The sequence below is a fragment of the Rhodanobacter sp. UC4443_H10 genome (genome assembly GCF_052978325.1).
The window spans coordinates 2,382,551-2,440,221 of record NZ_CM129668.1; the positions used below are offsets into that span (position 1 = coordinate 2,382,551).

General features: G+C 68.0%; 45 protein-coding genes, 1 tRNA gene and 1 riboswitch (2 of these 47 running past the window's edge). Of the genes, 29 read left to right on the plus strand and 17 right to left on the minus strand.

Going from position 1 to position 57,671, the window contains the following annotated elements; genetic code table 11:
* On the plus strand, window positions 1–296 hold the 3' end of the coding sequence (locus ACVCMB_RS10955) for a CapA family protein (protein WP_447106929.1). Its footprint begins 832 nt before the window's first position; 296 of the gene's 1,128 nt are visible here — the last part of the coding sequence; its start codon lies beyond the left edge, outside the window; it ends in the stop codon at window positions 294–296.
* Between the two features lie 12 nt (window positions 297–308).
* On the opposite strand, the gene ACVCMB_RS10960 is transcribed toward ACVCMB_RS10955, so the two are convergent.
* Both ACVCMB_RS10960 and ACVCMB_RS10965 read right to left on the minus strand, forming a co-directional pair.
* Window positions 309–710, minus strand: coding sequence for a DUF4156 domain-containing protein (locus ACVCMB_RS10960; protein WP_395120489.1), 402 nt, complete (start codon window positions 708–710; stop codon window positions 309–311).
* 143 nt (window positions 711–853) lie between these two features.
* Window positions 854–3,733, minus strand: coding sequence for a M16 family metallopeptidase (locus tag ACVCMB_RS10965; protein WP_447101450.1), 2,880 nt, complete (start codon window positions 3,731–3,733; stop codon window positions 854–856).
* A 271-nt stretch (window positions 3,734–4,004) separates the two neighbouring features.
* Between ACVCMB_RS10965 and ACVCMB_RS10970 the strand changes: the two genes are divergently transcribed.
* The 7 genes from ACVCMB_RS10970 (at window position 4,005) to ACVCMB_RS11000 (ending at window position 9,069) form a co-directional block, all read left to right on the plus strand.
* A complete protein-coding gene (locus ACVCMB_RS10970) occupies window positions 4,005–4,214 on the plus strand; it encodes a hypothetical protein (RefSeq protein ID WP_447106930.1) in 210 nt (69 codons plus the stop codon).
* A 25-nt stretch (window positions 4,215–4,239) separates the two neighbouring features.
* Window positions 4,240–4,710, plus strand: a complete 471-nt coding sequence (gene trmL, locus ACVCMB_RS10975; RefSeq protein WP_395120493.1) for a tRNA (uridine(34)/cytosine(34)/5-carboxymethylaminomethyluridine(34)-2'-O)-methyltransferase TrmL — start codon at window positions 4,240–4,242, stop codon at window positions 4,708–4,710.
* A 140-nt stretch (window positions 4,711–4,850) separates the two neighbouring features.
* Complete coding sequence (locus ACVCMB_RS10980; RefSeq protein WP_395120495.1) at window positions 4,851–5,501, plus strand: ubiquinone biosynthesis accessory factor UbiJ; 651 nt, start codon at window positions 4,851–4,853, stop codon at window positions 5,499–5,501.
* Window positions 5,498–7,147, plus strand: a complete 1,650-nt coding sequence (gene ubiB, locus ACVCMB_RS10985) for a ubiquinone biosynthesis regulatory protein kinase UbiB (protein ID WP_395120497.1) — start codon at window positions 5,498–5,500, stop codon at window positions 7,145–7,147. The genes ACVCMB_RS10980 and ubiB overlap by 4 nt, the downstream gene beginning before the upstream one ends.
* 101 nt (window positions 7,148–7,248) lie before the next feature.
* Window positions 7,249–7,950, plus strand: a complete 702-nt coding sequence (locus tag ACVCMB_RS10990) for a pseudouridine synthase (RefSeq protein WP_447106931.1) — start codon at window positions 7,249–7,251, stop codon at window positions 7,948–7,950.
* 103 nt (window positions 7,951–8,053) lie between these two features.
* The gene (gene arfB, locus ACVCMB_RS10995) at window positions 8,054–8,476 is read left to right on the plus strand and encodes an alternative ribosome rescue aminoacyl-tRNA hydrolase ArfB (protein ID WP_447097851.1); all 423 of its coding nucleotides are present in this window, start codon (window positions 8,054–8,056) and stop codon (window positions 8,474–8,476) included.
* Window positions 8,473–9,069: a 1-acyl-sn-glycerol-3-phosphate acyltransferase gene (locus ACVCMB_RS11000; RefSeq protein ID WP_447097850.1), complete on the plus strand. Its 597-nt coding sequence runs from the start codon at window positions 8,473–8,475 to the stop codon at window positions 9,067–9,069. Before arfB ends, ACVCMB_RS11000 begins: the two co-directional genes overlap by 4 nt.
* 43 nt (window positions 9,070–9,112) lie before the next feature.
* On the opposite strand, the gene ACVCMB_RS11005 is transcribed toward ACVCMB_RS11000, so the two are convergent.
* Window positions 9,113–10,153 carry a LysR family transcriptional regulator gene (locus tag ACVCMB_RS11005; protein WP_447106932.1) on the minus strand — a complete coding sequence of 347 codons (1,041 nt, stop codon included), beginning with the start codon at window positions 10,151–10,153 and terminating at the stop codon, window positions 9,113–9,115.
* A 123-nt stretch (window positions 10,154–10,276) separates the two neighbouring features.
* Here ACVCMB_RS11005 and aceB point away from each other — a divergent pair, with 123 nt between their 5' ends.
* On the plus strand, window positions 10,277–11,869 hold the full coding sequence (aceB, locus tag ACVCMB_RS11010; RefSeq protein WP_447106933.1) for a malate synthase A: 1,593 nt from the start codon (window positions 10,277–10,279) through the stop codon (window positions 11,867–11,869).
* Between the two features lie 142 nt (window positions 11,870–12,011).
* A complete protein-coding gene (gene aceA / locus ACVCMB_RS11015; protein ID WP_395120505.1) occupies window positions 12,012–13,307 on the plus strand; it encodes an isocitrate lyase in 1,296 nt (431 codons plus the stop codon).
* Between the two features lie 92 nt (window positions 13,308–13,399).
* On the opposite strand, the gene ACVCMB_RS11020 is transcribed toward aceA, so the two are convergent.
* The 3 genes from ACVCMB_RS11020 to ubiK all read right to left on the minus strand — a co-directional run bounded on the left by ACVCMB_RS11020 (window position 13,400) and on the right by ubiK (window position 17,258).
* Window positions 13,400–15,187, minus strand: coding sequence for a cation:proton antiporter (locus ACVCMB_RS11020; RefSeq protein WP_395120506.1), 1,788 nt, complete (start codon window positions 15,185–15,187; stop codon window positions 13,400–13,402).
* A 165-nt stretch (window positions 15,188–15,352) separates the two neighbouring features.
* Window positions 15,353–16,846, minus strand: coding sequence for a YifB family Mg chelatase-like AAA ATPase (locus ACVCMB_RS11025; RefSeq protein ID WP_395120508.1), 1,494 nt, complete (start codon window positions 16,844–16,846; stop codon window positions 15,353–15,355).
* Between the two features lie 148 nt (window positions 16,847–16,994).
* On the minus strand, window positions 16,995–17,258 hold the full coding sequence (ubiK, locus tag ACVCMB_RS11030) for a ubiquinone biosynthesis accessory factor UbiK (RefSeq protein ID WP_395121277.1): 264 nt from the start codon (window positions 17,256–17,258) through the stop codon (window positions 16,995–16,997).
* Between the two features lie 186 nt (window positions 17,259–17,444).
* On the opposite strand from ubiK, the gene glnK reads away from it, so the two are divergent.
* From glnK to ACVCMB_RS11065, 7 genes are all read left to right on the plus strand, one after another.
* On the plus strand, window positions 17,445–17,783 hold the full coding sequence (glnK, locus tag ACVCMB_RS11035; protein ID WP_136259205.1) for a P-II family nitrogen regulator: 339 nt from the start codon (window positions 17,445–17,447) through the stop codon (window positions 17,781–17,783).
* Between the two features lie 89 nt (window positions 17,784–17,872).
* Window positions 17,873–18,087, plus strand: a riboswitch (cobalamin riboswitch).
* A 154-nt stretch (window positions 18,088–18,241) separates the two neighbouring features.
* Window positions 18,242–20,671 carry a ribonucleoside-diphosphate reductase subunit alpha gene (locus ACVCMB_RS11040; protein ID WP_447106934.1) on the plus strand — a complete coding sequence of 810 codons (2,430 nt, stop codon included), beginning with the start codon at window positions 18,242–18,244 and terminating at the stop codon, window positions 20,669–20,671.
* A 159-nt stretch (window positions 20,672–20,830) separates the two neighbouring features.
* A complete protein-coding gene (locus tag ACVCMB_RS11045; protein ID WP_447106935.1) occupies window positions 20,831–21,874 on the plus strand; it encodes a ribonucleotide-diphosphate reductase subunit beta in 1,044 nt (347 codons plus the stop codon).
* A gap of 34 nt (window positions 21,875–21,908) precedes the next feature.
* Entirely contained in the window at window positions 21,909–22,778 is an 870-nt protein-coding gene (locus tag ACVCMB_RS11050; protein ID WP_395120514.1) for a helix-turn-helix transcriptional regulator, read from the plus strand.
* A gap of 48 nt (window positions 22,779–22,826) precedes the next feature.
* Window positions 22,827–23,270, plus strand: coding sequence for a nuclear transport factor 2 family protein (locus tag ACVCMB_RS11055; RefSeq protein WP_395120516.1), 444 nt, complete (start codon window positions 22,827–22,829; stop codon window positions 23,268–23,270).
* Window positions 23,271–23,369: 99 nt separating this feature from the next.
* Window positions 23,370–23,756, plus strand: a complete 387-nt coding sequence (locus ACVCMB_RS11060) for a BlaI/MecI/CopY family transcriptional regulator (protein WP_395120517.1) — start codon at window positions 23,370–23,372, stop codon at window positions 23,754–23,756.
* Between the two features lies 1 nt (window position 23,757).
* Window positions 23,758–25,677, plus strand: a complete 1,920-nt coding sequence (locus ACVCMB_RS11065; RefSeq protein WP_447106936.1) for a M56 family metallopeptidase — start codon at window positions 23,758–23,760, stop codon at window positions 25,675–25,677.
* A 109-nt stretch (window positions 25,678–25,786) separates the two neighbouring features.
* Here the strand turns inward: ACVCMB_RS11065 and ACVCMB_RS11070 are convergent, their stop codons facing one another.
* A complete protein-coding gene (locus ACVCMB_RS11070) occupies window positions 25,787–28,123 on the minus strand; it encodes a DPP IV N-terminal domain-containing protein (protein WP_447106937.1) in 2,337 nt (778 codons plus the stop codon).
* Window positions 28,124–28,549: 426 nt separating this feature from the next.
* On the opposite strand from ACVCMB_RS11070, the gene ACVCMB_RS11075 reads away from it, so the two are divergent.
* The gene (locus ACVCMB_RS11075; RefSeq protein WP_447106938.1) at window positions 28,550–28,873 is read left to right on the plus strand and encodes a hypothetical protein; all 324 of its coding nucleotides are present in this window, start codon (window positions 28,550–28,552) and stop codon (window positions 28,871–28,873) included.
* 122 nt (window positions 28,874–28,995) lie between these two features.
* Here ACVCMB_RS11075 and ACVCMB_RS11080 read toward each other — a convergent pair whose 3' ends face one another.
* Window positions 28,996–29,895: a LysR family transcriptional regulator gene (locus ACVCMB_RS11080; RefSeq protein ID WP_447107160.1), complete on the minus strand. Its 900-nt coding sequence runs from the start codon at window positions 29,893–29,895 to the stop codon at window positions 28,996–28,998.
* 105 nt (window positions 29,896–30,000) lie between these two features.
* Between ACVCMB_RS11080 and ACVCMB_RS11085 the strand changes: the two genes are divergently transcribed.
* From ACVCMB_RS11085 to ACVCMB_RS11110, 6 genes are all read left to right on the plus strand, one after another.
* Window positions 30,001–30,999, plus strand: coding sequence for an aldo/keto reductase (locus ACVCMB_RS11085; RefSeq protein ID WP_447106939.1), 999 nt, complete (start codon window positions 30,001–30,003; stop codon window positions 30,997–30,999).
* A gap of 125 nt (window positions 31,000–31,124) precedes the next feature.
* Window positions 31,125–31,949 carry an NADPH-dependent 7-cyano-7-deazaguanine reductase QueF gene (queF, locus tag ACVCMB_RS11090; RefSeq protein WP_447106940.1) on the plus strand — a complete coding sequence of 275 codons (825 nt, stop codon included), beginning with the start codon at window positions 31,125–31,127 and terminating at the stop codon, window positions 31,947–31,949.
* Between the two features lie 129 nt (window positions 31,950–32,078).
* Window positions 32,079–32,663 (plus strand): hypothetical protein, encoded by a 585-nt coding sequence (locus ACVCMB_RS11095; RefSeq protein WP_447106941.1) that lies wholly within the window; start codon window positions 32,079–32,081, stop codon window positions 32,661–32,663.
* A gap of 168 nt (window positions 32,664–32,831) precedes the next feature.
* On the plus strand, window positions 32,832–33,224 hold the full coding sequence (locus ACVCMB_RS11100) for a hypothetical protein (protein WP_447101007.1): 393 nt from the start codon (window positions 32,832–32,834) through the stop codon (window positions 33,222–33,224).
* 86 nt (window positions 33,225–33,310) lie between these two features.
* On the plus strand, window positions 33,311–36,028 hold the full coding sequence (locus ACVCMB_RS11105) for a zeta toxin family protein (RefSeq protein ID WP_447107161.1): 2,718 nt from the start codon (window positions 33,311–33,313) through the stop codon (window positions 36,026–36,028).
* A 413-nt stretch (window positions 36,029–36,441) separates the two neighbouring features.
* On the plus strand, window positions 36,442–39,663 hold the full coding sequence (locus ACVCMB_RS11110) for a S41 family peptidase (protein WP_447106942.1): 3,222 nt from the start codon (window positions 36,442–36,444) through the stop codon (window positions 39,661–39,663).
* Between the two features lie 663 nt (window positions 39,664–40,326).
* Here ACVCMB_RS11110 and ACVCMB_RS11115 read toward each other — a convergent pair.
* The 3 genes from ACVCMB_RS11115 to ACVCMB_RS11125 all read right to left on the minus strand — a co-directional run bounded on the left by ACVCMB_RS11115 (window position 40,327) and on the right by ACVCMB_RS11125 (window position 44,094).
* On the minus strand, window positions 40,327–41,355 hold the full coding sequence (locus ACVCMB_RS11115) for a hypothetical protein (protein ID WP_447106943.1): 1,029 nt from the start codon (window positions 41,353–41,355) through the stop codon (window positions 40,327–40,329).
* Between the two features lie 546 nt (window positions 41,356–41,901).
* Window positions 41,902–41,978 (minus strand) — tRNA-Arg (locus ACVCMB_RS11120).
* Between the two features lie 217 nt (window positions 41,979–42,195).
* On the minus strand, window positions 42,196–44,094 hold the full coding sequence (locus tag ACVCMB_RS11125) for a M61 family metallopeptidase (protein WP_447106944.1): 1,899 nt from the start codon (window positions 44,092–44,094) through the stop codon (window positions 42,196–42,198).
* Window positions 44,095–44,334: 240 nt separating this feature from the next.
* On the opposite strand from ACVCMB_RS11125, the gene ACVCMB_RS11130 reads away from it, so the two are divergent.
* Complete coding sequence (locus ACVCMB_RS11130; RefSeq protein ID WP_447106945.1) at window positions 44,335–45,417, plus strand: diguanylate cyclase; 1,083 nt, start codon at window positions 44,335–44,337, stop codon at window positions 45,415–45,417.
* A gap of 5 nt (window positions 45,418–45,422) precedes the next feature.
* Here ACVCMB_RS11130 and ACVCMB_RS11135 read toward each other — a convergent pair whose 3' ends face one another.
* The 6 genes from ACVCMB_RS11135 to ACVCMB_RS11160 all read right to left on the minus strand — a co-directional run bounded on the left by ACVCMB_RS11135 (window position 45,423) and on the right by ACVCMB_RS11160 (window position 52,628).
* On the minus strand, window positions 45,423–46,967 hold the full coding sequence (locus ACVCMB_RS11135) for an amino acid permease (RefSeq protein ID WP_447106946.1): 1,545 nt from the start codon (window positions 46,965–46,967) through the stop codon (window positions 45,423–45,425).
* 391 nt (window positions 46,968–47,358) lie between these two features.
* A complete protein-coding gene (locus ACVCMB_RS11140; protein ID WP_447106947.1) occupies window positions 47,359–48,624 on the minus strand; it encodes a sterol desaturase family protein in 1,266 nt (421 codons plus the stop codon).
* Window positions 48,621–49,352 carry a lysoplasmalogenase gene (locus ACVCMB_RS11145; RefSeq protein WP_447106948.1) on the minus strand — a complete coding sequence of 244 codons (732 nt, stop codon included), beginning with the start codon at window positions 49,350–49,352 and terminating at the stop codon, window positions 48,621–48,623. The genes ACVCMB_RS11140 and ACVCMB_RS11145 overlap by 4 nt, the downstream gene beginning before the upstream one ends.
* Window positions 49,353–49,381: 29 nt before the next feature.
* Window positions 49,382–50,455, minus strand: a complete 1,074-nt coding sequence (locus tag ACVCMB_RS11150) for a glycerophosphodiester phosphodiesterase family protein (protein ID WP_447107162.1) — start codon at window positions 50,453–50,455, stop codon at window positions 49,382–49,384.
* Window positions 50,456–50,514: 59 nt separating this feature from the next.
* A complete protein-coding gene (locus ACVCMB_RS11155) occupies window positions 50,515–50,754 on the minus strand; it encodes a hypothetical protein (protein WP_447106949.1) in 240 nt (79 codons plus the stop codon).
* A gap of 161 nt (window positions 50,755–50,915) precedes the next feature.
* Window positions 50,916–52,628, minus strand: coding sequence for a sulfatase-like hydrolase/transferase (locus tag ACVCMB_RS11160; protein ID WP_447106950.1), 1,713 nt, complete (start codon window positions 52,626–52,628; stop codon window positions 50,916–50,918).
* A gap of 124 nt (window positions 52,629–52,752) precedes the next feature.
* On the opposite strand from ACVCMB_RS11160, the gene ACVCMB_RS11165 reads away from it, so the two are divergent.
* The 4 genes from ACVCMB_RS11165 to ACVCMB_RS11180 form a co-directional block, all read left to right on the plus strand.
* Window positions 52,753–54,750 (plus strand): bifunctional 2',3'-cyclic-nucleotide 2'-phosphodiesterase/3'-nucleotidase, encoded by a 1,998-nt coding sequence (locus ACVCMB_RS11165; protein WP_447106951.1) that lies wholly within the window; start codon window positions 52,753–52,755, stop codon window positions 54,748–54,750.
* A gap of 95 nt (window positions 54,751–54,845) precedes the next feature.
* Window positions 54,846–55,667 carry a creatininase family protein gene (locus ACVCMB_RS11170; RefSeq protein ID WP_447106952.1) on the plus strand — a complete coding sequence of 274 codons (822 nt, stop codon included), beginning with the start codon at window positions 54,846–54,848 and terminating at the stop codon, window positions 55,665–55,667.
* Window positions 55,668–55,705: 38 nt separating this feature from the next.
* Entirely contained in the window at window positions 55,706–56,890 is a 1,185-nt protein-coding gene (locus ACVCMB_RS11175; RefSeq protein ID WP_447106953.1) for a YVTN family beta-propeller repeat protein, read from the plus strand.
* Between the two features lie 528 nt (window positions 56,891–57,418).
* Window positions 57,419–57,671, plus strand: partial view of an IS30 family transposase gene (locus tag ACVCMB_RS11180; protein WP_447105661.1) — the start only. It continues 761 nt past the right edge of the window; only the first 253 of its 1,014 coding nucleotides appear in the window; it begins with the start codon at window positions 57,419–57,421; its stop codon lies off the right edge, out of view.

Genomic DNA, 57,671 nt, shown 5'->3' on the forward strand with positions numbered 1-57,671 from the left:
GCAGCCTGATCTTTCATTCCCGCACCGAGCCCGGCTACTACCCGGCCGAGGTGTGGGAAAGCATGATCGCGCACCTTCATCGGCGCGATGGCTCGATGCGTCAGCTCGAACTGGTGCCGGTGGTGCTCAACGAGAGGGGCGACGATGCGAGTCGCCAGGACGAAACGCGGGGTCGCCCCAGGATCGCGCGAGGCGAGGATGCACAACGCATCCTCGCGCGCCTCCAGTCGCTCAGCGCGGTGCTCGGCACCTCGCTGCGCATTGCGGGAGAACGCGGCTGGATCAGCATGGATTGACCGTCGAAGGGGTCAGCCGCCCGACACCGGGAACGTCTGCACGTCGCCCTTGGCCGATTGGGCCGAAGCCGGTCGGCCCGCCCCCGGCTTGGCCGGGTTGCTGCCGCACTGGTAGGCGCCCCACGGCTGCGAGCCATCGGCCGGTTCGGCCAGCGGCTTGATGGTGTCGGCGTGCATCTTGGCCGCCTCGTTGCGCGCGAGCACTTCCAGTTCGTCGCGCACCTTGATGTCGTTGCGGTCGACCGGACCGACGCGGTTCATCACCGAGACGGTGACCTTGCCCAGTTCGCGGCAGCTGGAAACATCGCCGCTCCAGGCGGTGCGCACGTTCTTGCCGGCCGAATCCAGGGTGATGCCCCAACTGCAGGCGCCGAGCAACAGGATGGGGACGAGCAACAACAGGGTCTTGCGCATGGGTGGCTCCGCGGCAGGTCTTGAGGGCATGAAAAGAGGCCGGACCAGGACGGTCCGGCCTCCATCGTAACGCGCCGGCGCGCCGGCGTCCCTCGCTCCATCCGCCGCTTGCCGCGCCGGTTCAGCCGGCGCGGCAGCGCGACTCACTTCGCCGGCTTGGCCGCCACCGGCTTGCCGTCGGCGTCGAGCACCTCGACCGTGCCGAGCTTCAGCGCGCGGATCGGCGACTCGATCTTGGCCAGGTCGCCGACGATCACCCAGGTCAGCTGGTCCGGGTGGATGATCTCCTTCGCCGCAGCCTCCACCGACGCATCGGTCTGCGCCTCGATGCGCGACTTCAGGGTCTGCACGTAGTCATCCGGGCGGTTGTACTGGGCGATGCCCTGCATGGCGCCCATCACCGCCTGGGTGGTCTGGTACTGACCCGGCATGCTGCGCACGTCGCCGACCTTGATCTTGCTGATCTCCTGCGCGGTCAGCGGCTTGTCGCCGATCACCCCGCGCGCTTCCTTCAGCATCTCGCTGACCGACGCCGCGGTCTTGTCGGTCTGCACCGGTGCGTAGAGCATGAACGGGCGCTGCCCGACCGCGTTCTGCAGGAAGCTGAAGGCGCCGTAGGCCCAGTGCTTGTCCTCGCGCAGGTTCATGTTGAGGCGCGAGGTGAAGCTGCCGCCGAAGGCGCCGTTCATGGTCTGGATCTGCAGGTTGTTGGGCGCCTCGGTGGACGGCGCCAGACTGCCGGCGAGGATCAGGCTCTGCTGCGCTCCGGGGCGATCGACCAGGAACACGCGCACCTGTTCCGGTGGCGCGACCTTGCCGATGTTCTTGGCCGGCACCTTGCTCGCCGGCGCCTTCCAGTTGCCGAACACCGCGTTCAACTGCGGGATGATCTTCGCCATCGTGGTATCGCCGGCCACCAGGATCTTCATGTTGTCCGGGCGGATGTAGTCGGTGATGAACTGGCGCATGTCGGCATCGGTCAGCGACTTGATCGAGGCCTCGGTGCCGGTGCCGGTGAACGGGATCGCGTAGGCGTGGCCCTTGCCGTACAGCAGCGGCGGCAGGGTGCGCAGCGCGATGCCGATGGGCTGGCTCTTCTCCTGGGCGATGCCGGCCAGCCACTGGCCGCGCAGGCGGCTGACGTCGGCATCGCGGAACGCCGGGTTGCGCACGATGTCGGCGAACAGGTCGAGCGAGGGCTTGAGCTGGTCGTCCAGCGCATTCAGCGAGGCATTGCAGTAATCCAGCCCGCAACCGCTGGCGATGATCGCGCCCAGGCGCTGCTTGCGCTTGGCGATCTCGACCGAATCGAGGTCCCGGGTGCCTTCGTCGAGCATCGACATGGTGAAGCTGGAGGTGCCCAGCTTGCGGCCCTGGTCGGCCGCGTAACCGGCGTCGAACAGCAACTGCATCTGCACCGCCGGCACGCCGTGGCGTTCGGCCAGGACCACTTCGACGCCGTTGTCGAGCTTGCCGTGCTGCAGGGTCGGGAACGCGAGGTCGGGGAAGCTGGCGACTTCGGGCACGCCCTTGCTGCGATCGACGTCGCTGGCCACGGTCTTGTAATCGCCCTTGGGCGTGAGCACCGGCGCCGGCGCACCGGACGCGGCGGCCCGGCCGGCCACGGTGGCCATGTCGGCGTCCTCTACCTTGCCGGGCACCACGGTCAGGGTGTAGTCGCCCTTGGCGATCCACTGGTTCGCCACCGCCTTGACGCTGGCCGGCGTCGCCGCCATCAGGGTGCTGAAGTCCTTCAGGTAGTGCCCCGGATCGCCGTGGTACAGCTGGCCCTCGGCCAGGATCGAGGCCTGCGTGTTGACGCGCTCCAGGCCGCGCACGAAGGAGGCGCGGGTTTCGGTCTTGACCCGCGCCAGTTCGTCGGCGGTGGGGCCATCGTTGAGGAACTTCTGCCATTCGTCGGCGATCGCGGCCTCGACCTTGGCCGGGTCGACGCCCTTCTTCACGTCGACCTGCAACTGGAACAGGCTGGCCAGCGAATGCTGCTCGACGTAGACGGAGACGCTGTCGGCGAGCTTGTCCTGGTAGACCAGGCGCTGGTACAGCCGCGAGGTCTTGCTGCCGCCGAGCACGGCGGCGGCAAGCTCCAGCAGGTTCTCGTCATGGCTGCCGCGCGCCGGCACGTTCCATTCGCGGTAGATGCGGGTCTGCGCGACGTTGTCGGTCATCGTGCCGCGGGTGGACTTATCGCGCGCGGCAATCCACGGCTGCGGGCGCGGCACCTGCGGACCGGCGGCGATGTCGCCGAAGTACTTCAGCATCTTCTCCTTCGCCACCGCCGGCGTGATGTCGCCGGCCAGCACCACCACCGTGTTGGCCGCGCCGTAGTAGTCGCGGAACCACTGCTTGACGTCGCCGAGCGAGGCGGCGTTCAAATCCGCCATCGAGCCGATGGTGTCGTGATGGTAGGGATGGTTGGCCGGGAACGCCTCGGCCTGGATCAGTTCGCTGGCGCGGCCGTAAGGCTGGTTTTCGCCCTGGCGCTTCTCGTTCTGCACCACGCCGCGCTGTTCGTCGAGCTGCGGCTGGCCGATGGCACCGAGCAGGTGGCCCATGCGGTCCGATTCCATCCACAGCGCCATGTCCAGCGCGGTGGTCGGCACGGTTTCGAAATAGTTGGTGCGGTCGAGCCAGGTGGTGCCATTCTGGTCCGTGGCGCCGGCCAGCTCGAACGGCTTGAAGAACTCGTCCTTGTGATTCTCCGAACCCTGGAACATCAGGTGCTCGAACAGGTGCGCGAAGCCGGTCTTGCCCTTGGGCTCATAGGAGGAGCCGACGTGATACCACACGCTCACCGCCACCACCGGCGCCTTGTGGTCTTCATGCACCACCACGGTCAGGCCGTTGGGCAGCACGAAACGGGAATAGGCCAGGTCGGGGATCTGCTGCGTCGCTGCAGCGGCGGCCTCGACCGCCTGCGCGGGGGCGGCGACCAGCAGTGTCGGCGCGGCGACCCCGAACGTGAGCAAGCCGGAGATGAGCAGGGCAAGCGGCGTTTTTTTCACGGTGAACCTCCTGTTTTCGCGAATGGTCCGGGCAGGCTACCCGGCCGCGCCCGGGCATCGCAAATGACTTGTGGCACGGTCGACGGCCCGTGCGGTGGCGCAGGGCACCGCTGTCCGGACGCCACCGGACGACTGTCCGCGGACAACGGCCGGGGTGTCGAGGCGGCTATCTAAACCTTGAAAAATCAGCATGTTGGCCGCATATCCAGGCGTGGCACAGGGATTGCTTTCATCGGGCTGCAGGGCTCACTTACGCATCGGAGATGTAACCGTGAAATTCGAGACTTTCATGCTGCACGGATTGTTCATTGCCAGCCTCGTGGTGTGCGGCCTCATCCTCGCCGCCATGCTGACCACCACGACCGCCACGCCGCCGGTCGAGCTCGCCCACGACGGCGGCATCGCCACCATCCTGCTGGCCGCGCCGAGCAGCTGCGCGCTGCCGCCGGACGGCGTGGTCTGCCCGCGCGTGGCCGGCTGAGCATGGCGCAAGCGATAATGCGTGGATGCTCCATGTCATCCTGCATCGCCCCGAGATCCCTCCCAACACCGGCAACGTGATCCGTCTTTGCGCGAATACCGGCGCGGCACTGCACTTGGTGCGTCCACTGGGCTTCGAGCTCGACGACGCCCGCCTGCGCCGCGCCGGGCTGGACTATCACGAATACGCCAGCGTCGCGGTGCACGAGGACCTGTCCGCCTGCCTCGCCGCGCTCGGCGCGCCACGCGTGTTCGCCTTCACCACGCGCGGCAGCGTGCCCCACGTCGACGTGCGTTTTGCCGACGGCGACGCGCTGCTGTTCGGCTGCGAAACCGCCGGCCTGCCGGACGACGTGCTGGACACCATCCCGCCGACACAACGCCTGCGCCTGCCGATGCGCCCGCACAGCCGCAGCCTGAACCTGTCGAACACCGTCGCCGTGGCGGTCTACGAGGCCTGGCGCCAGCTCGGTTTCGCTGGTGAGAGCCGGGAATAGGGAATCGGAAAGGCACGGGCAAAAGCGGCACCGTCCGCGGCCTCTTCAAACCAGAGAAAGAACGCTCTTCCGATTCCCTATTCCCGACCCCCGGCAGCGCCCAAGCGCTGCCCGAGGCGCCGCCCCGCTACAATCGGCGGATGAACGCTGCCACCCCCAACGCCTGGATGCCGCAACCTCTGCGCAAGCTCGCCGGGCGAGCGCTGGAAACCGCGCTGAACCACACGCTGTCGCTCGATCCCGACACGCAGCAGCGGCTGACCGCGTTGAACGGTCGCAGCGTGCAGTTGCATCTGCGCGGGCCGGAGTTGGCGCTGGCCATCACGGTCGATCAGGCGCACCTGAAAGTCGGCCCGCCGCGCGACGACAGCCAGCTGAAGGTGGCCGCGACGCCGGGCAGCCTGCTGGCGATGCTGCTGCGCCGCGACGACGACGGCATCGCGCCGGGCAAGGTGGAGATCGCCGGCGATGCCGAACTGGCGCGCCGCCTGGAAAAACTGGCCGGCAAGTTCGCGCCGGATTTCGAGGAGGCCTTCGCGCGCAGTTTCGGCGACGTGCTCGGCGTGCCGCTGGCCAGGGCCGTGCGCAAGGGCCTGGCGCATGCCCGCGAAAGTGGCGCCCATCTCGTCGAAGACGCCGCCGACTGGGTGCGCGACGAAACCCGCGTGGCCCTGGCGCCTGGCGAAGTCGACACCTTTCTCGACGAAGTGGACAGTTTGCGCGAACACAGCGAACGACTGGCCGCACGCGTGCAGCGGCTGGCGCGGCAACTGCAGGGCGACGCCGCGTGACGCCGCTGCGCGTGGTGCCGCGCCTGCTGCGAGTGGCCTCGGTGCTGCTGGCATGGCGGCTGGATGAACTGGTCGACGCCGCGCACCTGTTCCGCCCGCTGAAACTGCTGCGCCCGCTGCTGGCGCGACCGCGCGCCGACGTGGCCAGCCTCTCGCGCGGCGAACGCCTGCGCCGGGCGCTGACCGAGCTGGGGCCGATTTTCGTCAAGGCCGGCCAGGTGCTGTCGACCCGCCGCGACCTGGTGCCCGCCGACATTGCCGACGAACTGTCGCTGCTGCAGGACCAGGTGGCGCCGTTCCCCGGCAGCGAGGCGCGTGCCATCGTCGAGCGGGAGCTGAAACTCCCGGTTGGACGTCTATACGCCCAATTCGACGAGACGCCGCTGGCCTCGGCCTCGATCGCCCAGGTGCATGCCGCCACCCTGGCCGACGGCCGCGAGGTGGTGGTGAAGGTGCTGCGGCCGGGCATCGACGCGCAGATCGCCCGCGACGTGAAGCTGCTGCGCTCGCTCGGCGAACTGGCCCAGCGCTGGCACCCGAATGCCGACAAGATCCGCCCGCTCGACGTCGTCGCCGAAGTCGAGAAGATGCTGGAGAACGAACTCGACCTGCAGCGCGAAGGCGCCAGCGCCAGCCTGCTCAAGCGCAACTTCGCCAGCGGCGTGGACCTGTACGTACCGGCGGTGCACTGGGAACTGACCGCCTCGCGCGTGCTGACGCTGGAGCGCGTGCACGGCATCAGCAGCGACGACATCGCAGCGATCGACGCCGCCGGGCTCGACCGCAAGGCACTGGCCGCCAAGGGCGTGCGGGTGTTCTACGAGCAGGTGTTCCGCGACAATTTCTTCCACGCCGACGCCCACCCCGGCAACATCTGGGTGGACCCGTCGCGCCTGGACGAGCCGCGCTTCATCGCGCTGGACTTCGGCATCATGGGCTCGCTGCCCGAGGCCGACCAGTACTGGCTGGCGCAGAACTTCATCGCGCTGTTCGAGCGCGACTACGCCCGCATCGCGCAACTGCACGTGGCCGCCGGCTGGATGCCCGCCGACGTGCGACTGGACGAACTGGAAGCCGCCGTGCGCACCGTGTGCGAGCCGTATTTCACCCGCCCGCTGTCGCAGATTTCGCTGGCCGAGCTGGTGGTCAAGCTGTTCCAGACCGCGCGCCGCTTCGAGCTGACCCTGCAGCCGCAGCTGATCCTGCTGCAGAAGACCCTGCTCAACATCGAGGGCGTCGGCCGCATGCTCGATCCGGAGATCGACATCTGGGCAGTCGCGCATCCGGTGCTCAAGCGGATCCTGCGCCAGCGCTACAGCCCGCTGCGCACCCTGCGCGACGTGCGCAAACGGTTGCCCGAATGGCTGCACCACGCGCCGGAGTTTCCCGACCTGGTACGTGATGCGCTGCGTCAGATCGGCCGCGGCGAGCGGCGTGAGCCAGCCGATCCGCTGGCCCTCGGACTGGCGCAGGAGAATGCCCGTCGCCAGCACAGGACGCTGGCCTGCAGCCTGCTCGGCAGCGCACTGCTGATCGGCGCCGCGCTACTGTGGACGCTGGCCCCGCAACACGGCATCTGGCCGCCGCTGGGCGCCGGTATCGCCGGTTTCCTCTCCTTCGCCATCGGCTGGCCGCGCTCGCGTTGACCGTGCAGGAGCCCGCTCGCGGGCGATGCTTTTCACGGGCACCCGCAGCATCGCCCGCGAGCGGGCTCCCACGAATAACCAGAGCGCGGAAGCTCGAACGCATGATCGACATCCTCTACCAGGACGACGCGCTGATCGCGGTGAACAAGCCCGCGAACCTGGCCGTACACCGCTCGACGTTCGTGGGGCCCGCCGACGCGTTCCTGATCGACCTGCTGCGCGAGCAGGTCGGCGGCAACGTGTACCTGGCGCACCGGCTCGACCGCGCCACCAGCGGCGTGCTGCTGGTGGCGCGCAGCAAGGAGGTCGCCGCCGCGCTTGGCGAGCAGTTCATGCAGCGCGAGGTGCACAAGCAATACCTGGTGGTGGTGCGCGGCTGGCCGGAGCCGGCCGAAGGCGTGATCGACTATCCCCTGCCCGGCTCGCGCGAAACCGGCCCGCGCCGCGAAGCGCGCACGCGCTACCGGCGCCTGGCCACGATCGAGCTGCCGATCGCACTCGGCCGCTACCCGCAGCAACGCTACGCACTGCTGCTGGCGGAGCCTGAGAGCGGCCGCTTCCGCCAGATCCGCAAGCACCTGGCGCACATCCATCACCCGGTGATCGGCGACTGCCAGCACGGCCGCGGCGACCACAACCGCCTCTACAAGCAGTACTTTGCCTGCCACCGGATGCTGCTGCACGCGTGGCGGCTTTCGTTCGCGCATCCGGTGAGTGGCGCGCCGATGCAACTGGAGGCGCCGCTGGACGAGGCATTCGCGCGATTGCTGGCGCAGTTCGGCTGGGGCTTGAAGCAGGAGTGAGTGAAGAGAAGTGAGGAGTGAGAGAAAAGCCGGGGTACGGCTTGCCTTCGCTCTCTCTCACTCCTCACTTCTCTCCACTCGCTTCTCCCCTAAACTTCCCCCCATGCTGACCATCAGCCGCACCCTCGCCCTGCCCGAGTCCGAACTGATCGAGCGCTTCCTGCGCGCCGACGGCCCGGGCGGTCAGCATGTGAATCGCACCGAGAGCGCGGTGGAATTGCGCTTCGACGTGGCGGGCTCGCCGTCGCTGCCGGAGGAGGTGCGCGCGCGGCTGCTGGCCCGGCGCGATCGCCGGCTTACCGCCGAAGGGATGCTGGTGATCCAGGGCCGGCGCTTTCGCGACCAGGCGCGCAATCGCGACGACGTGCGCGAGCGGCTGGCCGAACTGATTCGCGGCGTGCTGCTGCCGCCGAAGAAACGCGTCGCCACCAAACCGACCCGCGCCTCGAAGGAACGCCGCCTGGCCGGCAAGCAGCAGCGCGGCAGGATCAAGCAGACCCGTTCGCGCAAACCGGAGTTCGAATGAAGCGTCGCGTCTTCACTCCAGCCCAGTTGCCCGCCCGCATGCCGAAGCTGCGCGACGGTTGGCAACGACGCATCTGCCGCGGCGTGTTGCGCCTGTGCGGCTGGAGTCTCACCGGCGAATTTCCCGACGTCCCCAAACTGGTGCTGATCGCCGCCCCGCACTCCTCGTGGTGGGACGGGGTGTGGGGGCTGCTGATCAAGGTGGCGATCGGCGCCGACGTGCACTTCATGGGCAAACAGGAATTGTTTCGCGGCCCGCTGGGCGGGCTGCTGCGTCGGCTCGGCGGCGTTCCCATCGACCGCAGCGCGGCCAAGGGCGTGGTCGAACAGATGATCGACCAGTTCCGCCAGCGCGAGAAACTGTGGCTGGGCATCGCCCCCGAAGGCACGCGCAAACCGGTGACGCGCTGGAAGAGCGGCTTCTGGCACATCGCCCACGATGCCGGCGTGCCGATCTTCCCGGTCGCGTTCCATTACCCCGACAGGACCATCCAGCTCGGCCCACTGTTCGATGCCGGCACCGACATGGGCGCAACCATGCAGCGCCTGCGCGAGTGGTACGCGCCGTTCAAGGGCAAGCATCGCGACGTCTGAAATCCCGCGCGCAGGGACGAGGTTCGCAGAGCGGCCTCGGGCATCACCGCTGCGAATGCCCCGGATCATCGTGTTCGCGATGCGTCAGCAGCCCGGGGCGAATCAGGTCGATGAAGGCGCGTGCCTCGGCGCTGAGGAACTTGCCCTTGCGCATCACCACGCCGTAGCTGCGCTGGGGAAAGAACTGCTGCATGTTGCGCACGGCCAGGCGCCCGCGGTCGGCGTCGGTGATGCAGATGCCGGTGACGATGGAGATGCCCATGCCCATCGCCACGTATTCCTTGATCACGTCCCAGCCGCCGACCTCGATCGCGACGTGATAGGGCACCTGCCGCTGCTGGAACACCAGGTCGACCAGTCGATAGGTGGAGAGGCGCTGCGGCGGCAGGATCAGTCCGTAGGGTGAAAGATCCTCCAGGGTGATCTTGTCCTTCGTCGCCAGCGGGTGGTCGGGCGGCATGATCAGCATCGGGTCGTAGTGCTGCACCGGCGCCCAGGCGATGTCGTTGGGCACGTCCAGCATCGAGCCGACCGCGAAATCCGCCTCGTCGGCACGCAGCATGGCCATGCCGTCCTTGCCGGTCACGTTGGCCAACTGCAGTTGCACCGCCGGGAAGCGTTCGCGATAGCGGCGCACCAGTTCCGGCAGCAGGTACTGGATGGTGGAGGTGCCGGCGGCGATCACCAGCCGGCCGGCCTGCAGACCCTTCGCCTTCGCCTGGAAATCGCGATCCAGCGTGTCCCAGCCTTCCACCAGCGGGCGCGCCAGCTCGTACAGCGCCTCGCCCGCGTCGGTGAGATTGATGCGTCGGCGGCGGCGCTCAAGCAAGGTGGCGCCGAGCTCGCGTTCCAGCGCCTGCAACTGCAGGCTGATGGTGGGTTGCGACACGTACAACGCTTCGGCGGCGCGGGTCAGCGTACCCAGTTTCACCACGCTGACGAAGGCGCGCAGTTGCTTGTGGCGGTTGCCCTTGTAGTAGAAACGGCCGCCAGCCTCCTCGGCGCGTTCGCCGGGGGTACGTTTTTTTGCTGCGCTGCGAGACGATTTTTTCGGCTGCTTCAGCGGAACGCCGGGAGTTTTCATCAAGTCATTTCAGCAAGTTGTATCAGATATTGATATTGCTCATAGTAATGATTGAAACATTCACTTTGTCAAACAGATATTTGCCGGCCTAGCTTCGAGTCACCCACGACGCGGAGCGAAACGATGGCAGCAGCGCAGGAACAACTCCACACCGGCCCCGCGGAGGTCCTCGCCGACGGCGCCGCCTACGCGGCCATCCTGACCCCGGCCGCGCTGGCGTTCCTGGCCCGGCTGCACCGTCGCTTCGAGGCGTCGCGGCAACACCTGCTGCGAGAGCGTCGCCAGCGCCAGGCTGCCTGGGATGCCGGTGCCCTGCCGGATTTCCGCGCCGACACGGCGGCAATCCGCGAATCGGATTGGAACGTGGCACCGATCCCGGCCGCGCTGCGCGACCGCCGCGTGGAGATCACCGGCCCGGTGGAGCGCAAGATGATCATCAACGCGCTGAATTCCGGCGCCAGGGTGTTCATGGCCGACTTCGAGGATTCCTCCTCGCCCACCTTCGCCAACCAGCTGGACGGCCAGGTCAATCTGCGCGATGCGGTCGACGGCACGATCACGTTCCGTTCGCCCGAGGGCAAGACCTACCAGGTCGGCAGCAACCCCGCCGTGCTGGTGGTGCGCCCGCGCGGCTGGCATCTGCATGACCGTTTTTTCAGCGTGGAAGGCACCCCGCTGTCTGGCGCGCTGGTCGACTTCGGCCTGTTCGTGTTCCACAACGCACGCACGCTGCACCAGCGCGACCGCGGCCCGTACTTCTACCTGCCCAAGCTGGAGGCGATGGAAGAGGCCGCGCTGTGGGAAGAGGTGATGAGCGCCGCCGAGGCCGAACTGCAGCTGCCGCGCGGCACGATGAAGGCCACGGTGCTGATCGAGACCCTGCCGGCCGCGTTCCAGATGGACGAGATCCTGCACGCGCTGCGCCGTCGCATCGTCGGCCTCAACTGCGGTCGCTGGGATTACATTTTTTCCTACCTGAAAACGCTGCGCGGCCATCGCGACCGCCTGCTCCCCGAGCGCGGCCAGGTCGGCATGACGGTGCCGTTCCTGAAAGGCTATTCCGAGTTGCTGATCAAGACCTGCCACCGCCGCGGCGCCTTCGCGATGGGCGGCATGGCGGCGCAGATCCCGATCAAGGGCGACGAGGCGGCGAATGAAGCGGCGCTAGACAAGGTGCGCGCCGACAAACTGCGCGAGGTCAAAGCCGGCCACGACGGCACCTGGGTCGCCCACCCCGCGCTGGTGCCGGTGGCGCAGGCGATCTTCGACGAATACATGCCCGCGCCGAACCAGCTCGGCAAACTGCGCGAGGACGTGCGGGTGAGCCGCGAGCAGCTGCTCGCCGCGCCCGGCGGCACCATCAGCCGCGCCGGCTTCGACAACAACGTCGAGGTGTGCCTGAGCTATACCGCCGCATGGCTGGACGGCCTGGGCTGCGTACCGATCCATCACCTGATGGAAGACGCCGCCACGGCCGAGATCGCCCGCGCGCAGTTGTGGCAATGGCTGCATCACGGAGATCTCGAGTTCCCCGACCACGCACCGATCGACTTCGCGCTGTTCGACCAGGCGCTTGCCGCCCACACCCATCGCCTGCGCCAGAGCCAGCACCCCGGCGCCGCCCGCGCCGATGCGGCCGCCGCCCTGATCTCCCGCATGACCCATGCGGACGAACTGGCCGACTTCCTCACCCTGCCCGCGTACGACCAACTGTGATTTTCTCCCTTCTCCCTCCGGGAGAAGGTGCCCGAAGGGCGGATGAGGGGGCGCGGCGGAGTGTGCTGACACGCTCCGTCCGAACCCTCTCCCCAACCCCTCTCCCGCAGGGAGAGGGGCTCAACACCACCGGAGCCATGCCATGAAGAGCACCCTGCCCACCGCCGAACAGATCAGTCTGGACTGGAAGAACAATGCCCGCTGGGCCGGCGTCCAGCGCAACTACTCCGCCGATGACGTGGTGCGCCTGCGCGGCACCGTCGCGGTCGAGCATTCGCTGGCCCGTCGCGGTGCCGAGCGGTTGTGGAAGTCGCTGCACCAGGAGGAGTTCGTCAACGCGCTCGGCGCACTCACCGGCAACCAGGCGATGCAGCAGGTCAAGGCCGGCCTGCAGGCGATCTACTTGAGCGGCTGGCAGGTCGCCGCCGACGCCAACGTGGCCGGCGAAATGTATCCCGACCAGTCGCTGTACCCGGCCAACTCGGTGCCGCTGGTGGTCAAGCGCATCAACAACACCTTGCTGCGCGCCGATCAGTTGCACCACGCCGAGGACAACCACGACATCGACTGGCTGGTGCCGATCGTGGCCGATGCCGAGGCAGGCTTCGGCGGCGTGCTGAACGCGTTCGAGCTGATGAAGGCGATGATCGAGGCCGGCGCCGCCGGCGTGCATTTCGAGGATCAGCTGGCCAGCGTCAAGAAGTGCGGCCACATGGGCGGCAAGGTGCTGGTCCCCACCCGCGAGGCGGTCGACAAGTTGAACGCCGCGCGCCTGGCCGCCGACGTCGCCGGGGTACCGACGCTGATCGTGGCGCGCACCGATGCCGATGCGGCCGACCTGCTCACCTCCGACATCGACGACAACGACAAGCCGTTCCTCACTGGCGAGCGCACCGTCGAAGGCTTCTTCCGGGTCAGGCCCGGCCTGGACCAGGCGATCAGCCGCGGGCTGGCCTATGCGCCTTACGCCGACCTGGTGTGGTGCGAGACCAGCAAGCCGAACCTGGACGATGCGCGCCGCTTCGCCGAGGCGATCCACGCCAGGTTCCCGTGCAAGATGCTGGCCTACAACTGCTCGCCCAGCTTCAACTGGAAGAAGAACCTGGACGACGCCACCATCGCCCGCTTCCAGAAGGAACTGGGCGCGATGGGCTACAAGTTCCAGTTCATCACCCTGGCCGGCTTCCACAGCCTCAACTACGGCATGTTCGACCTCGCCCACGGCTACGCGCGCCGCCAGATGAGCGCCTTCGTCGAACTGCAGGAAAAGGAGTTCGCCTCCGCCGATCGCGGCTTCACCGCGGTGAAGCACCAGCGCGAAGTGGGCACCGGCTATTTCGACGCGGTGACCCAGGCGATCCAGCAGGGCCAGTCCTCGACCACCGCGCTGAAGGGCTCGACCGAGGAGGCGCAGTTCAAGCAGGCCTCGGCCGCGTGAGAAGGCGAGAAGTGAGGAATGAGGAGTGGGGAGTGAGAGAGAGCAAGGGCGCGGAATGCTCCCGCTTTTTCTCACTCCTCACTCCTCTTCACTCACTTCTCGCTCGCCGGTACAAGCGCGATCACGGTCCAGCCCGGCTTCGGCTCCAGTTCGCGCTTGGTCGAGGCCACCCGCAAGGCGCCTTTTTCCTCCACGCCGAACATCAGCACCGTGCCGGAACCGTACTGTTCGACGAATTGCGGCCAGTCGAAGGTAGCGGTGAGTTTGGTCGACTTGATCCGCCAGCCTTCGTCCAGCATCTGCGCGAAGCGGCCGTGGGTCATCTCCTCGTCGAACAGCGGCGGCGCCAGCAGGCTGCCGGCGAGCGCGGCGCGGTCGGTGTTCTCGCGTGGGGTGAGGTTGCGCAGGCGATACACCTTGTCGCGGCCGAATTCCTGTCGGTAGCGCACGCAGGCGAGCGAATTGCGCTCGCGATGGGTGGACACCGCGAGCAGCCGGCCGATGCCGGTCAGATCGAGATGGCGTTCCGCATGCGGCGAGGCCGGGTTGCCGAAGAACGTGGTCAGCCCGTCCATGCGCGCCAGCCGGATGCCCTCCCAGTCGTCGTCGGCCAGCATCACGCGGAAGCCGGCGTCGTGCAGCGACTGGGCGATCGCGCGCGCCACGTGGTCCGAGCCGAAGATCAGCACGCCGCGCGGCTCCGGCTCGGCCACTTTCAGCCAGATCGCCAGCGGCCGCGCGGTGGCGCTCTGCAGGATCACCGTGCCGATGATGAGGGTGAACACCAGCGGCACCAGCGCCTCGGCGCCGGCCACGCCGAGCTGATCCAGGCGCAACGCGAACAGCGCGGAAACCGACGCCGCCACGATGCCGCGCGGCGCCACCCAGCCGATCAGTGCGCGCTCGCGCCAATTCAGGCCGCTGCCGAAACTCGAGAGCGCCACGGTCAATGGCCGCACCAGCAACTGCGCAATCACGAACAGCGCGAGGCCCGCGCCCAGCATGCCGTCCGGCAGCGGCCAGTGCAGTCGTGCCGCCAGCAGGATGAACAGCAGCGACACCAGCACCGTGGTGAGGCTTTCCTTGAAATCGAGGATGTCGTCGATGTGCACCCCGCGCAGGTTGCCCAGCGCAATGCCCATGATCGTCACCGCCAGCAGCCCCGACTCGTGGGTCAGCGTGTTGGAGATGCTGAAGGCGAACAGCACCGCGGCCAGCACCGCATAGTTCTGCAGGTATTCGGGGATCAGCTGGCGGCGCAGGAAGAACGCCATCAGCCAGGCAGCCAAGGCGCCGATCCCCACGCCGCAACCGATGGTTGCCAGGAAGATGCCGATGGTGTGGCCTTCCTGCCGCGACACGATCGCCTCGTAAATCAGCACCGCGAACAGCGCGCCCAGCGGGTCGATCACGATGCCTTCCCAGCGCAGCGTGTTGGCGATGCGCGCGTTCGGTCGCAGCGTGCGCAGCATCGGCGCGATCACGGTCGGGCCGGTGACGCAGCCCAGCGCACCGAACAGCAGCGCGATCGGCCAGGCCAACCCGGCGACCAGATGCGCAGCCAGCGCCAGCAGCAGCAGCGAGGCCACCGCGCCGTAACTGACCAGCCCGCGCACGGCCTTGCCGATGCCGGGCAGTTCGTGGAAACGCAGGGTCAGGCTGCCCTCGAACAGGATCAGCGCCACCGCCAGCGACACGGTGGGAAACAGCAGATCGCCCAGCAGCTTGTCCGGATCGAGCACCCCGGTGGCCGGCCCGAGCGCGATGCCGGCCAGCAGCAGGAACAGGATCGCCGGCAGCCTCACCCGCCACGCCAGCCACTGCGCGAGAAACCCGATCATCAGCATGCCGGCGAGCATCAGGCCCAGATCGATCGTCATCGCAGTCCCTGGAATGGTCAGGGCGACATCGGAACATGCGGCGGCGCGTGCGTCCAGCAGGAAAGAGCAGGAGTGAGCGGAGAGGAATGATGAGTGAGAGAAGAGCAACGGCATGTCGCGACATGCTTTCTCTCACTCCTCATTCCTCTCCACTCACTCCTGCCTTTACACCCTGCGGTACTGCAGGGCTTCGGCCAGGTGCTCGCGTTCGAGCAAGGCGGCGCCGCCGTCGAGGTCGGCGATCGTGCGGGCGACGCGCAGCACCCGATGATAGGCGCGCGCGGAGAGGCCCAGCCGCTCGAGTGCCTGTTCGAACCAGCGCCGCTCCGCCGGCCCCAGCGCACAATCGCGCTCCAGTTCGCGCGTGCTGATCTCCGCGTTCGGCCGGCCTGCGCGCATCAGTGCGTGGCGGCGGGCATGGAGCACGCGAACGCGAACGGTGGCGGAGTCCTCGTCGCGCGCGTTGCGGGGCGTGCCCAGTTCGGCCAGCGCCACCGGCGGCACTTGCACGCACAGGTCGATGCGATCCAGCAGCGGCCCGGAAATACGTGCGCGGTAACGCTGCACCTGGTCGGGCGTGCACTGGCAGCGCGGCTCGCCGGCATAGCCGCACGGGCACGGATTCATCGCCGCGACCAGCTGGAACTGGGCAGGAAAGGTCGATTGCCGCGCCGCCCGGGAAATCATGATATGGCCCGATTCCATCGGCTCGCGCAGCACCTCCAGCACGTGCCGGCTGAACTCGGGAAGCTCGTCGAGGAACAACACGCCGTTGTGCGCCAGCGAGATCTCGCCCGGACGAGGAAACGAGCCGCCGCCGACCAGCGCCACCGCCGAGGCGGTATGGTGCGGCGCGCGGAACGGGCGCCGGCGCCAGCGCACGGGATCGGTGACCTGGCCCGCGACCGACAACACGGCGCAGGTCTCCAGCGCCTCCGACTCCGACAGCGGCGGCAGGATGCCGGGCAGGCGTTCGGCCAGCATGGTCTTGCCGGTGCCCGGCGGACCGACCAGCAGCAGGTGATGGCCACCGACCGCGGCGATCTCCAGCGCGCGGCGTGCCTGCAACTGCCCGCGCACGTCGGCCAGGTCCGGCCCGTCATGTGCGCCGCCATCGCTGGGGATGCCCACCGGCGCGGACAGGTCGTGCGCACCGCGCAGCCAGCCGCAGACTTCGGCGAGGGTCTCGGCGACGCGCACGTCGACGTCCGGCACCAGCGCGGCCTCGGCCGCGTTCTCGCGCGGCACCACCACCCGACGGTCGCGCGCGCGGGCGCGCAGCAGCGCCGGCAGCACGCCGGAGATGCCGCGCAGCGAGCCGGTCAACGCCAGCTCGCCGAGGAACTCGCAGTCATCCAGTTTCTCGCGCGGCACCTGGCCGCTGGCGGCGAGGATGCCCAGTGCAATGGAGAGATCGAAACGCCCGCCATCCTTGGGCAGTTCGGCCGGCGCCAGGTTCACCGTGACGCGCCGGTTGGGATACTCGAAGGCAGTGTTCTGGATTGCCACGCGCACGCGGTCGCGCGCCTCGCGCACGGCGGCCTCGGGCAGGCCGACGATGTTGGTGCAGGGCAAGCCGCCGGAGAGATGCACCTCGACCATCACCTGCGGGGCAGCGATGCCTTCCTGGGCACGGCTGAGGGTGACGGCGAGGCTCATGCGGCCAGGGGCCGGCGGCGCAGCGATGGCGGTGGCGCGCTGACTGGCACAAACATCGCGCGACTCCATCAGCAGCGCTGGATAAATAACCGCCTCCGATCGTTCTCGGGGTGAGGGTGACGGATCGGAGGCGGCTCCCGGGAGGTGGTCAGCGCTGACCGCCGCGCGAGGCGACGACAGCTTCGAGCTCGGCCACCCGCTGTTCCAGCTCGTCGATCTTGGCCCGGGTGCGGGCGAGCACCTGGGTCTGCACGTCGAACTCTTCGCGAGTGACCAGGTCGAGGCGGCGCAATCCCTGCGCCAGAACATCCCGGAAGTTGGTGCGCAAATCCTGCTGCACCTGTGCCAGTCCTGGCGGTACCAACGACACAAGTCGCAGGGCAATCTGATCGATATCCTGCTTGTCCATCATGGACAGCGCCTCGAACTCGTCGGGGTAAATGCTAGGTGAACGCCGCGTGTTGCCGCCATCGGTATGCTCCATCAAAGACTGTAGGGATTGTCCTACACCGCTCCCGGTGAGGCGACAGCGCCCCGCCGGCCGGGCAGAATGCAGGTTTGCGGGCGCCTGCCGCCCGGCCGAAACGAGGAATGCTGCATGAAACTGGTCGTGGCGATCATCAAGCCGTTCAAGCTGGACGATGTGCGCGAGGCGCTGGCCGAGGTCGGCGTGCAAGGCGTCACGGTGACCGAGGTGAAGGGCTTCGGCCGCCAGAAGGGCCACACCGAGCTGTATCGCGGCGCCGAGTACGTGGTCGATTTCCTGCCCAAGATCAAGCTGGAAGTGGCGGTGGCGGACGACCAGCTCGACCGTGTACTGGAGGCGATCCAGGCCTCCGCGCGCACCGGCAAGATCGGCGACGGCAAGATCTTCGTAAGCACGCTGGAGCAGGTGATCCGCATCCGCACCGGCGAGCTGGATCACGATGCGCTGTAACGTCGCCGCAGCCCGCGCAGGCACCCGCCGCGTCCGGCCCGCAAAACGACTTGCGCACAACTTGTTGGGTTGACCCTTCCCGAGCCACCCGATATGTTGTGTGCGTCGGTGCCAGACCCGATGCGACATCGGTTTGGCTTAAAAGGGAATCCGGTGTGACTCCGGAACTGCCCCGCAGCGGTAGAGCGGAAACGAACGTCTTCACGTGCACTGGCCCGCCGTGGCTGGGAAGCGAAGACAAGTAGGCGGATCGCCTCGATCCTCGTCCGCAAGTCCGAAGACCTGCCGGCACAGCGGGACGAACGTGTCCCGCTGCGTAGTGACGGCTTCCGCGGGGAAGTGCGTCGTGGAGCCAGGTCGCCGCACGGCGCCCGGCTTGCGCGCCGCCTCCGGAATCTTTCGCTATCAGGCCCTGCGCGCGGGAGCAGGCGTTTGATGTCCAGCCGGAGCCACCTGCCATGCAAGCCCTCGATACCGCCGAACGCGAGCGCGCCGTCGCGCCCGCCGAAACACCCGCCCCCCACCAAACCGACACCGCGTTCGCGCTGACCCCGCCGCACAGCGCGGCCTCCATGCACGTGACCAAGCGCAACGGCGGCCAGGAAGCCGTCGACGTCAACAAGATCGTGCGCGCCGTGACGCGCAGCGCCGAAGGGCTGCACGGCGTCGACCCGCTGCGCGTGGCACTGAAAACCATCGGCGGCCTGTACGACGGCGCCACCACCGCCGAGCTGGATCAGCTCTCGATCCGCACCGCCGCCGCGCTGACCGCGGAGGAACCCGAATACGGCCAGCTGGCCGCGCGCCTGCTCGGCGCGTACATCGACAAGGAGGTCGGCGGCCAGGAAATCCAGAGCTACTCGCAGTCGATCGCGCGCGGCGCCGAGTTGGGCATCCTCAACGACCGCCTGCGTGATTTCGTGGCCGCCAACGCACGCAAGTTCAACGACGCGATCGACGTGCTCGCCACCCGCCGCTTCGAATACTTCGGCCTGCGCACGGTGTACGACCGCTACCTGCTGCGCCATCCGCAAACGCGCCTGGTGATCGAGACACCGCAGCACTTCTTCATGCGCGTCGCCTGCGCGCTGGGCGGCAACGAGATCGGCGAGACGCTGGAACTGTACCGGTTGCTGTCCTCGCTGAAATACCTCGCCAGTTCGCCCACCCTGTTCAACGCCGGTACCGCGCACGAGCAGCTCAGCTCGTGCTACCTGCTCGACTCGCCGGTCGACTCGCTGGAGTCGATCTACGACAAGTACGCCGACGTGGCCAAGCTCAGCAAGTTCGCCGGCGGCATCGGCCTGGCGTACTCGCGGGTGCGCTCGCGCGGCTCGCTGATCCGCGGCACCAACGGCCACTCCAACGGCCTGCTGCCGTGGCTGAAGACGCTGGATGCCTCGGTGGCCGCGGTGAACCAGGGCGGCAAGCGCAAGGGCGCGGCCTGCGTGTACCTGGAATCGTGGCATGCCGACATCGAGGACTTCCTCGAACTGCGCGACAACACCGGCGACGACGCTCGCCGCGCGCACAACCTCAACATCGCCAACTGGATTCCCGACGAGTTCATGCGCCGGGTCGAAAGCAATGGCGACTGGTCGCTGTTCGATCCGAAGGTGGTGCCGCACTTCGTCGACAGCTGGGGTGAGGCGTTCGATGTTGCGTATCGCAGGGCCGAAGCCGATGGCCTCGCCGTGAAGACCGTGAAAGCGCGCGAACTGTACGCCCGCATGATGCGCACGCTGGCGCAGACCGGCAACGGCTGGATGACGTTCAAGGACCGCTGCAACGCCACCTCCAACCAGACGGCCAAATCCGGGAACGTGATCCACCTGTCCAACCTGTGCACCGAGATCCTGGAAGTCAGCTCGGCGACCGAGACGGCCGTATGCAATCTGGGCTCGGTGAACCTGGCGCGGCATGTGCGCGATGGCGCGTTCGACTTCGACCAGCTCGCCTCGACCGTGCGCACTGCGGTGCGCCAGCTCAACCGGGTGATCGACCTCAACTTCTACCCGATCGACACCGCGCGCAACGCGAACATGAAGTGGCGCCCGGTCGGGCTCGGCGTGATGGGCCTGCAGGACGTGTTCTTCAGGCTGCGCCTGCCATTCGACTCGCCCGAGGCGCTGGCGCTGTCCACCCGCATCGCCGAGGAGATCTACTTCAATGCTTTGTCGCAATCGGCCGAACTGGCCGAAGCCGAAGGTCCGCATCCCGGCTTTGCCGAAAGCCGTGCCGCCAATGGCGAGCTGCAGTTCGATCACTGGCCGAACGCCACGCCACACGACAGCACACGCTGGGACGCGCTGCGCGAGAAGATCAAGCAACACGGCCTGCGCAACTCGCTGCTGATCGCCATCGCGCCCACCGCCACCATCGCCTCGATTGCCGGCTGCTATGAGTGCATCGAGCCGCAGGTCAGCAACCTGTTCAAGCGCGAAACGCTGTCCGGCGATTTCCTGCAGGTGAATCGCCATCTCGCCGACGAACTGAAGGCGCTGGGACTGTGGACGTCCGAAATCCGCGACGCGATCAAGCTGGCCGAAGGCTCGGTGCAGGGCATCGCCGCGATCCCCGAACGCCTGCGCGCGATCTACCGCACCGTGTGGGAACTGCCGCAGAAGTCGCTGATCGACCTGGCCGCCGCGCGCGGCGCATATGTCGACCAGAGCCAGTCCCTGAACCTGTTCATGGAAAACCCGAACATCGGCCAGCTGAGCTCGATGTACATGTACGCGTGGAAGGCCGGCATCAAGACCACGTACTACCTGCGCTCGAGGCCTGCCACGAAGATCGCCAAGACCACGGTGTCGGATCAGGCCCAGGCGACTGCGGCCGTCGTCTGCTCGCTGGAAAACCCCGAGTACTGCGAGGCCTGCCAGTGAATGAGGAGTGAGTGGAGAGGAGTGAGAAATGAGAGAAGGCAGCGGCAATCCGCTTTACCTCTCTTCCCTCACTTCTCATCACCCGTTTCTCCTCCCGCGCCATTTCCATTGCCCGGTTCCACACCACCGCTTCTCGATAATGCATAGGACCTCCCTGTCATGAGCGCATCATCTCTCGATTCTCACTCCTCTTCACCCACTCCTTCGCTCCTCGATCCGGGCTTTGAACTTACGTTGCGCCCGATGCGTTACCCCGGCTTCTACGAGAGGTACCGCGACGCGATCAAGAACACCTGGACCGTCGAGGAGGTGGATTTCTCGATGGATACGCGCGACCTCGACACGAAGATGTCGCCGGCCGACCGCCACCTGATCCGGCGCCTGGTGGCGTTCTTCGCCACCGGCGACACCATCGTGTCGAACAACCTGGTGCTGAACCTGTACCAGCACATCAACGCGCCGGAAGCGCGCATGTACCTGTCGCGCCAGTTGTACGAGGAGGCGCTGCACGTGCAGTTCTACCTCACCCTGCTGGACACCTACATTCCCGACCCGGCCGAGCGCAACGCCGCGTTCGCGGCGATCGAGACGATCCCGTCGATCCGGCAGAAGGGTGCGTTCTGCTTCAAGTGGATCGACTCGATCCAGGGTCTGCACCGGCTGGAGACGCGCGAGCATCGCCGCCAGTTCCTGCTCAACCTGATCTGCTTCGCCGCCTGCATCGAGGGGTTGTTCTTCTACGCCGCGTTCGCCTACGTCTACTACCTGCGCTCGCGCGGCCTGCTGCACGGACTGGCCGCCGGCACCAACTGGGTGTTCCGCGACGAGAGCGGGCACATGGCGTTCGCCTTCGAGGTGGTGCGCACCGTGCGCGAGCAGGAGCCGGAGCTGTTCGACGACGCCATGCGCGCGCAGGTCGAGCAGATGATGGAGGACGCGATCGCCTGCGAAACGCAGTTCGCCGAGGACGTGCTGTCCGGCGGCGTGGCCGGCATGTCGGTGAAGGACATGCGCCAGTACCTCGAATACTGCGCCGACCAGCGTTTTGCCCAGCTCGACATGCCGAAGAAGTACGGCGCGAAGAACCCGTTCGACTTCATGGACCTGCAGGACGTGCAGGAGCTGGCCAACTTCTTCGAGCGTCGCGTCTCGGCCTACCAGGTCGGCGTGCAGGGCGAGGTGGCGTTCGACATGGCGTTCTGAGACGCTGGCGCACCCTGCCCCCAGCGAGCGAGCCATGGGTGCCTCCCGTCTCACCGTGCTGTTCGACAGTCCGCTGCTGCGGATCACCGACATCGACTGCAGCCACCCGCGCGGTGGTTGCGGCGGCGAACGCGGCGACGAGCGCACTCACCTGGTACTGCTGCGGCGTGGCGGCTTCGGCTATCACGTGCGCGGGGCGGAATACGTGGGCGACCCCGCCACCGCCCTGCTCTACCGCGCCGGCGACAGTTACCGCATCTCGCACCCGTTCGAGGGCGGCGACGCCGGCAGCTGTTTCGAGGTGGCGCCCGCGCACGAGGAGGCGCTGTTCGGCCGGCGCCTGCGCGGGTCGGCCGACGCGGCGCGACCGGTCGAAGCCGTCGATCAGTACCGGCATCGTGCGCTCCACGCGGCGCTCGCCCACGACGGGCGCGACAGGCTGCGGGTGGAGGAAGCCGCCGCCGCACTGTGCACTGCGGTGCTTCGGCACGATGCTGCAGCGAGCATCGCGCCGCTGTCCGCTGCCACCCGGCGTCGACTCGGCCGGGTGCAGGAAGTGCTGCTGGCCGATCCGACCGCAGACGTCGGACTGGCCGAACTCGCCACCCATGCCGGTTGCTCGCCGTTCCACCTTTCGCGCCTGTTTCGCCGCGCCTGCGGCAGCAGCCTGGTCGTCTACCGCACGCGCTTGCGCATCGCGCTCGCACTCGACCGCCTCGCCCACGGCGCGGACAATCTCGCCGCACTGGCCAGCGAGCTGGGCTTCAGTCATCAGAGCCATTTCGGCGCCACCTTCCGGCGACATGTCGGACTGACCCCACGCGCCGCGCGCGCGACCCTGCATCCGTCGGCGCTGGCCCGCACGGGCAAGAATTTGATAGCGGCACACCGGCCGGAGTCCTAGCGTCGGAGCCGTGCCCGGCCGCTCGCCGGACCTTCGACGGAGGCCACCATGAAACTGTCTGCCACCCTGCTCGCGTTTATGCTGGGTATCGCACCCGCCGCGGCAACCGCGCCGCACGCCTCGTTGCCGCCCGCGCTGGCCCGTGCGGTGGCCGCGTTCGACCGCGCCCAGGTCGAAGGCGATGGCGCGGCGCTGCAGCGCCTGCTCGCCGACGACTACGTGCTGTTCAACAGCCGCGCCCGGGTCGAGAACAAGGCGGACTTCATCCGCGACTACACCGCCCCCGGCTATTCGCTGAAACCGTTCACGGTCGAGCACGAGGTCGTGCGCCACTGGCCCGGTGGCGCCGTGCTCGGCGGCGTGGCCACGCTGGAGGGCAGCAGCGAGGGCAAGCCGTTCAAGGCGCGATTGCGCTTTGCCGACATCTGGCGCGAGCGCGACGGCCGCTGGCAAGTGATCTTCACCCAGGCCACCCGCGTGGCGACACCGTAACCCGCTGCATGACCTTCGGCAGGGTGGCCGCAAGGGCTATTGACTACAGATGTAAGCATGGCGTAGCTTGCCTACAACTGTAGTCAAGCGGGAACGGGCATGCGCAAACCTTCCATCGGCGACCAGGAACTGGCGCTGCTGCAGCACATCGACGAGAGCGGCACCGCTTCTGTCGGCGAGGTGGCCGCCAGCTTCGGCGAGCCGCGCGGGCTGGCCCGCTCCACCGTGCTGACGATGATGGAGCGGCTGCGCGGCAAGGGCTATCTCAAGCGCAAGCAGCTGCGCGGCATGTTCCGCTACAGCATCGCCACCGGCCCCGGCGAGGCGATGCGCAGCGCGGTGGGCAGCTTCGTCGAGAAGACCCTGAGCGGTTCGGTCTCGCCGTTCGTGGCGTGGATGTCCGAGCGCGCCGAAGTGAGCGACGACGAGCTGGCGGAGCTGGAGGCGCTGGTGGCGCAGTTGCAGAGCCGGCGGCGGGAGTCCTGACATGTCCATCGACCACGTCGTCATCTCGCTGCTGGCCCGGCTGGGCTGGACTTCGCTGCAGGCGGTGATTCTGATCGGCCTGCTCGCCCTGCTGGTGCATCTGCTGCCGCGGCTGTCGGCGGCGATGCGTTGCACCTTGTGGTGGCTGGTCGGCGCACAGTTGCTGGCCGGCATGGTCTGGCATGCGCCGCTGCAGCTGCGGCTGCTGTCGCCGCCGGCGGTCGAACGCACGCTCGACGCGGCGGTGGTGTCGACGCCTGCGCCAGCCAACCTGCTGGTCAACGCCACGGCGAGCGTCGCGGCGGCACCGCACGAGAACCGCGCGCCGACACCGGCGTCGCCCGCCGCTCCCCGCTGGTTGGCGCACGCGCCGCTGGCGCTGGCCCTGCTGTGGCTGGCGGGCTTGCTGGCGCAGCTGCCGGCCATCGTCCGTCAGGGCTGGCAGGCGCGCCGGCTGCTGCGCGAATCCACGCCGGTGGCCAATGCGTCGCTGCAAGCACAATGCGCGACGCAGGCACACGCGCTGGGCCTGCGCCGCGCGCCGGCCTTGCGCGCCTCCGCCGCGATCGCTTCGCCGCAGGTACTCGGCTGGCGTCGCCCCACCATCCTGCTGCCGACCGGACACGCGTTGAGCGAAGGCGATGCATCGCTGGCGCTGATCCACGAGCTGGCTCACGTGCGGCGCGGCGACCTGTGGCTGGGCTGGATTCCGGCCATGGCGCAGCGGTTGTTCTTCTTCCACCCGCTGGTGGCGTGGGCGATGCGCGAGTACGCACTGGCGCGCGAGGCGGCGTGCGACGCGCAGGTGCTGGCGCAGCCGGACATCGAACCGCAGCGTTATGGCCGGTTGCTGCTGCAGCTGGGCGTGGCGCATCCCCTGCGTGCCGGCCTGGCCGGCGCGTCCCCTTCGTTCGGCAACCTCAAGAGGCGACTGACCATGTTGCAACACACCCCGATGCTTCCCCGCCAGCGCGTGCAGGGCTGGCTGCTGGTTGCCGTGATCGCGATCGCCGGCGTGCTGCCGTATCGCGTCACCGCCGCGGCGTCCGATCAACCGGCGCCGCCTGCGCGCAGTGCTTCCACCGCATGGATGGCGCCGCCACCGCCCGCGCCGCCCGCACCGCCACCGGCCACCGCGCCCGCGTTGCCCGCCATGGTCGCGCCGGCCGCTCCACCGGCACCGCCGGCACCGCCAGCACCGCCGGCTCCTCCCGCACCGATCACCGGCATGGGCAGCCACATGATGATCAGCACCCACGACGACACCGGCTACGCCTTCGCCCTGCTGGACGGCAACTCGACCACCGTCAACGGCACCGACGCCGATCTCGCCGCCGTGCGCCGGCTGCATCAGCGCGGCGAGCCCCTGCTGTGGTTCCGCCGCGGCGACACGGCCTGGACGATCCGCGACCGCGCCACCCTCGAACGGGCCAAGGCGATCTACGCACCGCTTTCCGCCCTGGCCGAACAGCAGGGCAAGCTGGGCGAGCAGCAAGGCGCGCTGGGCGAGAAACAGGGCCGACTGGGCGAACAGCAGGGCCGCATCGCCGCCGATCAGGGGCAATTCGCCGCGCGCCAGGCCGAACTGGCCGGCAGGGCCGCCGAACTGGCCGCCCGCCGCGCCGCCCTCGTCGGCCGCAGCGATTCCGCCGCATCCTCCGCCGCGCTGGACGCCCGGGAGCGCGAACTCGACGCCGCCCGCGCGCAGCTCGACAAGCAGCAACCCGACGTCGCCGATCGACAGGCGGCCCTGGCCGCCCGACAGGCCGAGCTTGGCCGGCAACAAGAGGTCCTCGGCAAGCAACAGGCCATCCTCGGCGAACGCCAGCAAGCCGCCTCCGCCAAGGCGGAGCAGCAGATGGCACAACTGCTGGACGAGGCGGTGGCGAAGGGCCTGGCGCAGAAGACCGCGCGGGATTGAGCGCGCCGCATCCGGCAAAGCCTCTCGCATCGACGCCTGAGAGCTCCCGTAACAGCAAAGGCCGGGTTTGCACCCGGCCTTTGCGTTGCCCTCGATCAAACGGTCGCGCTCACTTCCACGGCCACGCCTTCAGCTCGTACTCCTTCGGCGGCGTGTCGCCGGCGAGGTAGTGCACGAAGTAGTCCCAGCGGCGGCGGGTGACGTAGGGGGTGGCGTCGCCGTAGGCGTGGTGGGCGTTGGGGATCATCAGCAGGTCGAAGTCCTTGTTCGCCTTGATCAGCGCGTCGACCATCAGCAGGGTGTTGCCGGGCGGCACGTTGTCGTCCATCGTGCCGTGCACCAGCATCAGCCGGCCCTTGAGTCGCGCCGCCTGGTTGGGGTTGGCCTGGTCGTCGTAGTTGCTCTTGCCATCCTTGTTCTTGACCAGCTCGCCCTGGTACTTCTCGGCCCAGTCGTCCTCGTAGTGGCGATTGTCATGGTTGCCGCTTTCGGACCACGCGACCTTGAAGAAATCCGGGTAGCGCAGCATCGCGCCGGTGGAGGCGTTGCCGCCGCCGGAGTGGCCCCAGATGCCGACGCGGTCGAGGTCGATCCACGGGTAGCGCTTGCCCAGTTCCTTCAGGCCGGCGACCTGGTCGGGCAGCGTGTTGTCGCCCATGTCGCCATACCAGGTGTCGTGGAACGACTTGGAGCGCCACGGCGTGCCCATGCCGTCGATCGCCACCACGATGAAGCCCAGCTCGGCCATCGCCTGGTGGTCGGCGCGCGCGGAAGAGAAGCTGCGCCCGCGCACCGAGCCGGTCTGCGGGCCCGGGTAGATGTAGTCGATGATCGGGTACTTCTTCGAGGCATCGAAGTGCGACGGCTTGAACATCATGCCGTACAACTCGGTCTTGCCGTCCCGCGCCTTGACCGTGATCGGCACCGGCGGCACCCAGCCGGCCGCCTTCAATCGGGTGATGTCGGCGCGGGCCACGGTAGCAAGCGTACGGCCGTCGTCGGCAGCCCGCAGCACGGTGACCGGCGGCGCGGTCGGCGTCGAATAGACGTCCACGAAGGTCTTGCCATCGGGCGACAGGGTGATCTCGTGGTTGGCCGCTTCCGGCGTCAGCAGCACCGGCTTGCCGCCATCCAGGCCGACCTTGAAGAACTGCTGGTAGTAGGGGTTCACACCCGGCGTGCGGCCCACGCCGCGAAACCACACGGTGCGCGTCTTCGCATCGACCTTGAGCACCTCGGTGACGTTGCCCGTGCCGGTGGTGATCGCGTGCTTGAGCTTGCCGGTGTCGAGGTCGTAGAGGTACAGGTTGCCCCAGTCGTTGCGCTCGCTGAACCAGATCGCCTCATGCGTGGCCGGCAGGTAGCGCCAGTTGACCGCACCGTTGCCGCTTTCGTAATACGTCGGCGAGGTTTCCTCGAACACCGTGCGCACCTTGCCGGTGGTCGCATCGGCGATGCGGAACCAGGCGTGCTTGTGGTAACGCGAGGTGGAGACGAAGGCGAGGGTCTTGCCGTCGGGCGCCCACTTCACGTCGTCCCAGCCGCCGTCCGGACCGCAGCTGACGTCGTCGCACAGGGTGGAACGGTGCTGGTCCGGCGGCATCTGCAGGCGCGTGACCTTCTTCGTCGCCACGTCGATGATGACGCGCTCGATCATCGTCACGTCCTTGTCGCCCACCAGCGGGTACTTCCATTTCTTCAACTTCGGATGGCCGACCGTGGTGCCGATCAGGTACATCTCGCCGGTCTTGCGCTGGTCCTGCTGGAAGGTGGCGATCTGCTTCGAGTCGGGCGACCACTCCACGATCGCCTTGTCCGTTTGTTTCCAGCCGGCGTTGTCGGTGGCGTAGCCGAAGTTCTCGACGCCGTCGGTGGTGAGCCGGGTTTCCTTGCCGGTCGCGACGTCGCGCAGCCACAGGTTCCAGTCGCGGATGAAGGCCTCGCTCTTGCCGTCCGGCGACAGCGCGCCGGGTTCCTTGCCGGTCTTCACCAGCGTGGCGCGATCGACGCAGCTGGCCTCGGCGGCGACGAGGTCGCACACGTAGTGCGTGCTGCGCACGGTGACGTCGATGCGGCCGTCGGGCTTCGCCTCGTAAGCGGTCACCGGCAGCTTCATCGCGTCGACCGGCTTGCCGCCGGCCTTGCCCAGCGCCGCGGCCAGCTTCGCCTGGTCGAACAACGGCATGGCCTTGCCGCTGGCCGCATCCATGCGGATGAAGTGATCGCCGCGCTGGTCATGGTCGACGTACCAGAAATGGCCATCGTCTAGCCAATGCACGGCCGTCACCGCGTGGTCGACCAGCGGCGTGGTGTTGTAGCTCATGAAACGCTCGGCCTGCGCGTAGTCATTCGCGTCGAGCACCCGCCCATGCGCGGCGGCGACGCCGGACAACAGCCCCAGAAACACCGCGCCACAAAGGCGCAACTTGCCGAACCTTGAATACATCTGTTGATCTCCCCGAACCCGGATGCGCAACCGCCGGTGGCTGCGTCGACACACGTCCTGCCGATGCTAGCGCGATATCGCCTTGCCCACTCTGTGCCAAAGGTCCACGTCACCCGCCCCTTCGGCACGATGCGCCGCCGCAGGGTTTCGCCTACCGCGGAACTGGCCGGTGGACGACACGGAATGGCGAACACGCTTGTTGCGGATCGCCATGATGCAAAGACGCACCTGTTCGACATGCGAACAACCCACTCCGACTCTGGACTGCACCGGTATCAGGAAGGCAAGATTGCCCGGCCGGCACGCCCTGCAAGCTCGACTTGGCGCGCGGTTGTTGCCTGTGAAACAACCCGCATGAGGCGTTTCATCCGCCTCGAGTGCCGTGCATTCACCTACGTTGGAATGACATCAAAATAGGGACTATTGATGAAAGCACGCAATGCATTGACCGCCAGCTGTCTGTTCGCCCTGGCGCTGTCCGGTTGCGCCACCATGTCGACGACCGATGCGATGGTGCCCTTGCAAACCGAAACCGCACACATGCTCGGCCTGGCCTCTTCAGAGGAGCTGACGATCACTGACGTCAACGCCGGAAAGCCGGACGCACTGGGCGGTCAGGATTACACCTATACGGCAGCGACGAAATCGGGACGGACGTTCGACTGTTCGGCACGCATGACGCCGGGCATCATGGGCGCCGCGCCGACCATCTCGGCCCCCACCTGCAAGGCGATCAAAAGCCATTCCTGATCGTCCCGCATCCGGTCGTTGACCAGCCAGCAGCCCCGAGCCCCAGGTGAGGGGCTGTTGTTTTTCCAGGGTTGGCCGGATCGCGCCATTTGTCGGCAACGAGGAGCCTGTCCGCCGCAGCATCAACGCAGCGCCGCCGTCAGCTCCACCAGCCAGTCGACGAACACGCGCAGACGCGCCGGCATCTGGCGTTGTGGCGGATAGAGCACGGTCATCGGCAGCGAGGGTGGCGGGAACGCCGGCAGCAGCTCGCGCAGCTGGCCGCGCTTGAGTTCGGCAGCGACGCGGTAGCGCGGGATCTGCGCGATGCCCAGGCCGGCCTCGCAACAGCGGTAATAGGCTTCGGCGCTGCTGACGCTGACGCAGCCGGGCAGCGCGACCTCGCGGCGCTTGCGCCCGACCATGAACTCCAGCGGCTCGACGCGGCGGGTGGTGGGCGAGATCCAGTTCACCGCCACATGGCCGTCCTGCAGCGCGGCGAGCGAGTCGGGCGCGCGATGCCGGCGCAGATAGGCGCTGCTGGCCACGGTGGCCAGCTCGAAACGGCCGACGCGGCGGCCGACCATGTCCGAATCGGCCAGTTCGCCGATGCGCAGCACGCAGTCCACGCCTTCGCGCACCACGTCGACGAAGCGGTCGCCGGTGCCGATGTCCAGGTGGATCTGCGGATAGCGGGCAAAGAAATCGCGCAACGCGGGAATCACCAGCAGGCTTGCCAGCGAGGCGGGCAGGTCCACGCGCAGGCGTCCCTTCGGCTGCACCCGCGCCTCGCGGAAATCGGACTCCACCTCGTCGACGTCGGCAAGCAACCGCACGCAATGGCGGTAGTAGGTTTCGCCGTCGCGGGTCGCCTGCACGCGGCGGGTGGTCCGCAGCAGCAGCTGCGCACCCAGCCGCGCCTCCAGGCGCTTGATCGCGTGGGTGACGGTGGCGCGCGGCAGGTCCAGGTCCCCCGCCGCCGCGGTAAAGCTGCCCAGTTCGACGATCCGCGTGTACAGCCGCATGGCCTGCAGCCGGTCCATCGCCATTGTTGTTACTCGTGGAATGATGATGGCCATTATTGAGTATTTATCGAATCCCCGTCACGGCGCACCATGCGTCCACCCTCACCCACCGGAGCCATCCGCATGCAGACCCGCACCCTCGGCAACCGTTCCGCTGCCCCCCGCGTCTCCGCCCTCGGCCTCGGCTGCATGGGCATGAGCGCGTTCTACGGCGCGCACGACGACGCCGAATCGATCGCGACCATCCACCACGCACTGGAGCGCGGCCTCAACCTGCTCGACACCGCCGACATGTACGGTCCGCACACCAACGAGCTGCTGGTCGGCAAGGCCCTCAAGGGGCGCCGCGAGCAGGCCTTCGTGGCGACCAAGTTCGGCATCATGCTGGACCCGAACGACGCGCAGGCACGGGGCGTCAACGGTCGCCCGGAATACGTGCACGCCGCCTGCGACGCGAGCCTGAAGCGGCTCGGCATCGACACCATCGACCTGTACTACCAGCACCGCGTCGACCCGCAGGTGCCGATCGAGGAAACCGTCGGCGCGATGGCCGAGCTGGTGGCCGCCGGCAAGGTGCGCTACCTGGGACTGAGCGAAGCCTCCGGCGCCACGCTGGAGCGCGCCTGCAAGGTGCATCCGATCGCTGCGCTGCAGAGTGAGTTCTCGCTGTGGACGCGCGACCCGCAGACCAACGGCATGCTCGCCGCGTGCCGCAAGCTCGGCGTGAGCCTGGTCGCCTACTCGCCGCTGGGGCGCGGCTTTCTCACCGGCGCGATCCGTTCGCGGGACGATTTCGAGGCCGACGATTACCGGCGCCACAGCCCGCGTTTCGTTGGCGACAACTTTGCGCGCAACCTGCAGTTGGTCGAGCAGGTGAAAGCCATCGCCGCCGACAAGGGCTGCTCGCCTGCGCAGCTGGCGCTGGCCTGGGTGCTGGCGCAGGGCGAGGACGTGCTGGCCATCCCCGGCACCCGCAAGCGCGGCCGGCTGGACGAAAACCTCGGCGCGCTGGACGTGCAGCTCAGCGCCGCCGAGCTGAAGGCGATCGACGCGGTGTTTCCGCCCGACGCGGCCAGCGGCGAGCGCTACGTCAGCAGCGGAATGCGGATGGTCAACGCGTAAGGACGGAACTCGAAAGACCCGCAGGAGCCCGCTCGCGGGCGATGCTCCTGATGCCGGGATTCGCAAAAGCGAGAGCCTCGCCCGCGAGCGGGTTCCTGCGAGAGCGGCGGGGTAAACTTGGGCGAATGAGCACCCCCGAACATTCCCCGCTCGGCAAGGACACCGTCTACGCCGACCGCTACGACGCCAGCCTGCTGTTTCCGATCCCGCGCGCGGACAATCGCGCGCAGATCGGCGTGGCGGAGACGCTGCCGTTCCACGGCGTGGACATCTGGAATGCCTACGAGTTGTCGTGGCTCGACCCGCGCGGCAAGCCGCAGGTGGCGCTGGCCGAGTTCCGCGTGCCGGCGGCGTCGCCGTACATCATCGAGTCGAAATCGTTCAAGCTGTACTTGAACGGTTTCGCGCAGGAATCCATCGCCGATATCGACACGCTCGCCGAAACCCTGCGCCACGACCTCTCCGGCGCCGCCGGCGCCGTGGTCGGCGTGGAGCTGTCGCCGCTGCGCGCCGCGGCCTTGCCGGTGGTCGAGCTGGACGGCGAGCTGCTCGACGCGCAGGACCTCGCGATCGACCATTACGGCCCGCCGCGGCCCGAGTACCTGCGCGCGGATGCCGCGGCGACCGCGGTGGAGGAAACGCTGGTCTCGCACCTGCTGCGCTCGAACTGCCCGGTGACCGGCCAGCCCGACTGGGGCAGCGTGCAGATCGCCTACCGCGGCGCGCCGATCGATCACGCCGGCTTGCTGCGGTACCTGGTCTCGTTCCGCACCCACAACGAATTCCACGAGCAATGCGTGGAGCGCATCTTCGTCGACCTCACCCGCCGCTGCGCGCCGCTGCAGCTGCGCGTGCACGCGCGCTACACGCGCCGCGGCGGGCTGGACATCAATCCGTTCCGCAGCAGCACGCCGGCCACACCGGACAACCCGCGCACGGTGCGCCAGTAGTCGCGGCAACGCACTGTCACCACCGCGTGAAAAGTTCGGCAGGCGCGCGCGGCCGCTAATCGGCGCTTCATTTGCGCGGCGCTAGCCTCGGCGGGTGGGTCATGCCGACCAACCGTCCATGGAGTTCCGATGAAACGATCAACTGTCTTGATGGGCCTGTTGCAAGGCGCCGGCCTGGCCAGCCTGCTGCTGCTCGCCGCCTGCGGCAAGCACGATGAACCGGCCACCCCCGCCGCGACCCCCGCTGGCAGCGCCGCGCCCGCGGCGTCGGTGCTGCCGACGCCGGCCCCCGCGCACACCGCTGCCGCGGCGCCGGCCGCCAGCAGCGCCATCGCGCCGGCGACCACGACGGCCGCGGCCGCTGCACCGGCGCCGCTGGCCTTTGCCAAGCTGACCGTGGGCGACGCCGTCGACAAGGGCCACCAGGTCACCCACGCGGCCGAACGCTTCGACGCCGACGATCACACGCTCTACGCCAGCGTGGCCACCGTGGGCAGCAGCCGCGACGCCACCATCGACGCCACCTGGCGTTACCTCGAAGGCGGCGGCCAGCTGGTCAGCAAGATCAGCCAGTCGATCGCCACCGATGGCCCGGCGATCACCACCTTCCAGGTGCACAACCCGGACCTGTGGCCGGAAGGCAAGTACACCGTGGACATCACCGTCGACGGCAAGCCTGCCGCCAGCCAGGATTTCCGCATCGGCAAGCCGTGAAGCGTCGCGAAGGCGCAGGTGTTCATGGTGGCTCCCGCAGGAAATGTTGCCTGCATCCCCAGGCTGTGCCGCCTGCGATGAAAAGCCGAAACACCTGACAGACCCGTCCCAGAATTCGCGGTAGGCTCGACGAACCGCCCAAGGCCTGGCGCAGGATGCCGGCGATGCGTGGCGCTTCCGATCGACACGACCGACAAGGACATCACGATGCCGAAACTGCCCCCGCCCCCGGTTCCGCAGCGTCTGCGGGAAATGCTCAAGGACTATCCGGGGCACATCGATCGACTGCAGGAGGTGCTGAACTATGTAGTCGAAACGTCCTCAGCGGGCGTTGGGCCGTTTGATCGTGCGATTTGGGTGCTCGAAAGCAGACTGGGAACCTTCATCGACGAAGCCGGCACCGAACTGCACGCCGCTGAAGCCAGTGGCGATGCAGAGGCAATTGCGAGGGCGGAAGCCAAGGAAAGCCTGATGCTGAGCGCCCGGTCGAGCAATGACGGTTTGTGCGACCTCAACGAGTTGTATGCGTACTTTGAGGCAAACAAGGGGGCGTTCCAGTGACCTCGTCCGAAGATCGCCTCGATCCGGGAACGCATGCGCGTGTTTTCGAGGAGCGCGTGGTTCCAAAGAGCAAGCTGCTGGAGAAGATGTCCCACGATCACCCCAAAGCCGTCATCTTGGGCGGGCAACCCGGTGCCGGCAAAGGCGGTTTGGCTCGGACTGCCAGAAATGAATTGTTGGGTGATGTGATCAACATCGATCCCGACGAACTGCGCGACTACCACCCCCGCATCCAGGAGTTCCGCTCCGCCCATCCCTACACCTGGTCAAGTCACACGCAAGCCGACGCCGGCCAGTGGGCCGACGAGTTGCGCGAGGCGGCAGTGGCAGGGCGCAGGCACTTCATCTTCGATACTACGCTGAGCAACGGGTTATGGTCGGCCGAGCTGATCCGCGACCTGCAGGCCCAAGGCTACGACGTCGAGGTGCGGGTGGTGGCATCGCCCAAGCTGGAGAGCGAACTGGGCGTCGACAAACGGTTTCTGGACCAGCTCAATATCGACGGTTACGGCCGCCACGTCCCCGAAGGTGCGCGCGACGCGATCTACGACAAGGTGCCGGCGAGCCTGGACACGATCCACGCGGAGACGACCGCGCCCATCCGCCTCTTCGATCGTGAAGGCCGCGAACTTTACGACAGCCGCACCGATGCCCGCTCGCCGGGACAGGCGTTGATCGAGGCGCGCGAAGCGCGTCTGCACGATCCGGCGATCACCCGCAGCCTCAAACGCAGTTGGCAGGATCAGCGGCTGTGGCACGAGACGTTGCCCGAAGCGATCACCGACCACCCGAAGGTGGCACCGGACACGGCCCGGCGCCTGTTGATCGAGCGCGATGCCTCCAGGGTGGTCGAGGGCGTCCAGGGCAACCTCTCCCGTATCACCCATGTGGACTACACCACCCGGGTCCACCCGAACGTCGTCAAGGGATTGGGCTTCGCCAGCGCCGCCGCCGTCGTCTGGGACGCCACGACCACCGCGCGCCACACGGCCACCCTGCTGCAGCAGGACAACCCGACGGGCGCCGCCTCGGCGGTCGAGCATTTCGGCTCGCGCAACCTGGGCATGCTCGGCGGCGCACTGCTGGGGGCGCAAGTCCTGGGCGCGGCGGGGATCGAGTCCGGCCCGCTGGATCTGATCGTCGCCGGCGTGGGCGGCATCGGCGGGGCGGTTGCCGGCGACAAGCTGGCCAACTGGCACGACCAGCACAAAGTCCACAACCAGGCCGATGCGCAAGGCCATCGCTGGCACCACGACCCGCAACACCCGGAACATGGCTGGACGCGGGAGGTGCCCAACGGCGAGATCGGTTATGCGGCCAACCATCCGGTGGTCGGCTACGGCGTCATGCCCACGCCGGGCTGGCGCAGTGTCCGGGCCGATCCCACACTGGCTGCGCAACTCACGTTTCAAGCCAACAACACCGCGGTGGAACTGGCCCTGGCCCACCCGGCCCCACCGCGCGATCCATACACCCAGCCGGCCAGTGCGCAGGACACATCCAGCCGGCTTCCCGCACCATGGCAGCGCGATGCCGCCTCGGGAGCGTGGTCGCGCACGGTCACCGACGCCGTACTGGAGCACGGCCTCAAGAGCACGCACGTGGAAACCGCCACGCCGTCACGCACCGCCGCCCTGGATGCCGCCGCGCATGCCACCCTCGCCGACAATCTGGCGCACTCCCGCCGCGGCATCGCCGCGCGCTATCAGGCGATCTACGCGCAACGCGGCTGGCAACAGCTCGGCCCCCTGCCCGATGCGGTAACCGACGCACTGCATGCGCCCACGAACACGTTGGACGCCTCCGACGGCCATGCTTACACCCGCGACGCGCGGGGCCACTGGAGCACGCCGGGCCGGCTGTGGGGTCGGAACGCGGCCGAGGGCAACCTGCGCACGGAGCTCGATGCCACCGCGCAGCTGATCTCCACGACGTTCGCCATGCACGCGGCAACCCACGCCACGCAACAAACGCCGGCGCACGCCGCCGTTCCACCCATCCCGCCGCACCTGCACGACTTCCGCCATCCCGGCCACCCTCTGCACGCGAGCTACGGCACCCTGCTGCAGCATGTGCACGCGATGGAAGAGCGACTGCGGATGGCGCACGGCGAGCACAGCGAGCGGGCGGCAGCTGCGCTGCTGGACCGGCACAGCGCCGACCGCCTGGGCCCGGCGGCGCGGGTCGAGCTGCACGGCGAAGGCAAGGCCATGGCGATGCATCTGGTCACCAACGAGCGCGCGCCCGGGAACACCTACCTTACCGTCGAGCGCCGCACCCCGGTCAGCGTGTTCGACGCGGTGGCCCGGTCAGTCGACGACGCCAGCCGCGACTGGTCGCGGCGCGAACTGCCGCATCTGTACCAGTCCCCAGTGCGAGTGGCCGAGACGCCGTCGCGCGATCCGTCGTCGCTCGAACCTTGCGACCTGCGCCGCCCGGACCACCCGCGCCATGCCGCATTCGTCAACATGCGCGAACACGTCGGTGCGGCCTATGCCCAGTACGGCATCGCGCGCAGCGCCGATCAGCTCGATCGCGCCACCGCGGCCGTCATGCTCGATCGGCCGGTACACGCTCGCCAGCCGGACCAGGTGCAGCTGTTGCCCGGTCCGCAGACCGGCCGCATCGGGCCGGACAGCGGCGTGCTGACCCGCGACTCCTCATCGTTCCTGCCCTGCACCACGACCACCCACGCCGCGGCCATGCAACAGCCACCGGAGGCGATGTTCCGGCAGCTCGACCAGCTGACCATGCTGCAGATGCAACAGGCGCAGATGCAGCCGGCGCAGGCGATGGGGCGATAGGGAGGCCTGGACAAGCCTTTACTCGCCATTTTTCGCGAAAGCACACTGCCGTCCGGAATGGTTTCGCTGGCGGACACTGGAAGTATTGCCGCACAGCCGCAGCGTGGTCGTCGCCTGCAGCTCGACTCAGAGTTTGAACTCACCCTGTCGTCATTCCCGCGAAAGCGGGAATCACGGCACTGAGTAAGTGGCGCTCGACTGTAGAGCACCTCACCTTGCGCCATGGCGCTTTTTTGCGTCACGACACGAAACTGTTCCGGACGGCAGTGTGCTTTCGCCGGAATGACGGGCAGAAGCTTGCTCGGGCTTCTCCCGGTGAGGCGACAACGCCACCTCACCATGACCAATGGTGCAGGCGCCGGGCCGACGGCCGCCCCTACACTGGGCACCGGCCTTCTGCCTGGGGAATCCGTATGCGCCTGCGTGCCATGTTGTGGATGCTGTTGGGCCTGTTTGCCTTGCCGCTGCATGCGGCAGCGATGAAGGTGGCGCTGTCGCAGCCGTCGGTCTCGCCCGACGGCAGCCGGATCGCCTTTGTCGCCAACGGCGGCATCTGGAGCGTCGCCAGCCAAGGCGGTCAGGCGCATCTGCTGGTGGCCGACGACAACGGCAACGACAGCCGGCCGCTGTATTCGCCGGACGGCCAGCAGCTCGCGTTCCAGTCCGACGGCGGCGGCGAAGCCAGCGGCATCTACCTGCTCGACCTCGCCAGCGGCGTGGTGCGCCGGCTGACCTGGACCGACGGCGGCAACCAGCTCGATGCGTGGTCGCGCGACGGCCAGTGGGTCTACTTCAGCTCCACGCGCGACAACGTCGGCGGCATGGCCGGCGTCTATCGGTTGCGTGCCAGTGGCGGCACGCCGATGCCGGTGTCGCTGGAACGCTACCGCAACGAGTCGATGGCCGCGCCCTCGCCCGACGGCATGTCGCTGGCCGTGGTCGGCGGCGGCATGGGCGACTGGCAATGGTGGCGCCACGGCCGCAGCCACATCGACGAAGGCGCGGTATGGCTGCTGCGCGACGACGGCAGCCACACGTATCGCCGGCTGACTGCGGACGACGCGCGCGCCGAATGGCCGATGTGGGCCGCAGACGGCGGCACGCTCTATTACATGAGCGACCGCAGCGGCGCGGAAAACATCTGGCGGGTGCCGCTGGGCAGCGGCAGCGAGTCGGCATTGACCACCTTCACCGACGGCCGCGTGCTGTGGCCGAGCCTGGCGGCGAACGGCAAGCTGCTGGCGTTCGAGCGCGACTTCGGCATCTGGACGCTGGACCTGGCCAGCGGCCACGCCGCGCCGCTGACGATCACCCTGGCCGGCGCGATCCGCGGCCCGCAACCGGAACACGAGAACCTCAGCCACGGCTACAGCCAGATCGCATTGTCGCCGGACGGCAAGAAGCTGGCGTTGATCGCGCACGGTGAGGTGTTCGCCACCGACGCGGCCAAGGGCGGCCACGCGCGTCGCCTCACCCGCACCGCGGCGGAAGAATATGACCTGGCCTGGGCGCCGGACAGCCGCCGCCTGGTCTACGCCTCCAGCCGCGACGGCCACGGCCAGCTTTACCTGTACGACTTCGCCAGCGGCAAGGAAACCGCACTGACGCACGCCGCCGGCAGCGACACCGCGCCGCGCTTCTCGCCCGACGGCAAGCAGCTGGCCTTCCTGCGCAACGACCGCGAGCTGTGCGTGCTCGACATCGCCAGCGGCAAGTTGCGCAGCGTGGTGAAGGCACGCATCGACCTGCCGCGCCCACTCGACTCCGCCGCGCCGTTCGCGTGGTCGCCGGACGGGCGCTGGCTCGCCTACCTCGACTACGGCCCGCGCATGTTCCGCAACGTGCACGCGGTGGCGCTGGCCGACGGCAGGCAGGTGATGCTGAGTTCACTGGCCAACACCGACGCGGACAACGTGTCGTGGAGCGCCGACGGCCGCAGCGTGCTGTTCACCACCGGCCAGCGCACCGAGGAGGGCCAGGTCGCGCAGGTCGACCTGCTGCCGCGCACGCCGGTGTTCCGCGAGGACCGCTTCCAGGACCTGTTCAAGGCCAAGGCCGACGACGACAAGCGCAAGGGCAAGGGCAAGGGCAAGGATGGCGACCGCGCCGACGACAAGCCGCCGGTGAAGCCCGTGCGCATCGACGCCGACGGCATCCGCGAGCGGCTGAGCCTGCTGCCGGTGGGCCTCAACGTCGGCGCCGCGCAGATCAGTCCGGATGGCAAGACCCTGCTGCTCACCGCCGAGGTCGCCGGCACGACGAACCTCTACAGCTGGTCGCTCGACCCGCTGGCCAAGGAGCCGCCGGTCGCGCGCCAGCTCACCCACACGCCGGGCGACAAGCAGGACGCGCAGTTCAGCGCCGACGGCAAGCAGGTGTTCTACCTCGACGCCGGCAAGATCCAGTCGCTGGCGCTGGGCGACAAGGATGACGCCAAGCCCGCGGCGCTGGCCGTCGATGCCGCGATGGAAGTGGATTTCGACAGCGAGAAGCGGGTGGTGTTCGAGCAGGCCTGGAGCTGGTTGCGCGACACCTTCCACGACCCGGCCATGCACGGCGTGGACTGGAACGCGGTGCACACCACCTACGCGCCGCTGGTCGCCAACGCGGCCACACCCGCCGCGCTGTACCGCCTGCTGAACCTGATGGTCGGCGAACTCGACGCCTCGCACTCCGGAGCCCGCGCGCCGCAGAAGCGCGAGTCGATCACCGGCCGGCTCGGCCTGATGTTCGACCGAGCCGAGTACGAGCAACACGGCCGCCTGCGCATCGCCAGCGTGCTGCCGTTGTCGCCCGCCGCCGTCGCCGGCGGCATCGAAGCCGGCGACTACCTGCTGGCGATCGACGGCGAGCCGCTGGATGCCGGCAGCAACCTGGCCCAACGCCTCGCCCACCGCATCGACGACAAGGTCGACCTGCGCATCGCCGCCAACGCCGCCGGCACGCGTGCCCGCGAGGTCGCGGTCAAGCCGATCGACTCCGGGGATCTCTCCGAACTGGTCTACCGCGCGTGGACGGCGGACAACCGCGCCTACGTGGCCAAGGCCAGCGGCGGGCGCCTGGGCTACGTGCACCTGCGCGACATGTCGTATGCCTCGCTGCAGGATTTCTACAAGGACCTCGACGCGCAGAACGCCACCCGCGACGGCGTGGTCATCGACATCCGCAACAACTTCGGCGGCTTCGTCAACGCCTACGCGCTGGACGTGCTCGCGCGCCGCCCCTACCTCAACATGACCTTCCGCGGCTTCGACCAGGCCGAGCCGGCGCGCAGCATCCTCGGCCAGCGCGCACTGGAACGCCCCACCGTGCTGATCACCAATCGCGTCACCCTCTCCGACGGCGAAGACTTCTCCGAAGGCTACCGCGCGCTGGACCTGGGCAAGATCGTGGGCGAACCCACCGCCGGCTGGATCATCTACACCTCGGCCGGCAAGCTGATCGACGGCGGCACCGTACGCCTGCCCTTCATCACCATCACCGACAACCACGGCCAACCGATGGAAGGCCACCCTCGCCCGGTGGACATCCCGGTCAGCCGACCGCTGGGCGAATCGTTCCAGGGCAAGGACAGCGAACTCGATGCGGCGGTGCGCAGTTTGCTGGGGACGGTGGGTGGGGCGGGCACGAATTGAGACGGTGCTGTTCGTCGGAGGGCGGTAATCCCCCGGCAGAGCGCGATGCCCGGTCGCAGATGCTTGCTTCGCTCAAGGCGTTGAACGAAGAGTACCGGACACGCATCCTCGCTCAATGGATCGAGTCAAATCCCGGCACCCGGCTGGCGCATTGGTGGAAATATGACGCCCCTAGAGCCTCTCCTCCCTGTGCAGGAAGGTTCGCGGGAACCAAGACGGGCGCGAGGATGCCCGAACCGCGCCAGCTCATCTCCGGCGGTGGCGTACCGCTCCACGAAGCCACCGCCCATGGGCCAGCGTACCGCTACGGCATCCCGAACTGGTGTGGCGGTCCGGAAGCGCTCCGGTGTTCGAATCGCAGCACGCCTACCTGAAGCGACACGGCCTACTAGAGCCGGATGAGCGCAAGCCGCGCACCGAACCGCACCCGCACCCGTCGCGAATCGAACCGGCGCGGGCAGCAGCTAGCATTTTGCCGTAACCTTGCGCGGCGTTTGGCTGATCTTCAGTGAGCCGTCTCGCACTATCACCGAGTAGGTCTTGACCTTCACAGGCGAAGCGTTCTGCGTGGCTTTCGTTGCAACAGCACCAGTTCGCTCCGCGGTGCGCGGGGAGCGCACCGCACCGCCAGCAAAGACTGCCTTGCCGGAATTCATATACTGATTAGAATTCATCTGCATACCCCGTATGTTTGTGCTGCAGTTTTGGTTCGTTCAGCATCTCGAACCGTTCGCCTCGCTTAAGCACGCCGATGTGTGTCCTACCACCAACGACAGGGATGCCTCGCGCGAAGCGTTGCATACCCGACTGAATGTTGACAAGTAGCTCGACGAAATCTATCGCGTATTGTGTGGACAGGTTCCCATAGTCGATGTCAGCGGTCACCGAATCCCAAGGAAGCGTAGGAATCTGCTCTTCATGAACCTGAATATCTAGTCCATCGGGTAACGATACGCCTGCAGCCGTTATTGCTTTGGAAAGATCGTCGATCGTGTTCTCCCGCTGCTGCTTCATTGCCCGTGCGAGCTCACGAGAGACTTTATATTGCAGCAATCCATCAGATCCTCGCAGCAGACGTTCGACATAGTCGGCAGTCCCACCCCAGCAGACGCCGGTGTGTTGGTTTTCGGGGAACTGCTCCATCAAAGAGTCGGCCCCACAATCTATGCGGAAAATTCTTCCGCTTTCATCGTCTAGCCCATAGCCCGCGACAATGAATTGAACGGTACTGAAGTACTGAATATCGGGTAGCCCCGATCTATTAAATTCCTCATGCCATAATGCACACATAAAGTCCTTAAACGCCGCGGCTACACCTTCGACCGTGTTGAAGATCTTTTTCTCGGCGGTTATCTTTCGTCGAAAGCGCTTCGCTTGTTCAGCGATAGTTACGCCTCCGATAATAGCTAGGCCTGCAGTTACGGCCGCGACGCTAGTATCGTCGTCTTGGTAAAGGCAGAACATCTTATTCACGCCCCCAAGCACCGTTGTTGCCATTTGCTTGGTATTGTTTATGTTAAACCTAAGCAGGTTGTTGCCGTCCTCATCAATAACTGGCACACCGTCTTTATCAAGCACAAACAGACTATTCCCGTCGCGGTAGGGCAGAACTGCGGTTTCAACTACGCTCGAAATACTGTCACAACCCAGCACTATGCCGTCGTATGTGCAGAGTGCGATGTTAATTGTCATATTCCCTCCTTGGGTGTAGATAACACCTCATACGTAATGCGTGCTACTGATGCGTGCTTGTATCGCTGGTAAACCGGATAGCTTCTCCCTCGACGACAACGTGCAAGCGAGCCGCCAGCAAGCAGCTAATCAAAACCTTCATGTTGTCTCCCCTGTCCGGTCAGGCAGTCTACCTTCTTCTTCCAAGTATTCACCCGAAATGAACAGTCATGCTACCCATCTCGCATGGGGTATCGATGTTCGCCTACCTTCGCCCGCGCCCCGCGCCGATACCCTCGCCCCCGGCAGGCCGCTAGATTGGACATGCCCTGCAAGTCCGGCCACAAGCCGACGGGAGACAGGCGCGAGCCGACAACGGAAGTCAGGTGGAACCGAGGACCAGGGCAGCTTCTTCGACCATGCAGGCGTGTGCAGGAGGGCCGCGCGCTGCCCGACGCATACCCACATAGCGGCCCCGGCCCCGGATTGCGGTTTCGGTAAGAACCCACGGAGTTTCGTGACTCTTTCGTGAGTCGGAAGATATTTCGACGTAAGTCGCTGATTTAATGGTGCGCCCGGCGGGATTCGAACCCACGACCACCGCCTTCGGAGGGCGGTACTCTATCCAGCTGAGCTACAGGCGCATTGTGTGGCCGCGCGCGGGGGCCGGTAGCCGGACCGCGGGGAGCGGCAGTATAGCCGAGTTGGTTGCAGGTGGTCAGGCGGGTGGAACGGGGAAACATCCGGCGCGGCGAATGCCGTTGTCACGCGGCGTTGTGGCGCCCCGCTTCGGGCGTACCCTCATCCGGCGCTTCGCGCCACCTTCTCCCGGAGGGAGAAGGATCTGGCAAACGCATCCAGTCAGAGGGGTTTCAGCAGCTCGGCCAGGGTGTCGGGTTTGCTGGTGTCGCGGACCAGGTGCGGGTATTTCAGGCCGTCGTGGTAGGCGATGCGCACGGTCTTGTACTCGTCGAAGTTTTTCACCAGCAGTTCGATGGTGGCGTTCTTGTCCGTGGCCGCGGCGGTGATGGCGTCCTTGAGGTCGTCGGCGCCGTAGTCGTGGCCGTTGACGGCGATCACGCTCATGCCGGGGGCGACGCCGGCCTTGAACGCGGGGCCGTCCCACAGCACATCGGCGATGCTGCCGTCGTTGCCGATCGACAGCCCCAGCGAATAGGTGAAGTCAGCCTGGTGGCGGCGTTTCTCGGCGGCCTTCACCGCGTCGGTGGGCTGGTCGGTGTAGACCAGTTTCCAGCCGTGCGAGGCGATGCCGCCGGTCAGCGGGCCGTGGCCGTCCAGGCGCGTGCGCAGGTAGCCGGCCCAGTCGAACGGCGCAATGTCGTTGAGGGTGCCGACCACGTCCTCGAAGGTGTAGGTGTTGACGTTCCACTGGCCGCTGTCCATGCCGAAGAACGCGCGGGCGAAATCGTCGATGGAGCGCTTGCCGCGGCTGAGTTCGCGCAGCTTGCCGTCGACGTCGAGCCAGATCATCTCGCCGGCGGAGTAGTAATCCTCGCTGGCCTGGTAGTTGCGGTAGGGCAGCGGTGCGCGCTTGGCGATCACCGGGTCGTTGGTGGTGTCCTGCACGTTGCGCCAGCTGGCCAGGCCGGGGCGGCCGCGGTCGTAGGTGGCGGCGACGTAGGCCAACGTGTCGCGGGTATGCTCCTCGCTCCACAGGCCCGAGCGCGCGGCCATCACCTGGCCCCAGAACTGGGTCTGGCCTTCGTACACCCACAGCAGGCTGTCGCCCATCGGCACGTTGAAGGTGGGCGTGTAGAGATCGGCACCGCGGCGATACTTGCCGTCCCACGAATGGTTGAACTCGTGCGAGAACAGGTCGCGCGCGGCGACGTTCTTCTTCCACTCGGTGAAGAAATCGGCCGAGGTACCGTCCTCGCTGGAGCGGTGGTGCTCCAGCCCGTTGCCGCTCATCTTGTCGCTGAGCGAGACCAGGAAATCGTAGTGGTCGTAGTGGTGCGCGCCGTACAGCTTGTACATCTGCTGCACCAGGCCGCGGAACGCCTTGAGCTGCTCGGGCTTCACTTCGAGGTACTTCGGCGCGTCGGCGACGATGTCCATGTACACCGGGGCCTTGGCGCCCGGGTCGAGGTCCAGCCGCTTGAAATGCCTGCCGGCGTAGATCGGCGAGTCGACCAGGTTCTCGTAGTCGATCGGCCTGAAGTGGATCGTGTTGCCCTCGCGCGAGGCAACCTCCAGCGCGGTGCCGGCCTGCCAGCCGGCCGGCAGCGTCACGCTGGCCTGGGCCGGGATCCGGCGCGTGTAATAGCCGGCCGGGTACAGCGTCACCGCGTTCCACTGCAGGTTGAGCATTTCCGGCGTCATCACCACGCGGCCCTGGCGGCGATCCTGCGGTGACAGGTACTGGAACCGCGCCTCCACCTCGGTGGCCCCCTCCGGCACCACGACGTGGAAGGCGTAGACGTCCAGCGAATCGCGCGTCCACGGCAGGGTCTTGCCGTTGGCGGTGACCACCAGCCCGGCGAGCTTGTCGATCGGCCCGGTGGGCGAGTGGTTGCCCGGCAACCACTGCGGATAGAGCAGGGTCAGCGGGCCGGGCTGCGCCGGGATCACCTCGTGCACGCGGAAGATGCGATGGGTCACGTCGCTGGCATCCACGCTGATCTTCAGGCTGCCCTGATAGGGCACATTCTGCGCGGCCGGGACATCGGCGATCGCGCTGAAGCTGGCCAGCGCCAGGGCACTGGCGGCGACGGCGGCGGCGAGGCGGGTGAACTTCAAGGGCGGCTCCGGGATGATGGCATGAGGTGGCGTCGGTCTCGCCGGACGCGCGGGGAGGCGGCCGACATGAGATGGCGGCCGGGAACGAACGCGGGCCTTCGATGCTAGTGCGCGCCGTCGGCGACCACCCCTGCCGAAGGTCACGATCGCCGCGCCGGCATGGCCGCGAGGCGCATCCTGGCGTTGGCACTCATCGTGCTTTGCTCCACGCAAACCACTCCGGATATTCCGACCGCCGCCATGCCCGCCCCCACCGCCAAGCCACAACCCAGCGAAGACGCCGCGTTCCGCCGCGACTACGCCGGCTATCTGGCGCAGCGCATGGGGCCGATGATCCACGCGCTGATGGCGGTGGCGCTGTGCGCCTACCTGCTGGCGCTGGTGGTGCGCGGCCTGCTCGGCGCCACTCCGAACGAGTTGCTGTGGCAGCTGATCCCGGCCCCGCCGATGCTGCTGGTGATCATCGCCGCGCGGCAGTGCCGCGAGCCGCTGACCCTGCGCATGCTCGCCCTGCTGTGCGTGGTGCTGCTGCAGATCGGCATCAACCTCACCGGGTTGGGCAGCGCGGCCGGCGTGCGCCAGCCGCTGCCGGGCCTGCTGCTGCCGGTGGCCTCGTCGGTGATCTGGTTCGGCCGCTGGGATTTCCTGATCGCGATGGCGCTGTGCGCGCTGGGACCGCTGCCGATGCTGCTGCACCTGGGCGACGGCGAGCGCACCTTGCAGTACTCGGTGTACATGGCCATCTCGGTGTCGCTGGCGACGGTGCTGCGCGCGTTCATGGCGCGCACCCTGCTCGAACAGTTCAAGCTGGAGCGGCGCCTGCGCGAACGCGCCGAGACCGACGGCCTCACCGGCGTCCTGCTGCGCAACCGCTTCCTCGACCTGGGCCGCATCGCGCTGCACGAAACGCAGCAACTATGCCAGCCGATGGCAATGCTCTTTCTGGATGCCGACCACTTCAAGCGGATCAATGACGAATATGGCCACGCCGCCGGCGACGCCGCGCTGGTGGCCATGGCCGCGCGCTTGCGCACGCAGGGTCGTCGCCACGACCTGATCGGCCGCATTGGCGGCGAGGAATTCGCCATGCTGCTGCCCGGCGTGGACCTGGAGCAGGCGCTGCTGCGCGCCGAGCAACTGCGCCTGGCGGTGGCCGCCAGCCATCACCCGGGCGGACACCTGAGCGTCAGCATCGGCGTGGCGGTGTGCACGCCCGGCTGCTGCGACAGCGTCGAGAGCCTGCTGGCCCGCGCCGACCTGGCGATGCGCCAGGCCAAGCGCGAAGGCCGCGACCGCGTGGTCACGGCCCTCGCCGGCGCCTGAGCCGGTCAGGACCCGCCGGCGGCGAGCTTGCTGTGGCGCATGCCGTAGAGGAAATAGATCGCCAGGCCGATCGCCATCCAGATCACGAAGCGCCACATGGTGACGATGTCCAGCCCGCCGATCATGTGGAACTGGCCGTCGGTGACCCACGGCCAGCCGATGATCAGGAACAGCGAGAACACGATGCCCAGCGGCGCCAGCAGCCACAACGCGGGGGTGCGGAAGCGCCGCTCCAGCTCCGGCTGGCGGATGCGCAGGATCAGCACCGAGGCGCAGATCACGATGAACGCGGACAAGGTGCCGATGTTGACCAGCTCGGCCAGTTCGCGGATCGGCAGCAGGCCCGCCGCCAGCGCGGTGAACACGCCCAGCACCAGGGTCGGGCGGTGCGGCGTGCCGTACTTCGGATGCGACTTGGCGAACCACGCCGGCAGCAGGCCGTCGCGCGCCAGCGCGAACCAGATGCGCGCCGCGCCCAGCATGAAGGCGAACACCACGCTGGCGATGCCGCACACCGCGGCGACGTTGATGATGCCGCTGACCCAGTGCAGGTCGCGCGCGGCGAACACCGCGCTGACCGGCGCCGAGCTGGCCAGGATCATCTCCGAGCACTGCCCGGCGACCTCGGACGGATCCACGCAGCCGTTGTACGGCACCATGCCGGTGAGCACCAGCGAGATGGCCAGGTACATCGCCATCGCCACGCCCAGCGAGGCGATCACCGCCAGCGGCAGGTCGCGTTGCGGGTTCTTCGACTCCTCCGCCGCGGTGGTCAGCGTGTCGTAGCCGAATACCGCGAAGAACACGATGCTGGCCGCCGCCAGCATGCCGCTCACGCCGTAGCGCGTGCCGCCGGTGGCCGCCGCGTCGTGCACCAGCGGCGGGACGAACGGGGTCCAGTTGGCCGTGTTCACGTAGAACGCACCCACCACCACCACCACGATCACGCCGAGCACCTTGAGCGCCACCACCACCGTATTGAAGCGCGCGCCGACCTCGGTGCGTGCCACCTGCAGCGCGGCCACGCCCAGCGCCACCAGCATCGCGATCAGGTTGATGCCGCGCCCGCTGTCCGGATGCGCCGGGTCGTAGGCCGCCTGCAGGAACACCGGCAGGTGCAGGCCGGTGATCTGGGCGATCAGCGATTGCAGGTAGTTCGACGTACCCGCCGCGACCACGCCCACGATCAGCGCGTACTCCACCAGCAGGTCCCAGCCGATGATCCATGCGGGCAATTCGCCCAGCACCGCATAGCCGTAGGTGTAGGCGCTGCCGGTGACCGGGATCATGCCGGCGAACTCGGCGTAGGACAGCGCCGCGCAGGCGCTGCCGATGCCGGCCACCAGGAAGCTCAGGATGATCGCCGGGCCGGCGTTCAACGCCGCCTCGTTCGGCGCCAGCACGAACACGCCCACGCCCACGATCGCGCCCACCCCGATCGCGGTGAGCTGCCACACGCCCATGGTGCGGCGGAAATCCCGGCTGGCACCTGCCTCGGCCTGCAGTTGCGCGACCGACTTGCTGCGTATCAGTTTGCTGAAGAAACCCATAGGGTGCTCCCCTTGAAATCAGCGCACAGCATAACAAGTCGCGGGGGTCGGGCCAGGCGTGGCCCGGCGGTATGGCGTTTGGACGTCCAAATGGGTGCCGCACGTCCACACACCCTCTCTGCAAGGGTGCATCCGGTGCACGATGCGTTTGGCCGGGATTCGGGATTCGAAAAGACATCGACTCTCCCGAAACCGTTCGGGCTGAGCGTAGCGCCGCAGGCGCGAAGTCGAAGCCCCGCGCCAGCTCTGCCTTTCGAGTCCCTCGCTCCTCAGAACTGCAGCCATCCATGGCTGCTCCCCGCGTGCGCCGCTGCGCGGCTGCGCGGCTGCGCGGCTGCGCTCAGGGTGAACGGTGGAAGGAAGGCTTCGACGCGTGGGCGGGCGGTGCCGCCTACGGGTTGGGGGCGGCGTGCAGGGACTCGGGTGGGCGCAGGCCGGCCAGCCAGGGCAGCGCGACGGCGCTGGCGCCGAACAGCACGACGATCGCCGCGGCAACGCGTTCGTCGAGCGGGTCGACGCCGAACCAGCGGCCGAGCAGCAGCGGCACCACCGCGGTCAGCACGGTGCGCAGGCCCTCCAGCCAGAACGCGCGGCGACGGCCTTCCATCAATGCGCCGATCACGCACAGGCTGGCCACCATGTACAGCGCATAACCGAACAAGGTGGCGAAGTCCGCGTGCGCGGTGAGCCCCAGGAAATGCGTGGCCATGCCCAGCAGCAGGGCAAACTGCAGCAGGCAGTACGCGGCCATCGCCGGCGCCATCGGCGGGTCGTAGACGGCGCGATGGATGTCGTACGCGGGCTTGGGGAAGCGCGCGGCCACGTCGGCGGGACGCCAGCCGGGCCGACGGAACCACACCTGCAGCTTGTCGCGCCAGCGTCGCGCATGCCACGCATCGACCGCCGCCGCCCAATACACCTCGGCGTTCGCCCACAGCGGGTTCCAGCTTCGCAGCGGCGCGCGGGTGCCGTAGACCGGCCTGTCGGCGTCGTCCTCCTCGACGAAGGTGCCGAACAGGCGATCCCACACGATCAGGATGCCGCCGTAGTTGTGGTCGAGGTAGCGGTCGTTGGTGGCGTGGTGCGCACGATGGTTGGATGGCGAGCAGAACACGCGGTCGAACCAGCCCAGCTTGCCGACCTGCTCGGTGTGCACCCAGAACTGGTACAGCAGATCGATCAGCGCCACCGCCACGAACACTTCCAGCGGATAGCCGAGCAGCGCCATCGGCAGGTAGAAGATCCAGCCGAGCAGGCCGCCGGTACTGGTCTGGCGCAGCGCGGTGGAGAGGTTGTACTGCTCGCTCTGGTGGTGCACCACGTGCGCCGCCCACAGGATGTTCACCTCGTGCCCCATCCGGTGCAGCCAGTAATAGAGCAGGTCGTACAGCAGCAGCGCGCTGATCCACACCCACAGGCTGTGCGCCGGCAGCGCGAACAGCGCCAGGTGCTCGACGCACCACGCATAGATGCCCAGCGTGAGCAGCTTGGTGAACACCCCGGCGATCTGCGACATCACGCCCAGGCCGATGCTGTTGACGGTGTCGTTGCCGCGATAGACGCGCTGGCCGCGCACGCGCGCGACGATGAACTCCAGCGCGATCAGCGCGAAGAAGAACGGCGTCGCCCAGGTGATGATGAGCTCGGAGGTATTCATGCCGTCGATGCCTGCGTCACGCCCGCCATGCCATCGTCCCGCGCCACCGAGCGGGCGATGAACCACACCGCCGCGTAGTAGCTGCCGAGCACCCACACCGCGGCCAGCGGCAGCGCGCCGTGGAAGCGGTCCCAGGCCAGCAGGCTGTCCCCGAGCATGAACAGCGCTCCGCCGATCGCCGCACGCCGCGCCGGCCGCGCCAGCACGTCGCCGGCGTGCACCCAGGCGCGCGCCAGTGCCTGCGCCGCCATCGCCGCCAGCACCAGCGCATAGACCACCACCGCGCCGCGCAGCGCCGGCGGTATGGACGGCCAAAGCCACGCCAGGTTCAGCGCCGCCAGCAGCAGGCAGCCGAACCAGGCCAGCGGGCGCGTGCCCAGGCGGCTGTCGCCGAGAAAGCCGCTGATGAAGTAGAGATGGCCGATGAGAAAGGCCACCAGGCCGGCCACGAACAGATCCGCCGGCCACATCAGCAACACGTCGCCGAGCAGCGAACAGATCAACCCGACCACGATCCGGCGCCGATAGCGCGACGTGATCGGCGGCCACGCCAGCGCCGCGACGATCACCAGCACGGTGGCCAGCGGCTTGGCTATCCAGTGCAGCCATTGCCACGCGTCGGCGCCTTCGCCGAACGCGCCGCCGAGCATGGCGGCGAGCGCAGCGCACGCCACCATCGGCGCGAGGGCGCGGCGAAACGCGGGAGACGTGCTGGCGACAGTGGACATGGGCGACGGGCGTCGTGGCGACGACGCGATCATAGCGAGCTTTCGCCCTGCGCGGCCTGCACGAGCGCGTCGACCGCCTGCCGCCCGCTGGCCGGATCGTCGGTGAAGAACGCATCGATGCCGGCGTCGAGGTAGGCGCCGATCTGCGCGACCAGCCCGGCGCGGTGGCGCGCGTGCGGATCGTCGCCGCGGCGGAACACCGGGGCGAGGAAGGTGTTCTCCGGGCGGAACGTCCACGGATGCACTTCCAGCCCGACCGCGTGCGCGTCATGCACCAGGCGCGTCGGCGGATCGAGGCGGCCATCGGCGTTCCACGGGATGACCGCGCGCAGCTCCGGGCCGATTGCGTCGGCGTAACCGGCGACCTCGCGCAAGCCTTCCGCGGTCATCATCCGCGCGTAGTCCAGCGTGCCGCCGGCGGCCACCACGTCGTACGGCTGCGCCGGCGGCACGTCGAGCAGTTGCAGCAAGCGGACGTTCGGGTGCGCGGTGCCGAGCCGTTCGCGCAGGTAGCGCAGGTTGCCGATCTCGAAGGACTGGATCTCCACCGTCGCCGTGCGCGTGTGCGCATGCCCGGCGAGCGTGGCCAGCAGCAGGTCTTCCAGCGGCAGGCCGAGCGCGCGGAAATGGGTGCCGTGCTTGATCTCCGGCACGATGCCGATGAGCCGTCCGCAGGCGGCGGATTCGGCGGCGGCAAGCTCGATCACTTCCTCCAGCGTGGCGATCGGCAACTGGCCGTCGTGCGCGGTGCCGCGCAACTGCGGCAGGCGTTCGCGCGTGCGCAGCGTCTTCAGCTCGGCCAGGGTGAAGTCCTCGGTGAACCAGCCCGTCACCGCCACGCCGTCGATGTGCCGGGTCGCGCGGCGCGCGGCGAACTCGCGCCGCGCGCCCACGTCGGTGGTGCCGCCGATCTCGTTCTCGTGGCGCACCACCAGCACGCCGTCGCGGCTCATCACCAGATCCGGCTCGATGAAATCCGCGCCATCGGCGATCGCGCGCGCGTACGACGCCAGGGTGTGCTCGGGCTGCCATGCCGGCGCACCGCGATGGCCGATCACGCCGACGCGCGCGGCCAGCGGTTTTTCGCGAGGCGTGGAGACCATCGGCACGGCGCACTCCGCAACGGATCGGGAGGCCAGCATAGCCGCGCGTGGCGGAAACCTCAGTCCGGCCGATACATCTGCTTGTACACGCGGCTCACCTGCTGCTGCAGGTCGCCCGACTGCCGCGCCTCGTCGAAGGCGTCGTTGATCTGCCGCTCGCTCTGGTGCAGCGTGCGCAGGAACAGGCGCTCCTCCGGCGACAGCCCCAGCGCGTCCATCTGCCGCTCCAGCGCAGCGGCGGCGCACACGGCGGCGGCGCTCGGCGGGGGCGTAACGGCATCGGGAAGGCGGCGAGTCATGTCCATGGCGAAGCAAGACGCTTGCCAGCACGCCGCCGATCGCGCCAACGCAGGCCTGGCGCGTGGCGCGGGCGCCCGGCCGGCCCGTGCAACTGCCCCCACGCGACAACCGCGAACCCTCGCCTGCCGCCCACGGTCATCACGAAGCTGAACGCGGTCGCTCACTCGTACACGTGCAGCCGGTCGAACACCCACGCGTAATAGGACGGCAGCAGCCCCGGCACGGTGCAGTCGTCGTAGCGGCCATCGCAACGATCGCGCAGGCGGCTGGAGGCGGCGAAGTACGCATCCTGCGGCAAGCCCGCCGCCTGCAGCACCATGCCGGGCAGGAACGCGATGTCGAGCATTGGATACCGCGGCAGCGCCGGCCCGGCGAAATTGCTCTTGACCATGTAGTAGGTGAGGTAGTCGCGATACGGCTGCAGCGCCGGCGGCAGGCTGCGCGGCAGGTCGCGGATCATGCCGCCGAAGGACGGCTGGTGGTCGCCGAAGTGCATCAGCACGGTCGGCTGCGGGCGGTCGAGGAAGTCGTGCTCCAGCGCGCGCATGGCCAGGTCCGAGTCGTGCAGCCGCGCCAGGTAGGTGTCGAAGTTGAGCGCCACCGCCGGCTTCAGCCCCGGCAGCAGGTTGCGGAACGCCGGCGGCAGCGACGACATCGGGTCCTCGTCGTGCGGGCCGTGCTGGTTCAGGGTGAGGATCATGATGAACACCGGTTGCCCCGGCCGCTTCACCTTGTCGTAGATGCGCTTGGCCGCGGCGAACATCTGCCGGTCGCTCTCCTCCCACTCGACCAGGCCCAGCTCGTTGACGTCGTACAGGTGATCGAAGCCGTAGTCGCGATACGCGTTGCGGCCGTTGATGAAACTGCCGACGGTGGGATAGATCGCGATGGTGCGGTAGCCCAGGCGGCGCAGCAGTTGCGGCAGCGAATCGCGCACGTGCGGCGCCAGCACGTAGGGCGCGTACATGCCGCCGGGGCCGAAGATGTCCTGCGGCATGCCCGTCAGGCTGGCGAACTCGCTGACCCAGGTGCCGCCGCCGAACGTATGCGTGCGCAGCACGCCGCTGCCGCGGGTGCGCGCATCGGTCTTGAACATCGCCGCGCGGCAGGCCGGCACGCTGCAGTCGGTGAAGTTGGCCGGGTCGAACGTGCTCTCCTCCAGCACCTGCACGATGTCCGGGTACGGCGGCGGGCGATTGGACGGCAGCCCCTGCGCGGCCGCACCCCACACGCGCTCCGCCTCGCCGTCGCCGCTCATCGGCGGCAACCGCACCGCCGCGTCGCGGAAGCTGACGAAGAAGTTGGTCAGGTGCGCGTCGTCGGAGAGCTTCTCCCAGGTGTTGCGCGCGTGCACCCCGGCAAACGGACCGCCCGGCCACATGCACCACCACCACGCCGACGCGCCCATCAGCAGCCCCGCGCCGCGCAACAGCCACGCCGGCCGCGCGCGCCAGGTGGCGAACACGCGCCAGTCCCAGCGCCAGGTGAGGTAGAGCAGCGGCGGCAACAGCACCAGCAGGCCGATGCCGAGCAGGTACAGGTGCGGATAGTGGCGCAAGGTGTCGAGCAGGCTGCTGCGCACGTAGTAGACGAAGTCCGCCGGCATCAGCTGCTCGTCGAGGTAGCGCAGCTTCATCACCGCGATGAACTTCAGCGCGACGAACAAGCTGCCGGCGAGCAGCAGCGCGCTGGCGAAGCGCGCCAGCACGGCCATCAGCACCACGGCGCTGCACAGCATCAGCGAGGTGACAAACACGCGTTGCAGCGGCAGCGGCTCGCGCCAGGCCGTGCATGCCACGCACAGCACGAACAGCAGCACGGCCCCCGCACACACCGCCGGGCCGCGGACGCGGCGCCATGGAATCGAACGCATGAGCTGAGCCATCCCCCTGCAGGACCGAGCCTGCAACCGCATCTTACGACCTCGTCGGGCACCGCGGCAGCCGTCCGATCTGCTAGCTTTGGCCGTCCCCTCAGCGGCTGTTCCCGGAACCTTCATGTCCGTCCGATCCACCCCGTTCGCCCTCCCCCTGCTGGCGCTGGCCGCACTGGCGCTGGCCGGCTGCTCCGCGCTGCCGTGGCGCTCCGGCCGCGTGCCCGACGGCGCCCGCGCGCAGGTGGCGATCCTGGAAACCACCGACATCCACGCCACCGTGCTCAGCTACGACTACTACCGGCTGAAGGACGATCCCACGGTCGGCTTCGAGCGCACCGCCACGCTGATCCGGCGTGCGCGCGCCGAGTACCCCAACCATTTCCTGTTCGATTCGGGCGACACCATCCAGGGCAGCGTGCTGGCCGACTACCAGGCGCTGGTCAAGCCGGTGGCCTGCGACCAGGAACTGGCGATGTACCGCGCGATGGACGCGGTCGGCTACGACGGCGGCACGCCCGGCAACCACGAGTTCAACTACGGGCTGGGCTTCCTGTCCCAGGTCACCGGCACGCCGATGAACGTCGACGGCAGCCGCAGCACGCATTGCGCCGGGCCGCATTTCCCGCTGGTGCTGGCCAACGTCTACAGCACACGCGATGGCGCGCCGATCTTCAAGCCGTGGACGATCGTGCAGAAGACCATCGACGCCTACACGCCCGACGGCAGCCACATCAGGGTGCCGCTGAAGGTCGGCATCATCGGCTTCACCCCGCCGCCGATCATGCAGTGGGACCAGCACCACCTGGCCGGCAAGGTCACCGTCGCCGGCGTGGTCGAGGCCGCGCGCAAATACCTGCCCGAACTGCAGGCGCAACATCCCGACCTGGTCGTGGCGTTGCTGCACGGCGGCCTGGACACCCACCCCTACACCAGCGACATGGAGAACGCCGGCTGGTACCTGGCCGGCGTGCCCGGCATCGAGGTGCTGCTGCTCGGCCACTCGCACACCGAATTCCCCGGCCCGCGCTACGCCGGCATGAAGGACGTCGACGCCCGCCGCGGTTTCGTGCGCAACGTGCCGGCGGTGATGGGCGGCTTCTTCGGCAAGGACCTGGGCCTGGTCGCGCTGGTGCTCAACCGCCAGGACGGCCGCTGGGTGGTCGACCGGGACAACAGCCACAGCGAGGTGCGGCCGATCTGCAAGGACAAGCACGACTGCGTGCCGGCGGACCCCGCGATCGCGCCACTGGTGGCGGGCGTGCAGCAGGCCGCGGTCGCCTACGTCAACACGCCGATCGGCACGAGCGCGCTGCGCATGAGCAGCTACTTCGCCGACGAGGGCAACATGACCGCGCTGGCGCCGGTCAATGCCGCGCAGATCGACTACGTGCGCCGCGAACTGCCGCTCACCCATCCCGAGCTGGCCGACGTGCCGGTGCTCGGGGCCGCCGCCGCGTTCCGCACCGGCTTCGGCGGCCCGGCCGACTACACCGACGTGGCCGCCGGCCCGCTGACCCTGCGCAGCGCCGCCGACCTGTACTTCTATCCCAACACGCTGGCCGCGGTGAAGATCGACGGCGCCGGCCTCAAGGCCTGGCTGGAGCAGTCCGCGCGGCGCTTCAACCGCATCGACCCGGAGCAGACCGGCGAGCAGGCGCTGATCAACAGCCGCTACACCGGCTACAACTTCGACCAGATCCAGGGCGGCATCCACTACGTGATCGACGTGTCCAGGCCGGCCGGCGAGCGCATCACCACGCTCACCTTCCAGGGCAAGCCGGTCGCGCCGACGCAGCCGTTCGTCGTGGTCACCAACAACTACCGCGCCAGCGGCGGCGGCCACTTCCCCGGCCTCGACGGCAGCAACATCGTGCTGGCCGCGCCCGACGGCACGCGCGAGATCCTGGCCCACTGGATCGAGCGCAAGCAGCACCTCGACGCGGCCGACCTCGAAGCCACCTCCTGGCGGTTCGCCCCGCTGAATACGCGCGGCCCGGTGGTGTTCACCGGCGCGGCGAACAAGCTCGATGTGGCGAAAGCGGCAGGGCTGCACAACATCCGCCAGCTCAAGGACAACGGCGACGGCACGGCGGTGTACGCGGTCGACCTGTCACACTGAAAGCGGCCAGGCCCGTTGCCGCGCCGCAACGGGCTTGCGCGCGGCGCAGCGCTGTTCCAATGTGCGCGGATGATCGATCGCCCTTTCCCGCCCGCGTGCGCAAGTTCCTGCTGAATCACCGCAAGCTCCTCGGCCTCGCCCTGCTGCTGATGCTGGCGCAGGCGGCCTGCGCGCAGCCGCCCACGGTGCAGTTGCAGGAACTGACCTGGACCGAGTTGCGCGCGCGCATCGAGACCGGCAGCACCACCGTCATCATCCCGATCGGCGGTACGGAGCAGAGCGGGCCGTATATCGCGCTGGGCAAGCACAACGCGCGCGCCGCGGCGCTGGCCGAGCGGATCGCGCGCGCGCTGGGCAACGCGCTGGTGGCGCCGGTGGTCGCCTACGTGCCCGAGGGCAACATCGCGCCGCCGAGCGGGCACATGCGTTTTCCCGGCACCATCACGGTGCCCGATGCCGCGTTCGAGCAGATGCTGGCGTCGGCGGCCGAAAGCCTGGCGGCGCACGGCTTTCGCCACGTCGTGCTGCTCGGCGACCACGGCGGCTATCAGCGCGACCTGCGCCGCGTGGTGGACCGGCTCAACAAGCACTGGGCCGGTTCGCCCAAGCACGCGTTCGCGCCGCCGGAATACTACGCCGCCAGCTCCCCCGGGTACGCCGCGCTGCTGCGCCGGCGCGGTTACCGCGACGACGAGATCGGCACCCACGCGGCGCTCGCCGACACCTCGCTTCAGCTGGCAGTCGCACCGTCGATGGTGCGCGCCGATACACTGCGCCACGCGAACGCGCCGGGCGCGGCCGACGGCGTCTACGGCGGCGATCCGCGTCGCGCCACCGCCGCGCTGGGCCAGCTCGGCGTGGACCTGATCGTGGCGCAGACGGTCGAGGCGATCCGCAAGGACGTCGCCGGACACTGACCTGCCCGCACCCCCCAACCGACATTCGTGGACCGGACATGCTGCCGAGGACCTTCACCATCAACGCGCACACCTCTCACCCGCACCGCCGCCGCGCCGGCTTCGCCCTGCTCGCCTGGCTCGCCAGCGGCGCGGCGTTCGCCGGCGGCGTGCAGACCGTCGCCGGCATGCCGCCGGTGACCAACCCGGCCAACCTCTATGGCGATGCCGGCGTCAACATGCTCAGCCCCGCGGTGGCCGGCGCGCTGGCGCGCATCTACGTGCCCAACCTGCGCTCGGACAGCGTCAGCGTGATCGACCCGGTGACGTTCAAGGTGGTCGACACCTTCAAGGTGGGCCGCAGCCCGCAGCACGTGGTGCCGGCCTACGACCTGCGCACGCTGTGGGTCACCAACAACGCCGAGGACCGCCCCGACGGCAGCCTCACCCCGATCGACCCGACCACCGGCAAGCCCGGCCAGGCGGTGGCGGTCGACGACCCGTACAACATGTACTTCAGCCCGGACGGCAAGCACGCCATCGTGGTTGCCGAGGAAGACGCCCGGCTCGATTTCCGCGACCCGCACACGATGGCGCTGCAGTTCCGCCTGCCGGTGCCCGGCTGCAAGGGCATCAACCACGCCGACTTTTCCATCGACGGGCGCTACGCGATCTTCACCTGCGAGTTCGGCGGCAAGCTGGCCAAGATCGACATGGCCGCGCACAAGGTGCTCGGCTACCTGCCGCTGAAACACCGCGGCATGCCGCAGGACATCCGCGTCTCGCCCGACGGCAAGGTGTTCTACGTCGCCGACATGATGGCCGACGGCGTCTACCTGATCGACGGCGACAGCTTCACCAAGATCGGCTTCATCGCCACCGGCATCGGCACCCACGGCCTCTACCCCAGCCGCGACGGCACGCGCCTGTACGTGGCCAACCGCGGCACGCACAAGATCCACGGTCCACGCAAGGGCAAGGGCAGCGTCTCGGTGATCGACTTCGCCACCCGCCAGGTCGTCGCCACCTGGCCGATCCCCCACGGCGGCAGCCCCGACATGGGCAACGTCAGCGCCGACGGCCGCATGCTGTGGCTCTCCGGCCGCTTCGACGATGTCGTCTACGCCATCGACACCACCACCGGCAAGGTGCGCAAGATCAAGGTCGGCATGGAACCACATGGCCTCACCGTGTGGCCGCAGCCGGGGCGGTATTCGTTGGGGCATACGGGGATCATGCGGTAGGGCGGTCGGGGGATGGTGGTTCGCCACGATATGGCCTGAGCGGTCGATCGCTTGCGGCAACCGAATTTCCCCGCATAACCAGCACCTGTAGGAGCGCACCCTGTGCGCGATGCTCTTGCGCTTGTTGCATTCAAAGGCAAGAGCTTTCGTCTGCCTGCGGCAGCCGAGTTACTTTCTCTTTGCGTGGCCAAAGAGAAAGATAACCAAAGAGAAAGGCCACCCCGCTTGGCGCTTGCCGCCCATCCATGGGCGGCAAGTCCGTGAGCCGGGGCCGGGCTTTTCGACAGCACATCCATGTGCTGGCGAAAAGGCATCAGCGTCCATGCCGATGCCCGCTACGCGGCCTGTCGTCCCCGACTCACCGCCGCACAGGGGCCCCGGATAGAGCAGCGGGCCATCCTGGCCCGCACTTTTCAGAAGAGCCAGAGCGGAGCCGGAGCAACGCGCCGGACGCTACCTTCTCTATTTAACTTGGCCGACTCAAACTCCACGTGCAACACCATGCCGCATCTGACATAGGCTGTTGCGATGAGAACGTACAACGAATTGACCCTGAACGAGCGAGTGGAGATCCAGCAGCGCCTGGCGTCGGGCGACAGCTTGCGAGCCATGGGAAGATCGCTGGGGCGCGCACCAAGCACGATCAGTCGCGAGTGCCGTCGAGCGAGCGCTTCCCCGGATAGCTACCAGGCGCAGGCGGCACAACATCACCGCGAGCAGTGCCGGGCCAAGCCACGGGTACCACGGAAACTGGGTGACCCCGCCCTGTGGGAGACGGTAC

What these genes read in the sequence shown, in the direction of transcription:
- glnK (WP_136259205.1), top strand. Translation starts at nt 17,445, where the DNA reads ATGAAACTGGTCGTGGCGATCATCAAGCCGTTCAAGCTGGACGATGTG.
- ACVCMB_RS11075 (WP_447106938.1), top strand. Translation starts at nt 28,550, where the DNA reads ATGAAAGCACGCAATGCATTGACCGCCAGCTGTCTGTTCGCCCTGGCG.
- arfB (WP_447097851.1), top strand. Translation starts at nt 8,054, where the DNA reads ATGCTGACCATCAGCCGCACCCTCGCCCTGCCCGAGTCCGAACTGATC.
- ACVCMB_RS11000 (WP_447097850.1), top strand. Translation starts at nt 8,473, where the DNA reads ATGAAGCGTCGCGTCTTCACTCCAGCCCAGTTGCCCGCCCGCATGCCG.
- queF (WP_447106940.1), top strand. Translation starts at nt 31,125, where the DNA reads ATGAGCACCCCCGAACATTCCCCGCTCGGCAAGGACACCGTCTACGCC.
- ACVCMB_RS11140 (WP_447106947.1), bottom strand. Translation starts at nt 48,624, where the DNA reads ATGAATACCTCCGAGCTCATCATCACCTGGGCGACGCCGTTCTTCTTC.
- ACVCMB_RS11115 (WP_447106943.1), bottom strand. Translation starts at nt 41,355, where the DNA reads ATGACAATTAACATCGCACTCTGCACATACGACGGCATAGTGCTGGGT.
- ACVCMB_RS11145 (WP_447106948.1), bottom strand. Translation starts at nt 49,352, where the DNA reads ATGTCCACTGTCGCCAGCACGTCTCCCGCGTTTCGCCGCGCCCTCGCG.
- ACVCMB_RS11150 (WP_447107162.1), bottom strand. Translation starts at nt 50,455, where the DNA reads ATGGTCTCCACGCCTCGCGAAAAACCGCTGGCCGCGCGCGTCGGCGTG.
- ACVCMB_RS11050 (WP_395120514.1), top strand. Translation starts at nt 21,909, where the DNA reads ATGGGTGCCTCCCGTCTCACCGTGCTGTTCGACAGTCCGCTGCTGCGG.
- trmL (WP_395120493.1), top strand. Translation starts at nt 4,240, where the DNA reads ATGCTCCATGTCATCCTGCATCGCCCCGAGATCCCTCCCAACACCGGC.
- ACVCMB_RS11060 (WP_395120517.1), top strand. Translation starts at nt 23,370, where the DNA reads ATGCGCAAACCTTCCATCGGCGACCAGGAACTGGCGCTGCTGCAGCAC.
- ACVCMB_RS11155 (WP_447106949.1), bottom strand. Translation starts at nt 50,754, where the DNA reads ATGACTCGCCGCCTTCCCGATGCCGTTACGCCCCCGCCGAGCGCCGCC.
- ACVCMB_RS11175 (WP_447106953.1), top strand. Translation starts at nt 55,706, where the DNA reads ATGCTGCCGAGGACCTTCACCATCAACGCGCACACCTCTCACCCGCAC.
- ACVCMB_RS10980 (WP_395120495.1), top strand. Translation starts at nt 4,851, where the DNA reads ATGAACGCTGCCACCCCCAACGCCTGGATGCCGCAACCTCTGCGCAAG.
- ACVCMB_RS11055 (WP_395120516.1), top strand. Translation starts at nt 22,827, where the DNA reads ATGAAACTGTCTGCCACCCTGCTCGCGTTTATGCTGGGTATCGCACCC.
- ACVCMB_RS11065 (WP_447106936.1), top strand. Translation starts at nt 23,758, where the DNA reads ATGTCCATCGACCACGTCGTCATCTCGCTGCTGGCCCGGCTGGGCTGG.
- aceA (WP_395120505.1), top strand. Translation starts at nt 12,012, where the DNA reads ATGAAGAGCACCCTGCCCACCGCCGAACAGATCAGTCTGGACTGGAAG.
- ACVCMB_RS10990 (WP_447106931.1), top strand. Translation starts at nt 7,249, where the DNA reads ATGATCGACATCCTCTACCAGGACGACGCGCTGATCGCGGTGAACAAG.
- aceB (WP_447106933.1), top strand. Translation starts at nt 10,277, where the DNA reads ATGGCAGCAGCGCAGGAACAACTCCACACCGGCCCCGCGGAGGTCCTC.
- ACVCMB_RS11130 (WP_447106945.1), top strand. Translation starts at nt 44,335, where the DNA reads ATGCCCGCCCCCACCGCCAAGCCACAACCCAGCGAAGACGCCGCGTTC.
- ACVCMB_RS11085 (WP_447106939.1), top strand. Translation starts at nt 30,001, where the DNA reads ATGCAGACCCGCACCCTCGGCAACCGTTCCGCTGCCCCCCGCGTCTCC.
- ACVCMB_RS11080 (WP_447107160.1), bottom strand. Translation starts at nt 29,895, where the DNA reads ATGGACCGGCTGCAGGCCATGCGGCTGTACACGCGGATCGTCGAACTG.
- ACVCMB_RS11070 (WP_447106937.1), bottom strand. Translation starts at nt 28,123, where the DNA reads ATGTATTCAAGGTTCGGCAAGTTGCGCCTTTGTGGCGCGGTGTTTCTG.
- ACVCMB_RS11160 (WP_447106950.1), bottom strand. Translation starts at nt 52,628, where the DNA reads ATGCGTTCGATTCCATGGCGCCGCGTCCGCGGCCCGGCGGTGTGTGCG.
- ubiK (WP_395121277.1), bottom strand. Translation starts at nt 17,258, where the DNA reads ATGATGGACAAGCAGGATATCGATCAGATTGCCCTGCGACTTGTGTCG.
- ACVCMB_RS11095 (WP_447106941.1), top strand. Translation starts at nt 32,079, where the DNA reads ATGAAACGATCAACTGTCTTGATGGGCCTGTTGCAAGGCGCCGGCCTG.
- ACVCMB_RS10960 (WP_395120489.1), bottom strand. Translation starts at nt 710, where the DNA reads ATGCGCAAGACCCTGTTGTTGCTCGTCCCCATCCTGTTGCTCGGCGCC.
- ACVCMB_RS11025 (WP_395120508.1), bottom strand. Translation starts at nt 16,846, where the DNA reads ATGAGCCTCGCCGTCACCCTCAGCCGTGCCCAGGAAGGCATCGCTGCC.
- ACVCMB_RS11045 (WP_447106935.1), top strand. Translation starts at nt 20,831, where the DNA reads ATGAGCGCATCATCTCTCGATTCTCACTCCTCTTCACCCACTCCTTCG.
- ACVCMB_RS11040 (WP_447106934.1), top strand. Translation starts at nt 18,242, where the DNA reads ATGCAAGCCCTCGATACCGCCGAACGCGAGCGCGCCGTCGCGCCCGCC.
- ACVCMB_RS11135 (WP_447106946.1), bottom strand. Translation starts at nt 46,967, where the DNA reads ATGGGTTTCTTCAGCAAACTGATACGCAGCAAGTCGGTCGCGCAACTG.
- ACVCMB_RS11105 (WP_447107161.1), top strand. Translation starts at nt 33,311, where the DNA reads ATGTCCCACGATCACCCCAAAGCCGTCATCTTGGGCGGGCAACCCGGT.
- ACVCMB_RS11005 (WP_447106932.1), bottom strand. Translation starts at nt 10,153, where the DNA reads ATGAAAACTCCCGGCGTTCCGCTGAAGCAGCCGAAAAAATCGTCTCGC.
- ACVCMB_RS11165 (WP_447106951.1), top strand. Translation starts at nt 52,753, where the DNA reads ATGTCCGTCCGATCCACCCCGTTCGCCCTCCCCCTGCTGGCGCTGGCC.
- ACVCMB_RS11020 (WP_395120506.1), bottom strand. Translation starts at nt 15,187, where the DNA reads ATGACGATCGATCTGGGCCTGATGCTCGCCGGCATGCTGATGATCGGG.
- ACVCMB_RS11110 (WP_447106942.1), top strand. Translation starts at nt 36,442, where the DNA reads ATGCGCCTGCGTGCCATGTTGTGGATGCTGTTGGGCCTGTTTGCCTTG.